The 56,623-nt window shown below is 64.7% G+C and carries 44 protein-coding genes, 2 tRNA genes and 15 pseudogenes (1 of these 61 cut by a window edge); 28 read left to right on the plus strand and 33 right to left on the minus strand.

Annotated features, from left to right (window positions below; translation table 11 throughout):
• Positions 1-663 precede the first annotated feature (663 nt).
• The gene (locus tag V5B44_RS25535) at positions 664-849 is read right to left on the minus strand and encodes a hypothetical protein (protein WP_332362095.1); all 186 of its coding nucleotides are present in this window, start codon (positions 847-849) and stop codon (positions 664-666) included.
• 129 nt (positions 850-978) lie between these two features.
• Here V5B44_RS25535 and V5B44_RS26935 point away from each other — a divergent pair.
• The 7 genes and pseudogenes from V5B44_RS26935 to V5B44_RS25580 all read left to right on the plus strand — a co-directional run.
• Positions 979-2,092, plus strand: a pseudogene (locus V5B44_RS26935) (AI-2E family transporter); the annotation flags it as partial.
• Positions 2,093-2,159: 67 nt separating this feature from the next.
• Positions 2,160-3,713: pseudogene (locus tag V5B44_RS25555) on the plus strand (efflux transporter outer membrane subunit).
• A pseudogene (locus tag V5B44_RS25560) lies at positions 3,710-4,845 on the plus strand (HlyD family secretion protein). Before V5B44_RS25555 ends, V5B44_RS25560 begins: the two co-directional pseudogenes overlap by 4 nt.
• Before the next feature lie 167 nt (positions 4,846-5,012).
• On the plus strand, positions 5,013-5,603 hold the full coding sequence (locus V5B44_RS25565) for a hypothetical protein (RefSeq protein WP_332362097.1): 591 nt from the start codon (positions 5,013-5,015) through the stop codon (positions 5,601-5,603).
• A gap of 94 nt (positions 5,604-5,697) precedes the next feature.
• Positions 5,698-5,892: a hypothetical protein gene (locus V5B44_RS25570; protein ID WP_332362099.1), complete on the plus strand. Its 195-nt coding sequence runs from the start codon at positions 5,698-5,700 to the stop codon at positions 5,890-5,892.
• A gap of 5 nt (positions 5,893-5,897) precedes the next feature.
• Positions 5,898-6,134, plus strand: a complete 237-nt coding sequence (locus V5B44_RS25575; RefSeq protein WP_332362101.1) for a hypothetical protein — start codon at positions 5,898-5,900, stop codon at positions 6,132-6,134.
• 5 nt (positions 6,135-6,139) lie between these two features.
• A pseudogene (locus tag V5B44_RS25580) lies at positions 6,140-6,205 on the plus strand (two pore domain potassium channel family protein); the annotation flags it as partial.
• Positions 6,206-6,267: 62 nt separating this feature from the next.
• On the opposite strand, the pseudogene fabI reads toward V5B44_RS25580, so the two are convergent.
• Positions 6,268-7,066, minus strand: a pseudogene (gene fabI, locus V5B44_RS25585) (enoyl-ACP reductase FabI).
• Positions 7,067-7,566: 500 nt separating this feature from the next.
• On the opposite strand from fabI, the gene V5B44_RS25590 reads away from it, so the two are divergent.
• The 7 genes and pseudogenes from V5B44_RS25590 (at position 7,567) to V5B44_RS25620 (ending at position 13,996) form a co-directional block, all read left to right on the plus strand.
• Positions 7,567-8,577: an ABC transporter substrate-binding protein gene (locus V5B44_RS25590; RefSeq protein WP_332362103.1), complete on the plus strand. Its 1,011-nt coding sequence runs from the start codon at positions 7,567-7,569 to the stop codon at positions 8,575-8,577.
• Complete coding sequence (locus tag V5B44_RS25595) at positions 8,574-9,074, plus strand: ABC transporter substrate-binding protein (protein ID WP_332362105.1); 501 nt, start codon at positions 8,574-8,576, stop codon at positions 9,072-9,074. Before V5B44_RS25590 ends, V5B44_RS25595 begins: the two co-directional genes overlap by 4 nt.
• Positions 9,075-9,474: 400 nt before the next feature.
• A pseudogene (locus V5B44_RS25600) lies at positions 9,475-10,462 on the plus strand (ABC transporter permease).
• Positions 10,462-11,906: pseudogene (locus V5B44_RS25605) on the plus strand (ABC transporter permease). Before V5B44_RS25600 ends, V5B44_RS25605 begins: the two co-directional pseudogenes overlap by 1 nt.
• Before the next feature lie 63 nt (positions 11,907-11,969).
• A pseudogene (locus V5B44_RS25610) lies at positions 11,970-12,077 on the plus strand (hypothetical protein); the annotation flags it as partial.
• Positions 12,078-12,152: 75 nt separating this feature from the next.
• Positions 12,153-13,442 (plus strand): annotated as a pseudogene (locus V5B44_RS25615) (oligopeptide/dipeptide ABC transporter ATP-binding protein); the annotation flags it as partial.
• A 272-nt stretch (positions 13,443-13,714) separates the two neighbouring features.
• On the plus strand, positions 13,715-13,996 hold the full coding sequence (locus V5B44_RS25620; protein ID WP_332362201.1) for a hypothetical protein: 282 nt from the start codon (positions 13,715-13,717) through the stop codon (positions 13,994-13,996).
• On the opposite strand, the gene V5B44_RS25625 is transcribed toward V5B44_RS25620, so the two are convergent.
• The 8 genes from V5B44_RS25625 to V5B44_RS25660 all read right to left on the minus strand — a co-directional run bounded on the left by V5B44_RS25625 (position 13,993) and on the right by V5B44_RS25660 (position 22,396).
• Complete coding sequence (locus V5B44_RS25625; RefSeq protein ID WP_332362107.1) at positions 13,993-16,026, minus strand: LysM peptidoglycan-binding domain-containing protein; 2,034 nt, start codon at positions 16,024-16,026, stop codon at positions 13,993-13,995. The genes V5B44_RS25620 and V5B44_RS25625 overlap by 4 nt on opposite strands.
• A gap of 271 nt (positions 16,027-16,297) precedes the next feature.
• Positions 16,298-16,374: transfer RNA gene (locus V5B44_RS25630), tRNA-Asp, on the minus strand.
• Between the two features lie 226 nt (positions 16,375-16,600).
• Complete coding sequence (locus V5B44_RS25635; RefSeq protein ID WP_332362109.1) at positions 16,601-17,548, minus strand: adenylate/guanylate cyclase domain-containing protein; 948 nt, start codon at positions 17,546-17,548, stop codon at positions 16,601-16,603.
• Between the two features lie 154 nt (positions 17,549-17,702).
• A complete protein-coding gene (dksA, locus tag V5B44_RS25640; protein ID WP_332362111.1) occupies positions 17,703-18,131 on the minus strand; it encodes an RNA polymerase-binding protein DksA in 429 nt (142 codons plus the stop codon).
• A 311-nt stretch (positions 18,132-18,442) separates the two neighbouring features.
• Positions 18,443-18,519, minus strand: a tRNA-Val gene (locus V5B44_RS25645).
• Between the two features lie 113 nt (positions 18,520-18,632).
• Positions 18,633-19,247 carry an outer membrane lipoprotein chaperone LolA gene (lolA, locus tag V5B44_RS25650; RefSeq protein WP_332362113.1) on the minus strand — a complete coding sequence of 205 codons (615 nt, stop codon included), beginning with the start codon at positions 19,245-19,247 and terminating at the stop codon, positions 18,633-18,635.
• The gene (locus V5B44_RS25655; protein WP_332362115.1) at positions 19,244-21,661 is read right to left on the minus strand and encodes a DNA translocase FtsK; all 2,418 of its coding nucleotides are present in this window, start codon (positions 21,659-21,661) and stop codon (positions 19,244-19,246) included. Before V5B44_RS25655 ends, lolA begins: the two co-directional genes overlap by 4 nt.
• 24 nt (positions 21,662-21,685) lie before the next feature.
• Positions 21,686-22,396 carry a Crp/Fnr family transcriptional regulator gene (locus V5B44_RS25660; protein WP_332362117.1) on the minus strand — a complete coding sequence of 237 codons (711 nt, stop codon included), beginning with the start codon at positions 22,394-22,396 and terminating at the stop codon, positions 21,686-21,688.
• Positions 22,397-22,559: 163 nt separating this feature from the next.
• On the opposite strand from V5B44_RS25660, the gene trxB reads away from it, so the two are divergent.
• Positions 22,560-23,525, plus strand: coding sequence for a thioredoxin-disulfide reductase (gene trxB / locus V5B44_RS25665; protein ID WP_332362119.1), 966 nt, complete (start codon positions 22,560-22,562; stop codon positions 23,523-23,525).
• A 61-nt stretch (positions 23,526-23,586) separates the two neighbouring features.
• On the plus strand, positions 23,587-24,156 hold the full coding sequence (locus V5B44_RS25670) for a Smr/MutS family protein (RefSeq protein ID WP_332362121.1): 570 nt from the start codon (positions 23,587-23,589) through the stop codon (positions 24,154-24,156).
• Positions 24,157-24,192: 36 nt separating this feature from the next.
• Here V5B44_RS25670 and V5B44_RS25675 read toward each other — a convergent pair whose 3' ends face one another.
• The 5 genes from V5B44_RS25675 to V5B44_RS25695 form a co-directional block, all read right to left on the minus strand.
• Positions 24,193-24,531, minus strand: coding sequence for a P-II family nitrogen regulator (locus V5B44_RS25675; RefSeq protein ID WP_332362124.1), 339 nt, complete (start codon positions 24,529-24,531; stop codon positions 24,193-24,195).
• A gap of 61 nt (positions 24,532-24,592) precedes the next feature.
• The gene (locus V5B44_RS25680; RefSeq protein WP_332362126.1) at positions 24,593-26,203 is read right to left on the minus strand and encodes an NAD+ synthase; all 1,611 of its coding nucleotides are present in this window, start codon (positions 26,201-26,203) and stop codon (positions 24,593-24,595) included.
• Between the two features lie 65 nt (positions 26,204-26,268).
• On the minus strand, positions 26,269-26,817 hold the full coding sequence (ppa, locus tag V5B44_RS25685; protein WP_332362128.1) for an inorganic diphosphatase: 549 nt from the start codon (positions 26,815-26,817) through the stop codon (positions 26,269-26,271).
• 112 nt (positions 26,818-26,929) lie between these two features.
• Complete coding sequence (locus tag V5B44_RS25690) at positions 26,930-27,250, minus strand: hypothetical protein (protein WP_332362130.1); 321 nt, start codon at positions 27,248-27,250, stop codon at positions 26,930-26,932.
• A 273-nt stretch (positions 27,251-27,523) separates the two neighbouring features.
• Positions 27,524-28,081: a hypothetical protein gene (locus V5B44_RS25695; RefSeq protein WP_332362132.1), complete on the minus strand. Its 558-nt coding sequence runs from the start codon at positions 28,079-28,081 to the stop codon at positions 27,524-27,526.
• A 531-nt stretch (positions 28,082-28,612) separates the two neighbouring features.
• Here V5B44_RS25695 and V5B44_RS25700 point away from each other — a divergent pair.
• Positions 28,613-29,935: an NYN domain-containing protein gene (locus V5B44_RS25700; RefSeq protein WP_332362134.1), complete on the plus strand. Its 1,323-nt coding sequence runs from the start codon at positions 28,613-28,615 to the stop codon at positions 29,933-29,935.
• Positions 29,936-30,028: 93 nt separating this feature from the next.
• On the opposite strand, the gene panD is transcribed toward V5B44_RS25700, so the two are convergent.
• The 10 genes and pseudogenes from panD to hda all read right to left on the minus strand — a co-directional run bounded on the left by panD (position 30,029) and on the right by hda (position 37,759).
• Positions 30,029-30,412 (minus strand): aspartate 1-decarboxylase, encoded by a 384-nt coding sequence (gene panD / locus V5B44_RS25705; protein ID WP_332362136.1) that lies wholly within the window; start codon positions 30,410-30,412, stop codon positions 30,029-30,031.
• A 57-nt stretch (positions 30,413-30,469) separates the two neighbouring features.
• Complete coding sequence (panC, locus tag V5B44_RS25710; RefSeq protein ID WP_332362138.1) at positions 30,470-31,315, minus strand: pantoate--beta-alanine ligase; 846 nt, start codon at positions 31,313-31,315, stop codon at positions 30,470-30,472.
• A gap of 152 nt (positions 31,316-31,467) precedes the next feature.
• Positions 31,468-32,280: a 3-methyl-2-oxobutanoate hydroxymethyltransferase gene (panB, locus tag V5B44_RS25715; RefSeq protein WP_332362140.1), complete on the minus strand. Its 813-nt coding sequence runs from the start codon at positions 32,278-32,280 to the stop codon at positions 31,468-31,470.
• Between the two features lie 4 nt (positions 32,281-32,284).
• Positions 32,285-32,938 carry a deoxynucleoside kinase gene (locus V5B44_RS25720; RefSeq protein WP_332362142.1) on the minus strand — a complete coding sequence of 218 codons (654 nt, stop codon included), beginning with the start codon at positions 32,936-32,938 and terminating at the stop codon, positions 32,285-32,287.
• A 23-nt stretch (positions 32,939-32,961) separates the two neighbouring features.
• Complete coding sequence (locus tag V5B44_RS26940; RefSeq protein WP_434735531.1) at positions 32,962-33,369, minus strand: CZB domain-containing protein; 408 nt, start codon at positions 33,367-33,369, stop codon at positions 32,962-32,964.
• Between the two features lie 45 nt (positions 33,370-33,414).
• Positions 33,415-34,077, minus strand: a pseudogene (locus V5B44_RS26945) (methyl-accepting chemotaxis protein); the annotation flags it as partial.
• A gap of 252 nt (positions 34,078-34,329) precedes the next feature.
• Positions 34,330-34,824: a 2-amino-4-hydroxy-6-hydroxymethyldihydropteridine diphosphokinase gene (gene folK, locus V5B44_RS25730; RefSeq protein WP_332362146.1), complete on the minus strand. Its 495-nt coding sequence runs from the start codon at positions 34,822-34,824 to the stop codon at positions 34,330-34,332.
• Positions 34,825-34,968: 144 nt separating this feature from the next.
• Complete coding sequence (pcnB, locus tag V5B44_RS25735; protein WP_332362148.1) at positions 34,969-36,324, minus strand: polynucleotide adenylyltransferase PcnB; 1,356 nt, start codon at positions 36,322-36,324, stop codon at positions 34,969-34,971.
• Between the two features lie 92 nt (positions 36,325-36,416).
• Positions 36,417-37,082, minus strand: coding sequence for an HAD family hydrolase (locus tag V5B44_RS25740; protein ID WP_332362150.1), 666 nt, complete (start codon positions 37,080-37,082; stop codon positions 36,417-36,419).
• Between the two features lie 20 nt (positions 37,083-37,102).
• A complete protein-coding gene (gene hda, locus V5B44_RS25745) occupies positions 37,103-37,759 on the minus strand; it encodes a DnaA regulatory inactivator Hda (protein WP_332362152.1) in 657 nt (218 codons plus the stop codon).
• A 143-nt stretch (positions 37,760-37,902) separates the two neighbouring features.
• Here hda and purM point away from each other — a divergent pair, with 143 nt between their 5' ends.
• The 3 genes from purM (at position 37,903) to V5B44_RS25760 (ending at position 40,840) form a co-directional block, all read left to right on the plus strand.
• A complete protein-coding gene (purM, locus tag V5B44_RS25750) occupies positions 37,903-38,946 on the plus strand; it encodes a phosphoribosylformylglycinamidine cyclo-ligase (RefSeq protein ID WP_332362203.1) in 1,044 nt (347 codons plus the stop codon).
• A 93-nt stretch (positions 38,947-39,039) separates the two neighbouring features.
• Positions 39,040-39,879, plus strand: a complete 840-nt coding sequence (locus V5B44_RS25755) for a DUF3313 domain-containing protein (protein WP_332362154.1) — start codon at positions 39,040-39,042, stop codon at positions 39,877-39,879.
• A gap of 133 nt (positions 39,880-40,012) precedes the next feature.
• Positions 40,013-40,840 (plus strand): SDR family NAD(P)-dependent oxidoreductase, encoded by an 828-nt coding sequence (locus V5B44_RS25760; RefSeq protein ID WP_332362156.1) that lies wholly within the window; start codon positions 40,013-40,015, stop codon positions 40,838-40,840.
• Positions 40,841-40,939: 99 nt separating this feature from the next.
• Here V5B44_RS25760 and V5B44_RS25765 read toward each other — a convergent pair whose 3' ends face one another.
• The 4 genes and pseudogenes from V5B44_RS25765 to V5B44_RS25780 form a co-directional block, all read right to left on the minus strand.
• Positions 40,940-41,389 (minus strand): putative toxin-antitoxin system toxin component, PIN family, encoded by a 450-nt coding sequence (locus V5B44_RS25765; RefSeq protein ID WP_332362158.1) that lies wholly within the window; start codon positions 41,387-41,389, stop codon positions 40,940-40,942.
• A gap of 4 nt (positions 41,390-41,393) precedes the next feature.
• Positions 41,394-41,549, minus strand: a pseudogene (locus V5B44_RS25770) (FAD-dependent oxidoreductase); the annotation flags it as partial.
• Positions 41,550-41,611: 62 nt separating this feature from the next.
• On the minus strand, positions 41,612-42,433 hold the full coding sequence (locus tag V5B44_RS25775; RefSeq protein ID WP_332362160.1) for a PEP-CTERM sorting domain-containing protein: 822 nt from the start codon (positions 42,431-42,433) through the stop codon (positions 41,612-41,614).
• A gap of 494 nt (positions 42,434-42,927) precedes the next feature.
• The gene (locus V5B44_RS25780; protein ID WP_332362162.1) at positions 42,928-44,061 is read right to left on the minus strand and encodes an NAD(P)/FAD-dependent oxidoreductase; all 1,134 of its coding nucleotides are present in this window, start codon (positions 44,059-44,061) and stop codon (positions 42,928-42,930) included.
• Positions 44,062-44,261: 200 nt separating this feature from the next.
• Between V5B44_RS25780 and V5B44_RS25785 the strand changes: the two genes are divergently transcribed.
• Genes V5B44_RS25785 through V5B44_RS25800 form a run of 4 tightly spaced genes read left to right on the plus strand, consistent with a single transcriptional unit; the run spans position 44,262 to position 46,306 of the window.
• A complete protein-coding gene (locus V5B44_RS25785; RefSeq protein ID WP_332362164.1) occupies positions 44,262-44,843 on the plus strand; it encodes a DUF1415 domain-containing protein in 582 nt (193 codons plus the stop codon).
• A gap of 6 nt (positions 44,844-44,849) precedes the next feature.
• Positions 44,850-45,266, plus strand: coding sequence for an alternative ribosome rescue aminoacyl-tRNA hydrolase ArfB (gene arfB, locus V5B44_RS25790; protein WP_332362166.1), 417 nt, complete (start codon positions 44,850-44,852; stop codon positions 45,264-45,266).
• A gap of 55 nt (positions 45,267-45,321) precedes the next feature.
• On the plus strand, positions 45,322-45,870 hold the full coding sequence (locus V5B44_RS25795) for a DUF924 family protein (protein WP_332362168.1): 549 nt from the start codon (positions 45,322-45,324) through the stop codon (positions 45,868-45,870).
• A 22-nt stretch (positions 45,871-45,892) separates the two neighbouring features.
• The gene (locus V5B44_RS25800) at positions 45,893-46,306 is read left to right on the plus strand and encodes a secondary thiamine-phosphate synthase enzyme YjbQ (RefSeq protein WP_332362170.1); all 414 of its coding nucleotides are present in this window, start codon (positions 45,893-45,895) and stop codon (positions 46,304-46,306) included.
• 69 nt (positions 46,307-46,375) lie between these two features.
• Here V5B44_RS25800 and chrA read toward each other — a convergent pair whose 3' ends face one another.
• Complete coding sequence (gene chrA / locus V5B44_RS25805) at positions 46,376-47,596, minus strand: chromate efflux transporter (RefSeq protein ID WP_332362172.1); 1,221 nt, start codon at positions 47,594-47,596, stop codon at positions 46,376-46,378.
• Between the two features lie 170 nt (positions 47,597-47,766).
• Between chrA and V5B44_RS25810 the strand changes: the two are divergent.
• The 3 genes and pseudogenes from V5B44_RS25810 to V5B44_RS25820 form a co-directional block, all read left to right on the plus strand.
• Positions 47,767-48,636: pseudogene (locus tag V5B44_RS25810) on the plus strand (NAD(P)-dependent oxidoreductase); the annotation flags it as partial.
• Between the two features lie 13 nt (positions 48,637-48,649).
• Positions 48,650-49,528 (plus strand): annotated as a pseudogene (locus V5B44_RS25815) (NAD(P)-dependent oxidoreductase).
• The gene (locus tag V5B44_RS25820; RefSeq protein WP_332362175.1) at positions 49,525-50,334 is read left to right on the plus strand and encodes an LEA type 2 family protein; all 810 of its coding nucleotides are present in this window, start codon (positions 49,525-49,527) and stop codon (positions 50,332-50,334) included. Before V5B44_RS25815 ends, V5B44_RS25820 begins: the two are co-directional and overlap by 4 nt.
• A 166-nt stretch (positions 50,335-50,500) precedes the next feature.
• On the opposite strand, the pseudogene V5B44_RS25825 reads toward V5B44_RS25820, so the two are convergent.
• Positions 50,501-53,284: pseudogene (locus V5B44_RS25825) on the minus strand (Hsp70 family protein).
• Between the two features lie 172 nt (positions 53,285-53,456).
• Positions 53,457-54,545 carry a calcium:proton antiporter gene (locus V5B44_RS25830; RefSeq protein ID WP_332362177.1) on the minus strand — a complete coding sequence of 363 codons (1,089 nt, stop codon included), beginning with the start codon at positions 54,543-54,545 and terminating at the stop codon, positions 53,457-53,459.
• A gap of 244 nt (positions 54,546-54,789) precedes the next feature.
• Between V5B44_RS25830 and V5B44_RS25835 the strand changes: the two genes are divergently transcribed.
• The gene (locus V5B44_RS25835) at positions 54,790-55,062 is read left to right on the plus strand and encodes a BrnT family toxin (protein WP_332362179.1); all 273 of its coding nucleotides are present in this window, start codon (positions 54,790-54,792) and stop codon (positions 55,060-55,062) included.
• Between the two features lie 364 nt (positions 55,063-55,426).
• Here V5B44_RS25835 and V5B44_RS25840 read toward each other — a convergent pair.
• Positions 55,427-56,623 (minus strand): annotated as a pseudogene (locus V5B44_RS25840) (phosphatase PAP2/dual specificity phosphatase family protein) (it continues 155 nt past the right edge of the window).

A 56,623-nucleotide genomic window follows, 5' to 3' on the forward strand; every position in this document is an offset into this window, starting at 1 on the left:
CGTTACCTCCCAGACCAGGGCGGGCGCCTTGGCGACGAGGATCAGAAATAGACCGCGAAACTGCGGATCCACAGGCAGGTATTTCTCGGCCAACTCGTGCTTGCGCTGATCGGGCGGGCAATGGATCAGGGGAATGCCCGTGTTCCCTCGCCCAGGCATGAACCCGGCGGCTGAAACGGCCAGCCATTTGCATCAGGTGGTCCGCATCCCGAGTGGCGTCCGATCCGGTCAGTGCTCGCCACCAGGTACGGAAAGCGCCACCTTGCTGGCCAAGCGGAAAGTAGCCGTTGAGCACGATGCGGTCGACGCAGTCATAACGGCCCTTCGAGAAGTTCCTCGTAATACGCCGACAGGTCATCGGGTTGTTTCATCGGAGGAGCCTCCGCGCACACCGGAAAATCCCGTTCATCCTTTGACCGCTGTAGCGCCAACGGATTCTTTCCCTCTCACCCGGCGTGAGAACGGCTGTTCGCCCTGAGCTACCCCTGACCGTAGAGTCGTCAGCTGGTCATCCAATGCGCATACGGACGCCATGGCATCACACCATCCCGACCACTCAGTTTTCGGCTGTTCTCCGAAGGAGAACCTCTTTTCCCAAGCGTAGTCTTGGGAAAAGCCTAGTCTCTTATGACTCAGGTCTTCACATTTCGTGAGCAGATTATGTCACGGGGTAGCGTAGGCGAGTGCCGGGACGATGCTTTGTTGAGTGATTCGACAAGCGGCGGCGATGGTAGAGCGGCCAAGGCGGGTAAGGTAGTAGCGATAGCCATGAACGACCGTCTTGAAGAGACCGAACTGGCGCAGGCGCCAAAGCTGGCGGGTGATGCCGGCCGGGGAAATCTGACGCAAGAAGGGGACAAGGTCGGCACGGCGGATGCCGCGGATGTTGAATTCGGGACGTTGGGACGTTGGAGCGCGCGCAGCAGGGCCTGCTGAGTGGCGTCGACGAAGGTAACCATCCCCCGGCAAAGCCGGGGGATGGTTACTTTATTGAACTTGAAGAAGGAGATCCCCGATGATTCCCCCCGCGAACCCGATCACGAACTGGAAGACCGCCTGTCGCGCCGCCTGCTCGACGTCTTCATCCGCGCCGGCCTGGTGCTGGCGCTCGTGCTGCTGTGCTACCACATCTTCTCGCCGTTCCTGACGATGATGCTGTGGGCGCTGATCCTGGCGATCACCCTCTATCCGCTGCACCAGATGCTCGCCGGGCGGATCGGCGGCAAGCAGGGGCTCGCGTCGACGCTGATCGTGCTGCTCGCCGTCGCCGTGATCGTCACGCCGACCGTCATGCTGGCCAGCCAGTTCGGCGACTCGGTGCATGACGTGGTCAACGGGGTGCGCGACAACACGCTCAGGTGCCGGCGCCGTCCGACAAGGTCGCTGCCTGGCCGGTGGTCGGCAAGAAGGTGCATGCGTTCTGGTCGCAGGCGCACAACGACCTGCCGGCACTGGTCAAGAACATGCAGCCCAAGATCGGCGAACTGGCGACCAAGGCACTGGGCATCGTCGCCGGCCTCGGCGGCGGCCTGCTGATGTTCATGTTCTCGTTCATCGTCGCCGGCATCATGATGGCCTTCGGCGAATCGGGCGCCAAGGCCATGCAGGCGATCTTCGAACGTATCGCCGGGCTGGCCCGCGGCAAGGAGTTCACCAGCTGTCGACGGCGACGGTGCGTGCCGTCGCCTCGGGCGTCATCGGCATCGCCTGCATCCAGGCGCTGATCATCGGCGTCTCGCTGATGATCGCCGGCGTCCCGTTCGCCGGCGTGCTGGCGCGTGGTCGTCCTCGTGCTCGGCATCGCGCAGTTGCCAGCGCCATCGTCACGCTGCCGGTGATCGGCTGGATCTGGACGAGCGGCGACTACGGTACCGACCCCGCTGCCGCCTACTCCGTGTCTGCTGTTCGTCGCCGGCATGGCCGACAACGTCCTGAAGCCGCTGATGCTCGGCCGCGGCGTCGATGCGCCGATGCCGGTGATCCTGATCGGCGCGCTCGGCGGCATGGCGACCGACCGGCATCCTCGGCATGTTCATCGGCGCCGAGCTTGCTGGCGCTGGGCTACCAGATCTTCATGCGCTGGGTCGCTGACAACCCGGAACGGCGCGGCAACCGGCCGCTGCCGATTCCTCCTCCACCACCGCCTGAGCCGATGCGGCGTGCTTCGCCGGCGCCCGGCCGCGCCTTCCTTCCTCGCCGCGGCGCTGTTGCTCGGCGGCTGCGCCGCGGTCGGGCCGGACTTCAAGCGGCCCGAGGTGCCTTGGCTGGCTGACTGGTCGGGCGGCTCGCTGACGACGCTGGCAGCGGAAAAGCGCGGCAGTCCGCGGCCGCAGACCGAGGAATGGTGGCGCAATTTCGACGACCCGGTACTCGACGCGCTGGTCGCCGAGGCGCAGCGCGCCAACCCGAACGTGCGCACAGCCGGCATGCGCATCATGGAGGCGCGCGCGCAACTGGCGATCGCCGGCAGCCTGCTCTATCCGCAGCAGCAGCAGGTGACCGGCAAGGTACTGCGCACGGGAACCGAGGCGAGCAGCGGGCCGGACAGCGCGCTGACGGCGTACAACATCGGCTTCGGCGTCGGCTGGGAAATCGATTTCTGGGGCAAGTTCCGGCGCAGCATCGAGGCCGCCGACGCCGCTACTTCGCCAGCATCGCCCAGTACGACGACATGCAGGTGCTGATGGCAGCGCAGGACGGCCTCTCTATGCGTCGATCCGCACCCTCGAGTTGCGCCTGACGATCGCCCACGAGAACGCCGCGCTGCAGAAGCGCAGCCTGGAGATCACCGAACGGCTGTTCAAGCACGGCAACGACTCCGAACTCGACGTGCAGCAGGCGAAGTCGCAGTACCTGAGCACGCTTGCCTCCATCCCGCAGACTCGAGGGCAGCCTGCGCCAGACGCAGAACGCGCTCTCCGTGCTGCTCGCCCGCCCGCCGGGACCGCTGCCGGAAATGGCGGCAGGCCGGGAACGCATTCCGCGGACCGAACTCGCAGTCGTCGCCGACATGCCGGCCGAGATGCTGCGCCGCCGCCCTGACGTGCGCGCAGCCGAGATGCAACTGGCGGCGCAGTCGGCGCTGATCGGCGTCAGCGTCGCCGACCTCTACCCGTCGATTGCGCTGCTCGGCTCGCTCGGCGTCTCGGCCACGTCGCTGTCCGGGGCGCCGCGGACAGTTCGACTGGGCGATCGGCCCGAGCCTGGTCTGGAACGTCTTCGACCACGGCCGCCTGAGCAACGAGGTGCTGGTCCAGGACGCCCGCTTCCAGCAGCTCTACGAGCAGTACCAGGGGACGGTGCTCGCGGCGGCGCGCGAGGTCGATGACGCCGCCGTCGGCTTCGTCGCCAACCGCGACCAGGTGCCCCTGCTCGAGGAGGCGGTCAAGGCGGCGCGGCGTTCGCTCGCTATCGCCACCCTCCAGTACCGCGAGGGGATGGCCGGCTTCGAGCGCGTGCTCGATTCGCAGCGCGCGCTGTTCAGCCAGCAGGAGCGGCTGGTCAACACCATGGGCAATGTCGCACAGAGCCTGGTCACGCTGTACAAGGCGATGGGCGGTGGCTGGCAGCAGGCGCGCGGCCGGCCGCTGGTCGACGACGCGACGCGCGAGACGATGGCCGAGCGCAGCGACTGGCGGGACATGCTGGCAGTGCCTCTGCCGCCACCCGATGCCGGTCCGCCACAGATCACACCAGAGAGGGAAGCACGATGAGCCAGGAATCGCCCAGCCAGGACCCGTCGACCGTAGCCGGCAGCGAAGCGCCGCAAGCCGGGCAAGGCAAGCCGGATCGGCGCGACGGTCGTGCTGGCGCTGATCGGCGGCAGCCTGCTCTGGTATTTTGCCGCCGATCGGCTGACGCCGTACACCTCGCAGGCGCGGGTGCAGGCCTTCGTCGTGCCGGTGGCCGCCGAGGTGGCGGGCAAGGTGCTCGCGGTGCACGTCAGGAACAACGACGACGTGGGGCGCGGGCAAGCCGCTGTTCGACATCGACCCGGAGCAATACCGGATCGCACTGCAACGCAGCCGCTCGGACTTCGAATCGGTGCGCAGCTCAGTCAATGCCTCGGTGGCGACCGTGAGGCGGCGCGCGCCTCGCTGCAGGCGGCGCAGGCCAATCACGTCAAGGCCGAAAAGGATGCGACGCGGCAGGAGGCGCTCTACGCCGAGGATCCCGGCGCGATATCGGTGCGCCGACTGGAGGTCGCGCAGGCGACAGGGGTCGAGGCGCGCAGCCGGGCAAAGGCCGCCGAGGCCGACCTGCGCAAGGCGCAGGAAGCCGCCGGCGAGAGCGGTGACAACAACGCGCAGTTGCGCAGCGCGCGCGCGGCGATCGAGAAGGCCGAGCTCGACCTGGCGCGCACGAAGGTGGTCGCCCCCGGCCGCGGCCGTCGTCACCGACCTGCGCACCGAAGTCGGCCATTTCGCCCAGGCAGGGCGCCGGCGATGACGCTGATCGCCATCCACGACCTGTGGATCAGCGCCGACATGACCGAGAACAACCTCGGCAATATCGACCCCGGCGACGAAGTGGCGATCGTCCTCGACGTGCTGCCCGGCGAAGTGCTCAAGGGCCGCGTGCGCAGTGTCGGCAGCGGCGTCAGCTCCGGCCAGCAGGCGCCGCCGGGAACGCTGCCGACGATCGAGAACAGCCGCGACTGGCTGCGCCAGGCGCAGCGCTTCCCGGTGGCGATCGAGTTCGATGCTGCGGAAGCCAAGCGTCTGGGCAAGGTACGCATCGGCGGCCAGGCCGAGGTGATGGTCTTCACCGGCGACAACTTCCGTCATGAACCTGCTCGGCGCGGCCTACATCCGGCTGATGAGCCTGCTCTCCTACCTCTACTGAGCGACCGATGATCGCTCCGGCGGACAAGGCGGTTCTGCGGCTGGCGGTCGGCCTCGGCCTGGCCGTGCTGGTCGCCTACGGGTTCGCGCTGCAGATGCCGCACGTGGTCTGCCTGATGGCCATGATGGTGCTGTGCAAGCCGGGCCCGCCGATCCCGCCGGCTCAAGGTGGCGGCCATTGCCCTGCTGCTCGCCGGCCTGCTGGTGATGGGGGTGCTGATGGTCCCCCTGCTGGAAAACTACGCGCTGGCCGGCGGTCTGCTGACCGGCGCGATCCTTTACGCGCTGTTCTTCTTCGGCATCCGCACCGGCAACCCGCTGACCATGATTCTGGTCGTGGCCTTCACGCTGATCCCGGTCGCCGGGGTGGCCGAGCAGGCGCTGGTGACCGTCGATCAGCGTGACGATCGCCGCCGGGATCGCCGTTGGCAGCCTGGTCGGCAGCCTTTCGCACGCCTTCTTTCCCGACGCGCCCGGTGCGGCCGCGAAGGCAGCCAAGGCCACCACCCCCAGCCGCGAGACGGCGAGCTGGATCGCGCTGCGCGGCACGCTGGTGGTGATGCCGGTGTTCGTCCTGGCGCTGACCGACCCCTCGTTCTATCTGGCGGCGATCATGAAGACCGTGTCTCTGGGCAGCAGGCGGGTTCGACCGACACCCGCTCGGCCGGCAAGGAACTGGTGGGATCGACGCTGATGGGGGCGGGATGGCCCTGGTCGTCTGGTTCGGCCTGTCGCTGTGGCCGAACCTGTGGATGCTGATGCTGTGGATGATGGCGGCCGCCCTGTGGGCCGGCGCACGGCTCTTCGGGGTCAGGCGCACGGCTTCTCGCCCGTGTTCTGGAACAATGCGCTGATGACCATGCTGATCCTGCTCGGGCCGGCGATCGAGGACAGCGCCAGCGGCACGGGTGTACTGGCGGCGTCCGCCGTTCGTGTCGGCCTGTTCGTCGGCGTCGCGCTCTATGCCTGGGCGACGGTCTGGCTGCTCGAGCGCTGGCGCGCGTCGAGAAGCGAGGCCTGTTCTTCCACCACGGCTGAAGGAGGATGAGCGGCATGATCCTGATTAACCTGGCAATCGGCTTGCTGACGATGATGATGTGCCTGATCGTGCAGGTGATGTTCACCTTCTGGAGCGTCCGCTACGTGGTGCGCCACGCGGACGAACCGGCACCGGCAGGGCACTGCTCACGGGTACCCGCTGCTGATGGCGATGGTGATCATGATGCTCGGCAATTTTCTGCAGATCATGCTGTGGGGCGCCCTGTTCTTGTGGCTCGGAGAGTTCACTGACTTCCATCGAGGCGGTCTACCACTCGGGCGTCAATTTCACGTCGCTGGGCTATGGCGACGTGGTCATGAGCAACGACCGGAAACTCCTCGGCCCGCTCGAGGCGCTCAATGGCATCCTGATGCTCGGCCTGATTCAGGCCGGCAGCGGTTCCGGATTCCCGAGCGCCGTGGTGTTCAGTCCGCCATCGACGTACATGATCTCGCCGGTGATGCCGCTGGCGAGATCGGAGAGCATGAAGGCGGCGGCGTTGCCGACTTCGTCGATGGTGATGTTGCGGCGCAGCGGTGCGTTGTGCGCGTTGTAGGCGAGCAGGCGCGAGAAGTTGCCGATGCCGGAAGCGGCCAGGGTCTTGATCGGGCCGGCCGAGATGGCGTTGGCGCGGATCCCTGCGGACCGAGGCAGAAGGCGAGATAGCGGGTGGCGGCTTCGAGGCTGGCTTTGGCGAGGCCCATGGTGTTGTAGTTGGGCAGGGTGCGTTCGGCGCCGAGGTAGGAGAGCGCGAGCAGGGCGGGGTTGCGGCCTTCAGCAGCAGCGGCCGGGCGGCCTTGGCCAGCGCCGGGTAGCTGTAGGACGAGACGTCATGCGCGATGCGGAAGGCGTCGCGGGTGATGCCGTCGAGAAAATCGCCTTCGATCGCTTCGCCGGGGGCGTAGGCGATCGAATGCACCAGCCCGTCGAGGCCTTCCCAGTGCTGGCCGAGGTCGGCGAACAACTGTTCGATCTCGGCGTCCTCGGCGACGTCACAGGGAAAGACCAGGGTGCTGTCGAATTCCTTGGCGAACTTGGCGAGGCGATCCTTGAAGCGCTCGTTCTGATAGGTGAAAGCCAGTTGCGCGCCTTCCCGGTGGCAGGCCCTGGCGATGCCGTAGGCGATCGAGTGCTTCGACAGCACGCCGGTGATCAAAATACGCTTGTCGGCGAGGAATCCCATGGGTTCTCCGGTAACTGAAATTGGCTTGTTGGCAGGTTCTTGTTCTGGATCAGCTTGACCACGCGATTATAAAGGATTCCACCCGCTCGCCGGCGATCGTCGTCGAGAGTCGGGCACCGGCCGCGGCCCCGGTTGCGCCGGCGGACCAAATCGAGCGGACTTCGCGCTACACTGCCGTCCCATGCCAGTTTTCCGTTCGCGCCTTCGTCGTCCTTTGTTGCTGCTCCTGCTCTCCTGCTGCCTGGCAGCGAGCAGAACGATCCCTATCCGCGCGCCGAGCGCGGCCGGAACATCCTCTATTCGGCGTTCACCGATCGCCCCAAGCATCTCGACCCGGTGCAGTCCTACACCGAGGACGAAATCACCTTCACGGCGCAGATCTACGAGCCGCCGCTGCAGTACCACTACCTGAAGCGCCCGTACACGCTGATTCCGCTGACCAGCGAGGCCGTGCCGGTGCCGCGCTATTACGACGACCGCGGGCCGCGAGCTGCCGGCCGATGCGCCCGGCGGCGATCGCGCACAGCGTCTACGAGATTCGCATTCGCCCGGGCATCCGCTATCAGCCGCATCCGGCCTTTGCCGCGATGCCGCCGGCCAGCCGCTGTATCGGGATCTCGATCGCGACAACTGCGCGGGATCGAGAAGATTGCCGATTTCCCGCAAACCGGCACGCGCGAACTGTCGCCGACGACTACATCTACCAGATCAAGCGACTGGCGCATCCGCGCCTGCATTCGCCGATCTTCAGCATGATGGCCGAGCGCATCGTCGGCCTGCGCGAGCTCGGCGCTGCCTGCAGGCAGAGGCCAGGCGCTGCCGTCCGGCGCCTGGCTGGATCTCGATCGCTTTGCGCTGGCCGGCGTCAGCGCGTCGATCGCTACACCTATCGCATCAGGCTGCGCGGCAAGTATCCGCAGTTCGTCTATTGGCTGGCGATGCCTTTCTTCGCGCCGGTGCCGCGCGAGGTCGACCGTTTCTACCATCAGCCCGGGATGGCCGAGAAGAACCTGACGCTCGACTGGTATCCGGTGGGCACCGGCCCGTTCATGCTGACGCAGAACGATCCCAACAGCCGCATGGTGCTCGAACGCAACCCGAACTTCCACGGCGAGACCTATCCCTGCCAGGGCGAGCCCGAAGACCAGGCGGCGGGCCTGCTGGCCGACTGCGGCAAGCCGCTGCCGTTCATCGAGCAGGCGATCTTTTCGCGCGAGAAGGAGAGCATTCCCTACTGGAACAAGTTCCTGCAGGGCTACTACGATGCCTCCGGGATTTCCTCCGACAGCTTCGACCAGGCGGTGCGCCTCGGCGTCGGCGGCGACGTGCAGTTGACCGACGAGATGCGCGACAAGGGGATCCGCCTGCTGACCAGCGTGCGCGCGTCGATCTTCTACATGGGCTTCAACATGCTCGACCCGGTCGTCGGTGGCCTGGCGAGCAGCCGACGAAGCTGCGGCAGGCGCTGTCGATCGCCATCGACCAGGAGGAGTTCATCTCGATCTTCATGAACGGCCGCGGCATCGCGGCGACCAGTCCGCTGCCGCCCGGGATCTTCGGCTATCTCGAAGGCAAGGAGGGCAGCAACCCGGTGGTCTACGACTGGGTCGACGGGCGGCCGCGGCGCAAGCCGCTGGCGGTGGCGAAGAAGCTGCTCGCCGAAGCCGGCTGGCCGAATGGTCGCCATGCCACGACCGGCGAGCCGCTGGTCCTGAATCTCGACACGACCACCGGCGGCATGGGCGAAAAGTCGCGACTCGACTGGCTGACGCGGCAGTTCGCCAAGCTCGACATCCAGCTCGTGGTGCGCTCGACCGACTTCAACCGCTTCCAGGAGAAGGTGCGCAAGGGGGCGGTGCAGCTCTATTACCTGGGCTGGAATGCCGATTATCCCGATCCGGAGAACTTCCTCTTCCTGCTCGCCGGTCCGGAGGGCAAGGTCGCAAAGGCGGCGAGAACGCCTCCAACTACGCCAATCCACAGTTCGACCGCCTGTTCGAGCAGATGAAGAACATGGAGAGCGACGGTCCGCGCGCGGCGAGCGGCTGGCGATCATCCGCCAGGCGATCGCGCTGCTGCAGCACGATGCGCCGTGGATCTACGGCTTTCACCCGAAGAGCTACACGCTGGGCCATGTCTGGCTGCACAACCGCAAGCCGACCGATGTCGGCAACAACATCCTCAAGTATCAGCGTGTCGACGTCGCCGAGCGGGAGCGTTTGCGGCAGGAATGGAATCGACCGGTGCTCTGGCCGCTGGCAGCGGCGACCGTGGTCCTGGGGGCTGTCCTGCTGCCGGCGGCGATCGCGCTATCGCCGTCGCGAGCGCAGCACGGCCCGCTGATGCGCGCGATCCGATCGCGCCGCAGCCGCCACTGCCGAGCGCGCCGCAGCGCCACGGCTTGAGGTATATTCGCCCACCATGCTCGCTATCTCGTCCGCCGCCTGCTCTACGCCCTGCCGATCCTGATCGGCGTCAACCTGATCACCTTTCGCGCTGTTCTTCGTGGTCAACACGCCCGACGACATGGCGCGCATGCAGCTGGGCGTCAAGCGCGTGACGCCGGAAGCGATCGAGCGCTGGAAGGCCGAACGCGGCTACGACAAGCCGCTGTTCATCAACCGGCGGCTTCCGGCAGCGCGTATTCACCGACACCATTTTCTTCACCAAGTCGGCGCGCATGTTCGCCGGCGATTTCGGGCGGCCGAGGACGGTCGCGACATCGCCCGCGAGATCACCACCCGGATGGGGCCGTCGCTGGCCATCGCCCTGCCGACCTTCATCCTCGGCCTGCTGGTGACCGTCTCGTTTGCCCTGCTGCTGACCTTTTTCCGCGCCAGCTATCTCGATTTCTGGGGCGTCGTCCTCTGCGTGGCGATGATGTCGATCTCGGGCCTTTTCTACATCATCGGCGGCCAGTATCTGGTCAGCAAGATCTGGAAGCTGGTGCCGATCTCGGGTTACGGCGGCGGCCTCGACGCCTGGAAGTTCCTCATCCTGCCGGTGCTGATCGGCGTCGTTTCCGGCATCGGTTCGTCGACCCGCTGGTATCGCACCATCTTCCTCGAGGAAATCTCCAAGGACTATGTGCGCACCGCGCGTGCCAAGGGGCTGTCCGAGGTGACCGTGCTCTTCCGGCACGTCCTGCGCAACGCGATGATTCCGATCCTGACCGGCGTCGTGGTCGTCATCCCGCTGCTCTTCATGGGCTCGCTGCTGACCGAATCGTTCTTCGGCATCCCGGGGCTGGGCAGCTACACGATCGACGCGATCAACGCGCAGGACTTTGCCGTCGTCCGCGCGATGGTGTTCATCGGCTCGGTACTCTACATCGTCGGACTGATCCTCACCGATCTTTCCTACACCTTCGTCGACCCGCGGATTCGTTTCAACTGATGCCTTTCCTGCCCGTCATCCTCTGGTCCGATGTGCTGATCTGGCTGCTGCTGGTCGGTGCCATCGCGCTCGGCGTGCTGTCGGCGCGCAAGCCGCTGCTGCGCGCGGCGTGGCGGCGGGTGGGCCGCAGCCGGGCGGGGATGGCGTCGGCGACGTGTTGATCGCCTTCGTCGTCGTCGGCCTGCTCGATTCGCTCCACTATCGCCCGCGCCTCGAAACACTGCCGGGCAGGGCGCCGCCGGCAGCGAACAGCAGCCGGCCGTTTACGCGGTCGAAGTGTTGTCGCTGCTCGACGGCATCCTGAGCCGCTGCGCACGCGCAACGAAAAGACCTATTCGGAACCGCTGGCGACGCGTGCGCACGCCAAGGAATCGATCGAGGTGCGCGATGCCGATGGCAGCTTCGACAGAGCCGCGACTACCCGCGCCTGAAATATGGCGGCGCGCATCTCGGCGCCGACGAGGCACGGCGCGATGCCGACATCGGCGAACGCGTCCTGCGCGCCACGGGCATTGCGCTGCTCGTCTGGTGGGCGCTGGCGGTCGCGACGGCGGCCGCTCTGGCGCGCGGCGCCGGCTGCTCGCACGGCGAGGCCTGGCGGCGCATCTGGCGCAACGAGAGTGATTTTGCGTGGAATGCGGTGCTCGCGGCGATCGCCGGGCTGCTGCTGCTCGGCCTGCCGCTGGCGCTGCTGGCGGTCGATTACCATGTCTTCGGCACCGACAAGGTCGGCCAGGACGTGCTCTATCAGGTGCTCAAGAGCGTGCGCACGGCGCTGGTCATCGGGCTGGTGACGACGCTGGTGATGTTGCCGCTGTCGATTTTGCTCGGCGTCGTCGCCGGCTACTTCCGCGGCTGGGTCGATGACCTGATCCAGTACCTGTACACGACGCTCAGCTCGATTCCCGGCGTGCTGCTGATCGCCGCCGCCGTGCTGATGATGCAGGTGGTGATCGACACCCATCCGCAGTGGTTCGCGACCGCCGCCGAGCGCGCCGACCTGCGCCTGCTGGCGCTGTGCTTCATCCTCGGGGTGACCAGCTGGACCGGGCTGTGCCGGCTGCTGCGCGGCGAGACGCTGAAGCTGCGCGAACTGGAGTACATCCAGGCGGCGCAGGCCTTCGGCGTCTCCGACCTGCGCATCATCGCGCGCCACATCCTGCCCAACCTGATGCACATCGTGATCATCGCGCTGGTGATGGACTTTTCGAGCCTGGTGCTCGCCGAAGCGGTGCTGTCCTACGTCGGCATCGGCGTCGATCCGACGATGATCAGCTTCGGCACGATGATCAACAATGCCCGCCTGGAGCTGGCCCGCGAACCGATGGTCTGGTGGTCGCTGGCGGCGGCCTTCGTTTTCATGTTCACGCTGGTGCTGGCAGCGAACCTGCTCGCCGATGCCGTGCGCGACGCTTTCGATCCCCGTCTGGCGGGGTCGGCATGAGCCGGGAGGCCAGCTTGAGCGAGCAAACGTGTTGCTCGTGCGTGCGCGATTTGCGCATCGCTTTTGTCAGCGGGCGCTCGCTGCTGCCGGCGGTCGACGGCATCGGCTTTCGAGGTCGCCGCCGGCGAGACGCTGGCGCTGCTCGGCGAGTCGGGTTGCGGCAAGTCGGCGACGGCGCTGGCGCTGCTGCGCCTGCTGCCGGCTGCCGGGCGGATCCCGGCGGCGAAGTGTCATTCGAGGGACGCGATCTGCTGTGCTTGCCGAAGCCGAGATGCGCGGCGTTCGCGGCGGCGGCATGGCGATGATTTTTCAGGAGCCGGCGACCAGCCTCAACCCGGTGCTGACCGTCGGTCACCAGCTGGGCGAGGTGCTCGAACGCCACCTCGGGCTTGCCGGGCAGGCGGCGCGCGAACGTTCGCTCGAACTGCTGACGGCGGTCGGCATTGCCGACCCGGAACGCCGGCTTGGCGAATATCCCTTCCAGCTTTCCGGCGGCATGAAGCAGCGGGTGATGATCGCCGTCGCGCTGGCCGGCAATCCGCGCCTGCTGATCGCCGACGAGCCGACGACGGCGCTCGACGTCACCATCCAGGCGCAGATCCTCGACCTGCTGCGTCGCTTGCAGGCCGATCGGGCGATGGGCATGCTGCTGATCACCCACGACCTCGGCGTCGTCGCCCAGATGGCGACCCGCGTCGGTGTCATGTACGCCGGCGAGATCGTCGAGGAAGCGCCACGCGAAGCCTTCTTTTCATCGCCGCGCCACCCGTATACGCAGAAGCTGTTCGCCGCCTTGCCCGATCTGGCGCGCCGCGGCGGCGGCTGGAGACGATTCCCGGGCAGGTGCCACCGCTGTCAGAGATGCCCGGCGGCTGTCGCTTCGCGGCGCGTTGCCCGCACGCCTGGGATCTGTGTCGTCAACAGGCGCCGGCCTGGCGGCAGGTGGCAGTCGGGCATCGCCTGCGCTGCCATCTCGATGGCCAGGAGGGCGCGGGGCGCGGGGTATCGGCGCGGCTGTGGTCGCTGCCGCAGCGCTGTCGGCGGGCAAGCGCCTGCGCTGCTTGCGGTCGAGGATCTGCGCGTGCATTTCCCGATCCGGCGCGGCCTCCTGCAGCGCACCGTTGGCTACGTGCGAGCGGTCGATGGCGTCTCGCTCGAACTGGCGCGGGCCGCACGCTGGCGCTGGTCGGCGAGTCGGGTTGCGGCAAGACGACGGTCGGCAAGGCGATCCTGCAACTGATCCCGGCCAGTGGCGGCAGCGTGCAGTTGCTCGGGCAGGAACTCGGCGCCCAGTCGCGCCGCGCCCAGCGGCCGCTGCGTCGGCGCATGCAGATGATCTTCCAGGACCCCTTCGCTTCGCTTAATCCGCGGCTTTCGGTCGGCGAGATCATCGGCGAGGGCATGAGCGCGCTCGGGTTTGATGCGACGGGGCAGGGTAACGGGGCGATCGCCGCCGTTCTGGAACAGGTGGGACTGGCTCCGGAGGCGCCGGGCGCTATCCGCACGAGTTCTCCGGCGGGTCAGCGGCAGCGCATCGCGATTGCCCGCGCGCTCGCCGTGCAGCCCGACCTGGTGATCTGCGACGAGCCGACCTCGGCGCTCGACGTGTCGGTGCAGGCGCAGATTCTCAATCTGCTGGCGACGCTGCAGGCCGATCTCGGCCTCGCCTACCTGTTCATCACCCACAACTTCGCCGTCGTCGATCATCTCGCGCACGAGGTGGCGGTGATGTACCTCGGCCGCATCGTCGAACGGGGACGGTCGATGAGGTCCTGCGTTCGCCGCAGCACCCCTACACCCGCGCCCTGCTGTCGGCCGTGCCGAGCCCGCGTCTGGATGCGCAGCCGGAGTTCATTCACTTGCCGGGTGAGATGCCGTCGCCGGCCAAGGCCGCCGACTGGTTGCCATTTTCATCCCCGCTGCCGGCAAGCCAGCGCCGTTTGTCGCGAGCGCTATCCCGAGACGACTGCCGTATCAACCACGCATGCGGTGAACTGCCACCTCTACCGCTAGCTTCACCTGGTAACGGTCGGCAGCAGAACGCCGCCTTTCGGCGGCGTCAGTTGTGGCCGGGAAACCCTCCAGACTAGAAGCTATTCTGTACGAGCTGGATGGTCAGCCGCTGTCCAGGCTTGAGATCGTTGCTCTGGATGCGATTCCAGCGCAGGATATCGTCCTTCTCGACCCGGAACTGTTTGGCGATCGAAACCAGCGTATCGCCACGACGAATCGTGTATTGCGCCAGCTTCGTCTGTTTCTTGCTGCCCGGCCGGGTCTGCTCTGACGCGTCGCGGGCCTTGTTGGCGGCTTTCTCCGCCGTCTTGACGTCGACCCTGGCCACGTCCTGACGGCCGCTCCTGACTGCCTTGTCTTGCCGGCTTTCGACCTCAGCCATCTCGCTGCGTGACTTGCCTGCCAGTGGCTTGCTGACTGGCTCCGGCGCTGCGACTGCCAGTCTGGTACCGGCGTTGACCTGGTTGACTCGCAGCTTGTTGATCTGCTTCAGCTCGGCCAGTGTCATGTCGTATCGGCTGGCAATCTCTGAAAGCGTTTCGCCCTTGCGTACGGCGTGGCTGCGCGTGACCGCGATGGCTGTCGCGTCGCTACGTGGCGACGCCTGCTTGCCGTCCTCGCTCCTGGCAAGGGTTGTGCGTTGTCCGGCAGGTGCCGGTTTGACGGCTGGCTCGGGTGTCGCTACGGTCAGCCTGGTGCCGGCTGTCGCTCGCTCGGCGCGCAGCTTGTTGATTTGTTTCAGCTCCGTCAGCGTCATGCCGTAACGCTGCGCTACCTTGAGCAGCGTTTCGCCCTTCTGTACCGTGTGCGTGTGAGCGGTCGCGACCGGCGCTGGCTCTACCACCTGCGGCAGCCGCGGTTGTTCGGCCACGAGTCTTGGCTCCGGCAGTCCGGCGACGTCGGCTGGATCTGCCCCCTCCTGGCCCGCGACCAGCAGGGTGAGCCCGGGAGACATCCTGATCCTGCCGCTGATGCCATTGACGGCCTTCAGGTTGGCGACCGTCATGCCGAAGCGCGGGGCAACCTCTTCGAGCTTTTCGCCCGGACGCAGCGTATAGGCCTGCCACGAGGAGAGCGGCTTTTCGCTCTCCTCGTGAGCCTCAAGATTGCTGATGAAGGTATCCACCTTGTGCGCCGGGATGACCATCGGCGTTTCGGACTTGATGACCGGGCGATTGTGCGCCGGGTTCAGGGCAACGAACTCCTTGACAGGCATTTCTGCAAGCCTGGCGGCGAGCGTCACGTCGATATTGGCTGTTTTGGTGACTGTCGCGAAATAGGGTCGATTGGGAACACCGCGGATATTGAGGGTGGCAAGAATGTTCGGGTTGCTGAAGACGTTCTTCAGGGCCTGCAGCTTGGGGACGTAATGCCGAGTTTCCTCGGGCATCGTCAGGCTCAGGTAGTCGGTTGGCAGACCATTGGCTTTGTTCTTGTTGATCGCTCGCCCGACAGCGCCTTCGCCCCAGTTGTAGGAGGCAAGCGCGAGGTGCCAGTCGCCGTGCAGATCGTAGATGTATTGCAGGTATTCGAGGGCGGCTGCGGTCGAGGCGACGATGTCGCGCCGCTCGTCGACCCACCAGTTCTGTTCGAGCTTGTATTGCTTGCCGGTCGCCGGCACGAACTGCCAGAGGCCGGAAGCATGACTGCGCGAGTAGGCCGTCGGGTTGTAGGCGCTTTCGACCATGGGCAAAAGGGCAAGCTCCATCGGCATGCCACGCTTCTCGATTTCCTCGACAATGTGATGCAGGTAGCGACTGCTGCGCTCGACCATGCGGCGCAGGGACTCCGGGTGGTTGAGATACCACTGCTGGTGATGCAGGACCAGCGCATTGTTGATGTTGGGCATCGAGAAGCCCTGCCGCATGCGCTGGAACAACTCCTCGGGCTCGGAGGTCAGATCGATGGTCTCGGCGAGCCGTACGGGCGCGACGAGTTCGACGACCGGCAAGGCACCATCGCTTGCGAGCTGCTGGGCCGAATTGATGCTGTCGGTCTTGGCAAGACCGACATTGGGGAAAGGAACACCCTGGTTCGCTACGTCGTCAGCCGAAGCAGCAACACAGGCCAAAGCAAATGCAACTGCAAACGCGATTCGTGGCGTCATCCGTACATCCTGTTCTCGTTCTCGGGTGGGCGCCAGTTCATCCCCGCTGCGTGGGATCACCTGGTCGAATGGTGAGACTGCAAGCCAATGATTATAGAACAAACACGCGCAGAAGGTGGAGAGCAATTGCGTCAGCAAGATCGGCTGTCACTACAGCGGCGGGCGGTTGCGCAGAGGCTGCTGGCGGGGAGGTGTCGCCTCGCGGCCAGCGTCAGGTGACGATCCAGAAACAGGAAAGCCCAGTCATGGCTGGGCTTTCTGCTATGGATGCTGGCGGAGTGGACGGGACTCGAACCCGCGACCCCCGGCGTGACAGGCCGGTATTCTAACCAACTGAACTACCACTCCGTGTTGCTGCACACAGGTCTTGGCGGTAGGGCGCTCGGCTCTTGGCTGAGCGATCTTCCTTCGCGCTGTGCAAGCTGCGCATTATAGCGAATTTCGCCGGGCAAGCAAGGGGCGATCGAGCCGGAATCGGAGGGCGGAACTGGCAAAGCGACCGGACGGCTTTTCGAGGCCAGATGTCGCTGGGTGCTGACGATCTTCTGGAACGTAGCCAGGTGGTACACAGTGGTCAGGCCTGAATGCACTCATAGCGGATCAGGTCAGGAGAGTTGTTGGCGACCGCCTGTCCCAGGCAGATGATTCCCCGATCGTGCAGAGTGAACTCCTCCCGTTGCACAAAGAAGCGGGCACCGTTGTCCAGTAATAGATAGGTTCCGTTGGTGCTGCCGTCAGCGAGGATAAACTTGCCCTGGCGGAACTGGATGTCGGCATGACTGCGGGACACCCGGTCGTTGTCTACCACCAGATTGTTCTTCTCTCCACGTCCGAGGGTAAACATCCGGGAACTCGGCATTACTTCGAAGGTTGCGCCGCGATAGACGAGGATCAGCCGGGCGACCAGGAGGCTGCGCAATTCTTCCTGCTGTTCCGTACTAACGACCTGGGTCAGGCTGGAGGGTTCCTGCCAGAGTACTTCGACGATCTCCATCTCATCCTGTTTGCCGCGCACCCACGAGCGGCCAAGACTACGAGTCATCTGTTCAAGGTCGTCCGGCAACTGGCTGACCGTCTCGCGGGTGGTGATGATCTGGTCAGCCTTGGCCAGCGCAACCATGCGGGCGGCCACATTGACTGCGTCACCGAACAGGTCGTCCTGCTCGACGAGTACGGGCCCGTGCTGCAGACCGATCTTGATGGAAATGCTGAATTCCATCAGGTACGAATCGTCCTTGATCGCCGTGTGCATCTCAGAGGCAGCGTTCATCGCCCGCTCGGCATCCGGAAAGCGGCTCATGATTTCATCGCCGATGGTCTTGATCACGGTACCGCCAAACTCGGCGGTCGCGGCCTTGAGCAATTCGAGGATGCGGCTCTCGATCTGCCTTGCCTGCCAGTTGCCATACTCTTCGAACAACCGGGTACTGCCGCAAATATCGGCGAACAGCACCGTTGCCGATACCTGTTGACGCGCTGTAGTCCGGTCGCCCGGCGCGGACATGTGCTTGCGCGCCTTCATCTTGTTCTTCCGAGTTCTCCGTGAGGCACCGCGTCAGCCATCAGCATAAGCCGGCACCAGTCAGTCTGCGATCAGGCGACGCGTCGCCGGGCACGCAACCGGTTCGCGGCAGGTCATCCGCAAAGACCACAGCCGACGCCTCGGTCGCCATTCATCAACCAAAGCGGCGCTTTACCTGTTCGCGACGTTCCTGCGCTTCGAGGCACAGGGCCGCCGTTGGCCGCGCCAGCAGTCGGGCGATGCCGATCGGTTCGCCGGTTTCCTCGCACCAACCATAGTTACCGTCATCGATGCGCTTCACTGCTTCGCGGATTTTCTGCAGGAGCTTCCTCTCGCGATCCCGAACGCGCAGCTCCAGGGTGTGCTCCTCTTCCGCGCTGGCACGATCGTTCCAGTCGGAACTCGTTTCACTCTCCTGCAGGTGGCCTGCGGTCGTCTTTACTGCCGAGAGAAGGGCCTGCTCTTCCGCGAGTAGCCGTCGGCGAAAGAAAGCCAACTGGCCTGCAGACATGTACTGCTCCGGTGAGGCCGACAGCAGGGTGGCCTCGGTCTCAGTGTCAACTCGTTCGCCGGGCTTATCCATATTTCTCACTCCTTCACTTTTTTTGGCGGGCCACCGACCACTGGGAAGTGGCTTGAGCGGGTTGGTCTGGCTCATGCCAGCAGGTCCCGACAAGGTGCTCAGGTGAGGTCCACCGCCCTCCGGGCTCTCGCCACTGTCGAGCCATGTTATCGCATTGCGCGTCGATGGCATAGCCGCAAGTCATCACCAGTCGCAGGGAGGTGCATCAACAAAAAAACCGCCCGCGGGCGGCTTGATCATGTTCTCTGCAACTACTGGCCTGCTCTCCCAAGGACGTCTGCCCGGCGCCCTGCTGGCACTGGCGATACGCTTGGTAGGCGCGATTGGACTCGAACCAACGACCCCCACCATGTCAAGGTGGTGCTCTAACCAGCTGAGCTACGCGCCTTCATCAAAGCCGGAACTGCACACAACTTCAAGGAAGTGCGCATTATACGGCGCGGCAACGCCAAGTCAAGCATCTCCGTCCGGGGTGCGTCGCCAACGTCTCTGACTTGGCTCTCAGTCGCCAATCACGTCGGTGTTGGCTGGCGGGGTGAAGCGAAACAGGGAAGGCGCCAGACGCGGGTTGCGCTCGAGATGTGAAAAGACCAGCGAGGTCTTCTGACCGAGGCTGTCGAACAACTCCATCGCCCGCAGTTCACTTCCGGCAAAGCCAAGGCGGACCTTCTCGAATCCGCTGTCCTGCGCCTTCGGAATCGCCTCTACCCACTCCAGTCCCTCCCGCTCGCCAGCTTCGCTCAGGGTGAAGCTCTTTTCGATCGCGCTGTCACCCGCGAGCAGTGCGGCCGGCGTTCCGCCGAGAGCGGCACCCGCCTTCCTGACTGTGACCTGGCGCAAGTCCGGGTCATGGATCCAGACTCGTTCTCCGTCGCCAACCAGCAGTTGACTATAGGGCTTGTCGATCTGCCAGCGAAACTTGCCTGGTCGCGAGAACATCATGGCGCCGCTGGATGCCTGTCCCTGGCGTCCGTTCCTGGCCACCACCGTTTGCGCGAAATCGGCGCGTACGGTCCGGGTTGATTCGAGGAACTGACGCAGTTTGTCGATGGCCCCGGCGTTCGCGGCCTGCGCCGCGAGCAGGCAGGCCGCTGCGAGGAGCGCTCGCCCGATCATTCCTCTTCCTTGCGCGCGAGGACTTCGCGACCGCCACGGGCGTCCATGGCGGACACCAGACCGGCCTTTTCCATCGCCTCGATCAGCCGTGCCGACCGGTTATAGCCGATGCGCAGATGGCGCTGAACGAGGGAAATGGAAGCGCGGCGATTCTTCAGCACCACTTCGACGGCCTGATCGTAGACCGGGTCAGCCTCACCATCGGTATCGAGGCCGCCATTCTCACCGCCGCTGCCGCCTTCGCCATCGTCATCGCCAGCGGAACCCGTGAGGACGCCGTCAACGTAGTCCGGAGCGCCCGCCTTCTTCAGATAATCGACCACCCGATGCACTTCCTCGTCGGCGACAAAAGCACCATGGACGCGTGTCGGATAGCCGGTGCCTGGTGCCAGGTAAAGCATGTCGCCCTGACCCAGCAGGGCTTCTGCACCCATTTGGTCGAGAATGGTTCGCGAGTCGATCTTCGACGAAACCTGGAAGGAGATGCGCGTCGGGATATTGGCCTTGATCAGTCCGGTAATGACATCGACCGACGGTCGCTGTGTCGCGAGGATCAGGTGGATTCCCGAGGCGCGCGCCTTCTGGGCCAGGCGGGCAATCAGTTGCTCGACGGTCTTGCCGGACACCATCATCAGGTCAGCGAGTTCGTCGATGACCACCACGATGTAAGGCAGAATCGACAAGGGTTCAGGGGTGTCCGGAGTGAGCGACACCGGGTTGGGAATTTTCTCGCCACTCTTTGCGGCATCGCGGATGCGATGATTGAGGCCGGCCAGATTGCGTACGCCCATTGCCGACATCAGTTTGTAGCGCTTTTCCATTTCGCCAACGCACCAGTTGAGTGCGTTCGCCGCATGCTTCATATCGACCACGACCGGCGCCAGCAGATGCGGGATACCCTCGTAGATTGACAGTTCAAGCATCTTGGGATCGACCAGAATCAGCCGTACCTGGTCCGGCTCGGCCTTGTAGAGCAGGGAGAGGATCATCGCGTTGATACCGACCGACTTGCCAGAGCCGGTCGTACCGGCAACCAGCAGATGCGGCATCTTGGCCAGATCAACGACCAGGGGTTGACCGCCGATATCCTTGCCGAGCGTGATCGTCAGCGCCGAGTTCATGTCGCTGTATTCCTTGCTGGAGATGATTTCCAGCAGGCGGACCATCTGCCGCTTGGGGTTCGGCAGTTCAAGCGCCATCGACGATTTGCCGGGTACCGTCTCGACCACGCGCACCGATACCAGTGACAGCGAACGCGCCAGATCCTTGGCCAGGTTGAGGATCTGGGAGCCCTTTACCCCGACAGCCGGCTCGATCTCATAGCGTGTGATTACCGGGCCAGGGTAGGCCGCCGTCACAGCCACCTGGACGCCAAAGTCGGCGAGTTTGCGTTCGATCAGGCGCGAGGTATATTCCAGCGTCTCCGGGCGAACGCGGTCACTCTGCAGTGGCGCCGGTTCGAGCAGATGCAGGGGTGGCAACATGCCCCCGGCGACGGCTTCCGGGAACAGTGGGGCCTGCCGCTCGCGGTCAATGCGCTTCTCGACTTTTGCGGGCAGTGGGGGAGCGGCGATCGGTTCGGGCGGGTTGATGAGCGTTGGCTCGTGGGGTTCAGTGTGCTTGCTGGCCTTTGGCTGCGGCGGGGCGACCGCGGGGGACTTTTCGCTCAGGGTCGGCTCGTGAGGCTCGCTCCGTTTCTTCTCGACCTCGACCACCGCCTCGCGCTCACGGGCAACTTCACGTCCGATGCGTCGGTCCTGCCAACGTTCGAACAGCTTGCGAACCGCCAGGATTCCCCCTTCGAGCAATGCCCCGACGCGTTCGGCCGCAGTGATCCACGACATGCCGGAAAAGATACTCCAGCCAAGCACGAGCATGGCAAAAAGAGCAAGCGTTGCGCCCGTATAGCCCAGATAGCGGGTGGCCAAGGCACTGATCTCAATCCCCATCGCGCCGCCAGGACCGACCGGCAGCGTGACCTTGAGCGTATAGAAACGCAGGGATTCAAGTCCGCTGCTGGCGACGATCAGGACGAGAAAGCCGGCCAGGGCAATATACAGCGGGCGCCGGTCGGCAGGTCGCTGGCCGTCGAGACGCCGATAGCCCCACCAGACGAACATCAGCAGCAGAATGATCCACCACCACGCCGAAAGACCGAAAACGTAGAGCATCAGGTCGGCCAGCCAGGCACCGCTTCGGCCGGCCGGGTTGTGCAACGTCGTCGTGTGGACGGCGTGTGACCAGCCGGGGTCCGCTCGATGGTAGCCCCACAGAGCAAGCGAGAGAAAGCTGGCAATGACGATCAGCAACAGCCAGCGCGATTCCTGCAGGAGCGCAGCGATCTTCTCGGGCAGCGGACTCGGTGCTTTCGACGGGTAGGCAATCCTGCTGCCCAGTTTGTTCAGCAAAGCCATCAGTTGGACTTGGACAAAGTGGCTTCAGGGCCGGGGAGCAGGGGCAGGAGCCGCAGGTACGCGCTTTTCCAGGATGACTATGCGGCCTTCCTCGACCCGGAAGTAGCCACGGTTCTCAAGGTCCTTCATGACCCGACTGACCATTTCACGGGAAGCGCCGATCATCTTGGCGATGTCCTGCTTGGTCACTCGTCGCCGGATCACGCGCTGGCCGCGCTCTTCTTCGGAAAAATCGATCAGCAACTTGGCGACCCGCCCGTAAACGTCCATCAGCGCCAGGCTCTCGATGTTGCGATCTGCCTCGCGCAGGCGTTGAACCAGACTCTTCATGATATTGAGGCAGAGGTCGAAGTTTTCGGCCAGGCAGCGCTTGAAGTCGGCCTTGGTAATCACCAGCAATTCGCAGGTCTCGGTCGCCATCACATCGGCGGAACGGGGACTGCCGTCGATCAGCCCCATCTCGCCGAAGAACTCCCCAGGGCCCAGCAGGGTCAAAATCACCTCCCTTCCTTCTTCATCGCTCTTGAGTACTTTGGCACCGCCGCTGATGAGAACGTAGAGGGAGTCGGTGCTGTCACCCGCGCGGACGATCGTTGTCTGGCGTGGTACCCGACGATGAAAGGCAACCTTGGCGATCTGCTCGAGTTGTGAATCGGGGACGCCGGCAAATATCGGGATGCTATGGAGCAAAATCAGGCTTGGTCCTCTTCTGGGCTGCTCGACCTGAGTGTTCATGGGCCATTCTTTCGTCAATTGAAGTGATTTCTATCAAGGGCTTGCGCGATGATTATAAGGCAAGTTGCAGGTTTTCGAAGCAAACCGCGGACAAACTTGGCGCCAGAACGGCCAGGGTTGCCGGTTATAATTTTTTTGTGACCAATCACCAGAGCAAATCAAGATGACCACATCAACCCGCCACTGCCGTCTGCTGATCCTTGGATCCGGCCCCGCTGGCTATACCGCCGCCGTTTATGCTGCCCGCGCCAACCTCAAGCCGGTGCTGATCACCGGCATGGCCCAGGGCGGCCAACTGACGACGACCACCGACGTCGACAACTGGCCCGCCGATGCGCAGGGCGTTCAGGGACCCGAGCTGATGCAGCGCTTCGAAGAGCATGCGCGCCGCTTCGAGACGGAGATCGTTTTCGACCACATCCACACCGCGCGGCTGACCGAAAAACCGTTCACCCTGATGGGCGATTCGGCCACCTATACCTGCGACGCACTGATTATCGCCACCGGTGCTTCAGCCCAGTATCTGGGCCTGCCGTCCGAGGAAGCGTATGCCGGGCGCGGTGTTTCCGCCTGCGCCACCTGCGACGGTTTCTTCTACCGCAACCAACCGGTCGCAGTCATCGGCGGCGGCAACACGGCGGTCGAGGAGGCTCTTTACCTGGCAAACATCGCCAGTCACGTGACCCTGGTGCATCGGCGTGACAAGCTCCGCAGCGAAAAAATTCTGCAGGACAAGCTGTTTGCCAAGGAAAAGGCCGGCAAGGTGACGATCCGCTGGAACTGCACGCTTGACGAGGTCCTCGGCGACCAGTCGGGCGTCACTGGCATCCGTATCCGGGACAAGCTGAGCAACGAGGCAGAAGTCCTGCCACTGATGGGGGTCTTCATCGCCATCGGCCACAAGCCGAACACCGATTTGTTCATTGGCCAGCTGGCCATGGAAGGTGGCTATCTGCTGACCCATTGCGGGCATCAGGGAAACGCCACGGCAACCTCGATCGCCGGTGTCTTTGCCGCCGGCGATGTGCAGGATCACATTTACCGGCAGGCCTGCACTTCGGCGGGTAGCGGCTGCATGGCGGCGCTCGACGCCGAGCGTTACCTCGACAGTCTCGGCCTGGCCGGCTGAGATTCTGGCCGTTTTCAGACAACGTAGTCGCCAGCTGCCCGCATGAGGAGCAACGCCCGCGATGAGTCAGCAAGATCAGCACAGCGCGGAGGATCTGGCCATGTTTCTCGCCGCTGTGGATGGCGCCAGACCCTTGCCCAAGCGCGATCGAGTCATCCTGGATGCGCCAAAGCCCAGTCCGCGGCCTCGGCAGCGGGAACTCGACGAAGCAGCCGTGATCGGCGAGCTGCTGCACGGACCTCTGGCCATCGACGACTGGCTCGATCTCGGCGGCGCCGATTCCTTCGTGCGCAGCGGATTGTCACGGACCGTGTTGCGCGACCTGCGGCGCGGTCGCTGGAGCATCCAGGGTCATGTCGACCTGCATGGCATGAACCGGCATGAGGCACACGAGCAGGTGACGGAGTTCGTTGCCGAATCGCTGGCCGCCGGCAAGCGCTGCCTGCGCATCGTGCACGGCCGTGGGCACGGGTCACCCGGCCGTGAAGCCATTCTGCGCCAACTGGTCAAGGTCTGGCTTGGCCGTTGCAAGGACGTGCTGGCTTTCTGTCACGCGCCGCCCAGCGACGGCGGTGACGGCGCATTGTGGGTTTTGTTGAAGGCCGGCGGCAAGGCGCGCGACCGCTCTTAGCTGCCGGTGGGCGTGCCTTCTCTTGTGGGTAGAGGCCTAGATCGCGGACTCGTCGAGTTCACCGGTTCGGATACGCACCACCTGCTCGACCGTGCTGACGAAAATCTTGCCATCGCCAATCTTGCCGGTACGTGCCGCCTTGACGATTGAGTCGATGGCGCCGTCGACCGCGCCATCGGTAACGACAATCTCGATCTTCACCTTGGGCAGGAAATCAACCACGTACTCTGCCCCACGATAGAGTTCAGTATGGCCCTTCTGACGGCCAAATCCCTTGACCTCTGTCACGGTCAGGCCGGTGACGCCAATCTCCGACAGCGCTTCACGCACTTCGTCGAGCTTGAACGGTTTGATGATCGCTTCAATTTTTTTCATGGCCTTGGCTCCAGGGAAGATCGTAAGGAAATCGTATCAGAAATCACGTACCCGTAAGCGATCAGTACGTGTCGCGGTAGCGATTGGTGATCGGATAGCGCCAATCCTTCCCGAAACCGCGCTGCGTGACGCGGATGCCGACGGGTGCCTGCCGCCTTTTGTATTCGCTGATCTTGAGCAGATGGACGACCCGGCGCACATCAGCTTCGGCAAAACCCCGGGCAATGATCTCGCGTGGGCTGAGATCCTTTTCCATGTAGGCCTCGACGATTGCGTCGAGAATCTCGTAGGGGGGAAGACTGTCCTGATCGGTCTGATCCGGCTTCAACTCGGCCGAAGGCGGTCGACTGATGATCCGTTCGGGGATCGCGTACGAGCGTGTATTTCGCCAGCGCGAAAGTCGGTAGACCAGGGTTTTGGCAATGTCCTTGATCACCGCGAAGCCACCAGCCATGTCGCCATAGAGTGTGCAATAGCCGACCGCCATTTCCGACTTGTTGCCGGTCGTCAGGACGAGAGAACCGGTCTTGTTCGAGATCGCCATCAGGATCATGCCGCGGATCCTGGCTTGCAGATTTTCTTCGGTGGTGTCGGCCGGCAGGCCGGCAAACTGCGCTTCAAGCATGCCATCAAGCGTCAGCATCGCCGGCTCGATGGCGATTTCGTCGTAACGTACGCCAAGCAGTCGGACCATCTCGCGCGAATCCGAAAGGCTGATCGCCGCCGTGTAAGGAGAAGGCATCATCACCGCACGTACCCGGTCGGCGCCCAGGGCGTCGACCGCGACGCAGAGCGTCAAAGCCGAGTCGATGCCGCCGGACAGGCCGATGATCGCGCCAGGAAAGCCGTTCTTGCCCAGGTAGTCACGCACTCCGAGGACCAGGGCCTGATAGACCTCGGCTTCCAGGCATGGCGCCGGAACGATGGTGCCCGGCTGCAACTCGCCATCGATCAGTTCGACGACAGCCAGCGCTTCCTCGAACTGCGGTAACTGGCAGCACACCGTGCCGCGTGAGTCGAGCGCGAAGGAGCCTCCGTCAAAAACCAGTTCGTCCTGTCCGCCCGCGAGATTGGCATACACCATCGGCAGGCCGGTGGCGGCGATGCGCTGGCGCAGGACTTCGGTCCGCCGCTCCCGCTTGCCGATGTGATACGGCGAGGCGTTGAGCACCAGCAGCAGCTCGGCGCCTGCCTGGCGGGCCAGGTCAGCGGCGCCGGCTTCCCAGACGTCGGCGCAGATGTTTATGCCACAGCGAACGCCCTGGAGTGTCACAACACATGGCCCTCCACCGGAATCGAAATAGCGCTCCTCGTCGAAGACTTCGTAGCTCGGAAGCCGCTGCTTGTAATAAGTGGCCACACGCTTTCCGTCGCTGATCAGTGTGGCTGCGTTGTAGCAACAGCTACCCCGCTTCTCGGGGTGGCCAACCAGGACGGCGATTCCCTGCAGGCTGGCGACCAGGGCAGCGAGCTCGCGCTCGCAGGCGGCAAGGAAGTCATTGCGCAGCAGCAGGTCCTCGGCCGGATAACCGCAGAGCGCCAGTTCCGGCGTCAGCAGCAGATGCGCACCCTGTTCGCGCGCACGTTGAGCGAAGTCGAGGATTCGCGCGCGGTTGCCGACGAAGTCGCCAACCGTGGCGTTGATCTGGGCGATCGCAATTTTAAGGGGCATGGGCTCGGTTACCAGCAAAAGGGGCGCTCGTGCGCCCCTCGATCAGCGTGACGAGAAGAACGCGTTCAAAAGGCAGGCTTCTCTTTCGCCTCGTCGTAAGCTCGGACGCCTTCCATGATTTCCTTCTTCGCTTCGTCGCTGCCCAACCAGCCGGCGACCTTGACGAACTTGCCACGTTCAAGATCCTTGTAGTGGGCAAAGAAGTGTGCGATCTGATCAAGCACGACCTGGGGGAAATCACGCGGCGACTCGATGTCGCGATACATGGGTGTCAGGCTATCCACCGGAACAGCCAATAGTTTGCCATCCGGCCCGGCCTCATCTTCCATCGCCAGCAGGCCGATCGGACGGCAGCGCACCACGATTCCCGGTGGCAGCGCGAACTGGGTGACGACCAGCACATCGACCGGATCTCCGTCACCGGCGATGGTATGGGGGATGTAGCCGTAGTTGCACGGGTAGTGCATGGCGGTGGACATGAAGCGATCGACGAAGACCGCTCCGCTATCCTTGTCCACTTCGTACTTCACCGGATCGGCATGCATCGGGATCTCGATGATGACGTTGAAATCGTTGGGGAGTGACTTGCCGGAGGGCACGCGATCTAGGCCCATGTTCGTATCTCTCTGCTGGTTGTGGGAGTCCCGATTATACTCGCCCATCGCCACGCCAGTCACTGCCATGCACGGCTGGAGGAGAGCCGCCAGCCGCGCCGGGCAGGATCAATCAGGTGCGACGCAACTCGTTTTCTGACCACCAGCGCAGGTTGGAGACCTTGCCGCTGGATTGCAGGATGGTTTCCATGGCTGTCGCCAATCTTTCCACCGTTGGCGCATTGGGTAATTTCCTGAACCACTTGCGCACGAACGGCGTGGAAGGTTCGATGAAACACAGGAAGGCGTTCTCGTGCTCCTCATAGTTGCCGCAACCAAGCCAGAGTGGGTACTCCGCATTCTCCAGAGCCACCTTGACGCCCCAATCTTCAACGCTGACCGAGCTGACAGGGAAGCCATGCGCCGGCAGTTCCTGCGACAGGAATTCCGCCAAGCGGATGCCGTAGCGGCCAGGGTTGACCTGTTGGTCCTCACCGGGATATGGCGGGAAATCGGCAGATAAGAATTCCAACTGTGCTCGCATTGGCAGCCTCTGGACGGGTGACTGGACGACGGTCTCGGCACTCGCTCCTTTCCATGGCAAGAAAGCGAGAGTCGGATTGTGACCCTGTTTTGCCGGCCTGTCACAATCGACGATGCCTCATGCAGGCCGGCACCGCGCGTGACCACAACGCCTGACGACAGTCAGGTTTGCTGCATCGGTGCGTTACTCCCGTGGCACGATGCGCAACCACAGTTGAGCATCGTACGGCACCTTGGCCTTCTTGGCGGTCTGGCCGCCCGCCGAATAGTCGCTGGCCGCGCCAAGCAGGACTTTCTCAACGGCAACACCCCGTACCATGAGCGCTGTCCCAACGAAAGGCGCGTCCAGGCGCTGCAGGAACGTGGTGTCGGACAACAGCTTGGCGACCAGAGTGTTCTGCCTGCCCGGGGGGATCTGTCTGCCGTGGTCGCTCCATTCGCTGCCGCCTCGCGCCGAATCGGCCAGATGGCGGGAGATCCATGGGTAGTCCCTGGCGCGACCGAGGGAAAGGGAGACAAGCCGAGCAGATTCGGGAGGGCGGCTTTGCAGCCACTGGGCGAGAACTCGCCGGTAGGTTTCCTCGCTCACCTCGCAGCTTTCAAAGGCCGAGCCGTGCGCACGAAACACGGCATAGGCCGGGTCCGGGGACCCTTCAACGTAGGGGGAACACGCCGACGCGAGGGGCAAAGAAGCAAGCAGCAGGGCTGTCGTCAATACACTGGTGGCAAGGGTCGGGTGCATCAAGAGTCTCCCGGAATTCCGCGTCGGCAGGCAATGCGCTGCGCGTTTTTCGGTGGCACGTTGGCGAGAGGCGCGTTCGAGCTGGTTGCCGTCAACTGGCGGGAAGCTCGACAACCGTGAGCAGGCGATCCATTGCTTGCCCGATCAACGGAGTTCGCTCGCGTCAAATGCCGTCGAGTTTCGTGATAACCGACAAAGCCGTCCGATGCAAGAGTGGCAGGGCTTTCGACGACTTCGGCAGGCACCGGCGCACGGGTTTCGACCGCTGGGTGTGGCGTCAAGCGTTGCCCGGATTTCTCCGGGCCGGACTTTTCCTTGCTTCCTGCTGGTAATTGTTTACCATCTTGGCGATGCACTTCAAGTCCTGTGCGCGTTTGACGGTTTGTTGGAAAGTCGCCTCCCGGATTGTTCCCCAGGGTGAGATCGGCGGCTGTCTGCGTCGGCAAGGACATTGCCGACCACTTGTTCGTCGGGTGGCGGTCGAGTCGTCAAGCCTGAGCGTGGCGAAATCATCTGTGGAGAACAATAATCATGGCCGTAGCGCCCGAAACCGCCATCATGGCGCTGTACTGTGACTTCGAGAACGTTGCCCTTGGCGTTCGCGACGCGAAGTACGACAAGTTCGACATCAAGCCGGTCCTTGAACGCCTGTTGCTCAAGGGCAGTATTGTCGTCAAGAAGGCGTATTGTGACTGGGAGCGATACAAGGGCTTCAAGTCGACCATGCACGAGGCCAGCTTTGAGCTGATCGAGATCCCGCACTTGCGGCAGTCGGGCAAGAATTCGGCCGACATCCGGCTGGTCGTTGACGCGCTCGATCTCTGCTATACCAAGTCGCATGTCGATACCTTCGTGATCATCAGTGGCGATTCGGATTTCTCGCCGCTGGTTTCCAAGCTGAGGGAGAACGCCAAGTACGTGATCGGCGTCGGGGTCAAGCAGTCAACCTCTGATCTACTGATCGGTAACTGCGATGAGTTCATCTTCTATGACGACCTCGTGCGCGAGATGCAACGGTCGGCGCGGCGGGATTCAAAGGAGACCCAGCCAGCGGTCAGGCGCTCGCCGGAAGAGGATGCGGAACGTCGAGCCGAACTCGAGGCGCGTCGGAGCAAGGCGATCGAACTTGCCGTCGCCACCTTTGATGCGCTGGTCGACGAGCGTGGCGACAGCGGCAAGATATGGGCGTCGATGCTGAAGGAGGCGATCAAGCGGCGCAAGCCCGATTTCAGCGAGTCGTACTATGGTTTCCGGGCCTTCGGCAACCTGCTCGAGGAGGCGCAGGGGCGAGGGCTGCTCGAGATTGGTCGCGATGAAAAATCGGGTACCTACGTCTTTCGTCGGAACGGGATTGCTGCACGGGTGCTATCGCCCGCCGAGGCAGCGACTGAGCCGGTGGAAGTCGCGACGCTGGAGCCATCGAGTCCTGGCGCAGTGGCCGCCGAGGCAAGCAATCCGGCGACCGCGCGTCGGAAAGGGGAGGGCAGGCGGAAAGCAGCCGACAAAGGCGTCAAACGGGTCAGGGAAGTCAAAGAGGTAAGAGAGGTCAGCGAAGACTCCAAGCCGGCTGAGTCGCTCAATTCGTTCGAGTCTGTCGAGCAAGCGCGGGAAGCCGCGTTCTTCGGCGACGTTCCCCTGCCGGAGGCGGTCGCGATCCGCGGTAGCGCGGTGGCCATCGAATCTCCGGTCAGCGAGGACGTGGGAGAAGGTCTTGCCGCGGCGGAAGTGACGTTGGCGGCCGAGGTGCCTCTGGCCGCCGCAACGGGGAGCGAGGCGGAAGCCCCGGCAGCCAAGAAGCCGGCCAGCCGCAGTCGTCGCCCGCGCAAGCCGAAAGCACCGACTGAAACTGCCTGATCGGCGGGTCTCACCCGGGCAAGACGGCGGCCTGAAACGAAAAAAGCCACGACCAGTGTCGCGGCTTTTTCATCAATGCCGTGGGCGCTCTGCTCAGGCGGCAATCTGCGTCGGGATTTGGCCAGCCATGCGCACAATGCGGTTCTGAGTATCAACGTAGATCAGTTGCGGGGCGTGTTTGGCGAGTTCGACCTCGCTATACGCCGCGAAGCTTGCAATGATCAGGAGGTCGCCCGGTGCGGCGCGGCGAGCAGCCGATCCATTGACCGAGATGACGCCGGATCCGCGCTCGGCACGAAGGGCGTAGGTCGTGAAGCGCTCGCCATTGTTCACGTTCCAGACGTCTATCTGCTCGTATTCACGGATGTTTGCCGCATCGAGGAGATCCTCGTCGATCGCGCATGACCCTTCGTAGTGAAGCTCGGCGTGCGTGGCGCTGACGCGGTGCAGCTTCGACTTCAACATGGTTCTCTGCATGGATTTTCACCGGTTTAGAGTTTGGGGAAGCGAATTGTAGCGGCTAATGGCAGCCTGTCAATGCCCGCTTGCAAGGACAATTTCGACGTTGTCGATCAGTCGCGCGGCGCCCAGGCGGCTGGCCGCGAGGACGACCAGTGACTGCTCCACGACGTCTTCCGGGACTTGCAGGTCGGACTGTCGCCGCACCGCAACATAGTCGGTCTTCCAGCCGTTGCGGTCGAGCTCGTCGGTTGCCTCGCGTTCGAGCCGGGTGAAATCCCGTTCGCCGGCGCGCACTTCGGCGCTGATACGCTGCAGGAGGCGGTAGAGGCGGGGTGCCTCGGCGCGTTCGCGCGCCGACAGGTAAGCGTTGCGCGACGATAGCGCCAGGCCATCATCGGCGCGGATGGTCTCGCCGCCGACGATGTCCACCGGCAAGGCCAGCTGCCGCGTCATGTTGCGCAGGACCATCAGCTGCTGGTAGTCCTTCTTGCCGAAGAGTGCCACCTGCGGCTGCACGATGTTGAACAGCTTGAGGACAACGGTGGCAACCCCACGAAAGTGGCCAGGGCGAAATTCGCCGTCAAGTTGATGCTGAATCCCGGGCGGGTCGACATGGTACTGCTGTGGCTCGGGGTAGAGCTCAGCCTCGCTCGGTGCGAAGAGCAGGTCGACGCCGGCCGCGGCGAGCAGATCGCAGTCGGCCTGAAAGGTGCGCGGATAGCGATCGAAATCGTCATTCGGTCCGAACTGGAGGCGATTGACGAAAATGCTGGCGACGACGCTAGCGCCGTGGCTGCGCGCCTCGCTCATCAAGGCGATGTGCCCGGCGTGCAGGTTACCCATGGTCGGAACGAAGGCAACACGCTGATGCTGCCGCAGCGCTGCGCGCAACTCGGGGATCGACGAGTGAATCTGCATGACTTTGTTGAACCTCTTTCAAACTGGCGCGACGGTGATTTCGTTGCCGGCCCGCCGCCAGCCGGCCCGGTTGGCCGGGGCTGGCGGCGGTGTTTGCCCTGCTGCGCGGTACGTGTCCTTCGCGACCGAGTGCGCATGGCGGTGGCTGCTCTTCAGTAGCAGTGTTCGGGACCCGGGAAGCTGCCATCCTTCACCGCTGCGACATAGGCTGCGAGGGCTCCGGCGATAGACGGTTGGCCGGCCATGAAGTTCCTCACGAAGCGGGCCTTTCGGCCAGACGAGATGTCCAGCATGTCGTGCAGGACAAGCACCTGGCCGGAGCATTCGCGGCTGGCACCGATGCCGATCGTCGGGATGGCGAGTCGGGCCGTCGTTGCTGCTGCCAGCGCCTCGGGAATGGCTTCGAGAACGATCAGGCTGGCGCCGGCCTCCTGTTGTGCGAGGGCGTCGGCCAGGAGCCTGGCAGCACCGGAGTCATCCTTGCCCTGGACCCGGTAGCCGCCGAGCTGGTGCACCGATTGTGGCGTGAGACCGACGTGGGCACAGACCGGGATGCCGCGCGTGCTGAGGAAGTGCGTCGTCTCGGCCATGTCGAGGCCACCTTCGAGTTTGACCATTTGCGCGCCGGCCGCCATCAGCACGACGGCGTTGCGCAGGGCCTGTTGAGGGCTCTCCTGGAAGCTGCCGAAGGGCATGTCAGCGATCACCAGAGGGTGTTGGCTGCCACGCGCGACGCTTGCGGTATGGTAGGCGATGTCGGCCAGCGTCACCGGCAGCGTCGAGTCGTGGCCTTGCAGGACCATGCCCAGCGAGTCGCCGATCAGCAGGGCATCAACCCCGGCAGCTTCGCACAGCTGCGCGAAGCTTGCGTCGTAACAGGTCAGGACGGCGATCTTTTCGCCTTTGCCGCGCATCCTGGCGAGGTCGAGATGCGTCAGGCGGCGAGTCGCCGCGTGGGTGGACATGAGCTTACTCTCCCCGGTTGAAGTATTCGCGGTGTCCGCGCATCGCCTCGATGCGCTTGACGAGCAGTTGAAAGTCATCGTCGCTGTCGACGAAATTGATGTTCTCGGAATTGACCACCATCACCGGCGCTGCGTTGTAGTTGTGGAAGAAGTGCATGTAGCTTTCGGCCAGGCGAGTAAGGTACGCATCTCCGATGCTACGTTCCATGTCGATGCCGCGCCTGCGCACCCGTGCGATCAGTGTTTCCGGCTTGGCCTGCAGATAGATCACCAGATCGGGTGGGGCAGCCTGTGGTGATAGATGTTCGCAGATCTGGCGGTACAGGCCGTAGTCATCCTCGGAAAGCGTCAGCAAGGCAAACAGAGAGTCCTTTTCGAGCAGAAAATCCGCGATCACCGGGCGGGTGAGGAGATCGGCCTGCGACAGTTCGCGTAGCTTGTCAATCCGTTGACAGAGGAAAAACAACTGTGTCTGCAGGGCATATCGCTGCTGATCCTGATAGAAGCGGCTCAGGAAGGGGTTCAGTTCGGGTTGCTCGAGATGCAGGTGTGCGTCCAGATGGGCGCCCAGCCGGCGAGCCAGGCTGGTCTTGCCGACGCCGATCGGGCCTTCGACGACGATGTGGCGGGCAGCAGTGAGTGTATTGCGCGTAGACATGACAAGCGGCTGGTGGTGGCGAATCAGCGTTGGAGGAAAAGGACGTCGGGTTTGGCAGCGCCGTCCAGTGCCATTCGCTCAAGACACTGCAGCACGTTCGTGCTGGCGGCTTCCATCTGCTCGACGGCATCCAGGCCGGCCGAGACATTACCCGCACGATACGACTCGACCGCCATGCGACCCTGCCGATGAATCTCGAGATGGGATCCTTCCAGCGTCCGGTAACCGTCAAGTGGCGAGAAGCAGGTCTTGCCCTCACCTTCGTAATACCATTTCCCCAGATGGCAGCCGGTAGGTGTGGCGAGGTCTCCGGCGCTGGCTTCCGAGGTACCCATGAACACCTGGTAGACATCGAGCTTGAAGAGCAGATGGTCAATCTTGGCCAGTTCGATGAAGCTGCGCAGCGCGGCGACGCCAACGGTTCGCTCCATTTGCTGTGCCAGCGCGCTGATGCCACCAATCGTCGACGACGCCTGACGGCCCTGCTCGCTGAATGAATCGGACTGCTCGGCAAGGTTGCCGATGCTGCTCTGGGCCGAGATGGTTTCGCCCTGGATGGTGGTGACCAGTTGAGAAATGTCGCTGGTGGCATGGGTCGTTCGGTCGGCCAGCTTGCGGACCTCGTCGGCGACCACGGCAAAACCGCGGCCAGCCTCGCCGGCGCGGGCGGCCTCGATTGCCGCGTTGAGCGCCAGGAGATTGGTCTGGTCCGCGATTTCCTTGATCAGGTGGACAATGCCACCGATCTTCTGGGCACTGCCTTGCAGACTGACCACCTTGTCCAGGGCTTGCCGCGAGTCCCGCGCGAGATTGTTCAACTCATGGCTGATCGCGTCTACCGAGCTACGGCTCTTCGCAGCCAGGTCGGCAGCAGCAAAGCTCTTCTCGCTGCGTAGCCGCTCAGCCTGCGCGAGGAGGCTCTGCCGCGACTCGCTCAGCGATTGCCGATACGACCGGAAGGCAGCAAACAGGCGCTGCAGTTCGGCAATCTGTCTTGCCGCCAACTCCGAACTCTGCAGCGATTGCGCGTGCTGTGCCTGCGCCGAGGCGAGCTGATCCTGCAGCAGTGCTTTCTGCCCCTCCAGCTCGCCGACCCGCCGTTCCAGGTTGCGTATCCTTTCCCTACCCCCGAAAATCATCCCGTTTCCTCCGTGGCAATCGGCCGCTCAGGCCGGGCGCGCGGTGCAAGACGCACCAAGGTAGCCAATCGGCGCCTAGGATACACAGAGCAGCCCGCAGATGGTCATTTTTGCGCAGCGTCGCGAGAGAAAAAAGACGAAACGACAAGGATTGCCGGCATGTGGGCAGGGCTTTGCCACCTTCTCCCTTTCACCCGGTGCCCGGCTGCGCGCCGGGTATCGGCTTCCCGGCCGGCCGCGGGGGAAGATTTGCTATTCACAAAGCTTTTCGATCCTTTGCTGGCTGACTGCCGGTAGCCAGGCGGCCGCGCTGCCGCGCCCTGGGATACGGCAAAGCGGTTCAATCTCGAGCAAGGGAGCGATGACGAAGGCGCGCAGGTGCAGGCGCGGGTGCGGCAGGCTGAGTTGCGGGCTGTCGATTTCGCATTCGTCGTAGAGCAGCAGGTCGAGATCGAGGGTGCGCGGTGCGTGGTGAAATTCGCGCCGACGACCAAAGCGACGCTCGACGACAAACAGCGCGTCGAGCAGTTGCCGGGGCTCGAGGACTGTTTCGAGAGCGGCAACGGCGTTGATGAAGTCAGGCTGGCCACGAATGCCTACTGGTGCCGTGCGATAGAGCGACGAGAGCCGCAGCAGGTGCGACCCCGGCAACTCGGCCAGCGCCACGCCCGCCGCACGCACCTGTGCCACCGGTTCGGCGAGATTGGCGCCCAATGCGACGAAAGCAAGGTGGTTGCGGCTAGACACGCCGGGCCCGGCGGCGGCATCGGGCGCTGCTCGCGCCGCAACCGCCCGCGGCAACCGGCTCAGCCGGCGATCGGGCGGTCAGGCCGGGCCGGCGATTGCCGTCGGGCTCGTGGCCGGGAGAACTCGCGGGCCAGCCTCGACGATTCATTCCGGGAGGCTGCTGTTCTGTCCAGCGTCTGCCGTTGGCCGGCGACGGCGGCGACGTTTCTTCGCCGCCCCGGGTGCTTGCGGCAGCAGCATCGCGGCGCGTGCCTCGTCACTGGCGTGCAGAAAATCCGTCCACCACTCGCCGACCTCGCGCTCGATCTCGCCGGACTCGACACGGAGCAGCAGGAAATCGTAGCCGGCCTTGAAACGCGGCTGCTGCAGGACGCCGTAGGGCCGCTTGCCCGACCGTTGTTCGAAGCGTGGCTGCAGGGCCCAGATATCCTTGATGTCACCGGCTATGCGCCGGGTGATCGCGAGTTTTTCGGCCTGCACATCGAGGACTTCGTCCATCGCCACGAACAGCGCCGGGATTGCCGGCTCACCGCTGGCCTTGAGCGGCTCCCACTTGGCCAGTACCTCGTGCCAGAGCAGGGTGGCAAAAAGGAAGCCAGGCGAGATCGGCCTGCCTTCGCGCACCCGACGATCGGTGGTCTCCAGCGCCAGCATGACGAAGCGTTCGCCGAGCGCCTGGTCGAGAATCACGTCTAGCAGTGGCAGCAGCCCGTGGTGCAGCCCCTCCTCGCGCAGCCGCGTAACGCAGCGCACGGCGTGGCCGGAGGTGAGCAGCTTGAGCATTTCGTCGAACAGGCGAGAAGGCGGCACGTTCTCGATCAGACTGCCCATTTCACGGATTGGCCGCCGTGCCTCGGGATCGATCGACAGGCTCAGCTTGGCGGCCAGGCGGACTGCTCGCAGCATGCGCACCGGATCCTCGCGGTAGCGCGTCTTCGGGTCGCCGATCATGCGCAGGGTTTTCTGTTGCAGGTCGGCAACGCCATGATGGTAATCGACGATGGTCTCGGAGGTCGGATCGTAGTACAGGGCGTTGACCGTGAAATCCCGGCGCGCCGCATCTTCCGCCTGGCTGCCGAAGACGTTGTCGCGCAGCACGCGGCCCTGTTCGTCAGTCTGCGCCTTGTTGCCGCTCTGCTCTCCGTGGTGGCCGCGGAAAGTGGTCACCTCGATCGTTTCCGCCCCCATGTTGACGTGCACGATCTGGAAGCGGCGGCCGATGATGCGCGAACGGCGGAAGCAGTGGCGCACCTGTTCCGGTGTGGCATTGGTGGCAACGTCGAAATCCTTCGGCGTCAGGCCGGCCAGCAGATCGCGCACGGCACCGCCGACGATATAGGCCTGGTAGCCGTTTTCCTGCAGGGTTGCGACGGTGCGTTGGCAGCCACGGCTGATGTCGTCACGCTGCAGGCCGTGCTGGGCCACGCCAATGACCGCCGGTTGGCCGTGCTTGCCGGCATTGTTGCGTCCGAGGACGCGGGAGATGAACTTGCGGATCATTGCTTGTGGCTCTTGTCCTGCTCAGATTGCGCTATTGCGGGGGCATGATAGCGGATATTCCACCGGCCAATGGCAGGTGATTGCCAATGCGCTCACCCGAGCAGACTCAGGATCGGCCAGCCGGCAGCGGTGGCGTGGGCGCGCAGGGTAGGGTCGGGGTCCACGACCACCGGGTGACTGACCCTGGACAGCAGGGGCAGGTCGTTCTGAGAGTCGCTGTAGAACCAACTGCGCTCGAAGCTGCTCCACCACAACCCCATGGCTTCGAGCCAGGCCTCGACGCGGACGATCTTGCCTTCGCGGAAGGACGGTATGCCGCGTGGCTGACCGGTGAATTGGCCATTGTCCTGCGCCGGGATAGTGGCGATCAGATGGGCGATTCCGAACTCGCGCACGATCGGTCCGGTCACGAAGCTGTTGGTTGCCGTAACGATGGCGCACAGGGCGCCGCCATCGAGATGCTCGCGAACCAGCGCCCGGGCCTTGGCGCCGATCAACGGCACGATGTGCCGCGACAGGAATTCGCGCTGCCAGGTGTCAAGCTCTGCGCGCGGGAAGCGCGACAAGGGCTGCAACTGGAAATCCAGAAAGACATCGATATCGAGGGTGCCCGCCTTGTATTGCTCGTAGAACTCGATATTTCTCGCTTCGTACAGGGCGCGGTCGAGAATTCCCTTGCCGATCAGGAACTGCGCCCATTCAAAGTCGCTGTCACCAGCGATCAGGGTGTTGTCGAGGTCGAAGAGGGCCAGATCCATTCTTTGCTTTCAGACAGGTCTCAGATGTTCAGGGAGGTTTGCAGAACCTCGCGCAGTAGCGGCAGGGTGATCGGACGCTTGTGTTCGAGCGAGTAACGGTCGATGGCCAGGAGCAAGGCAGCCAGGTTGCGCATGTCGCGTGGTGCACGCGAAAAGAGGTAGCTGAAGGCCTCCGGCGGCAGGACCAGGCCCCTCGTCCTCGCCTGCTCGGCGAGTGCCGCCAGCTTCTCGGCGTCGCTCAGCGGGTGCAGGCGGTAAACCAGACCGCTCCCCAGGCGGGTGCGCAGATCCTCGCGCAGCGTCAGTCGCGAGGGGGGCTCGTCGGCTGCGGCGAGCAGACGGCCGCCGCCGCCACGCAGGCGATTGATCAGGTTGAAGAGGACGATCTGCCCACCGTCGACCAGCGCCTCAAGGTGGTCCACGGCGTAGACATCCTGCGCCAGCGCCAGCGCGGACAGTTGCGGATCCAGCCGCGCATCGCAGTACGCTGCCGGACACGCCTGCAGCAGATGCGTCTTGCCGGCTCCCGCTTCACCCCAGACAAAAAACACGGACTCGCGGTTCGTCGGTGCCAGCCACGCCGCCAGACCGGTCAGCGCTTCCGCGTTGCTGCCGGTGACAAAATTGTCGAAGCTGGGCGGATCCGCCGGCAGCAGGTCAAGGATCAACTGCCGCATCGGGGCTGTTTCGAGTTGCGGCGTATGCGGGCGGTCAGCACGCGGAAGGGCCATTTCGGATAAGATTCGGGGTTCAGACGATCGAAGTCGTGCATTCTACCACTGCGCAGCATCTGGCAGCCTTGCTCGGGACACCCTACAAGATGACTCAGGAATCTCTCTCCTATCGCGATGCGGGTGTCGACATCGACGCCGGCGATCAACTGGTCGAACGAATCAAGCCCTTCGCCCGCAAGACCATTCGTCCGGGCGTGCTCGGTGGCATTGGCGGGTTTGGCGCGCTGTTCGAAGTACCGCGAAACTACCGCGAGCCGGTACTGGTTTCGGGTACCGACGGGGTTGGCACCAAACTCAAGCTGGCTTTCGAGCTGCAGCGGCATGACACCATCGGCATCGATCTGGTGGCCATGAGCGTCAACGACATCCTGGTGCAAGGCGCCGAACCGCTGTTCTTCCTCGACTACTTCGCCTGCGGCAAGCTCGACGTCGATACCGCCGCCGATGTCGTCAAGGGCATCGCCAGGGGCTGCGAACTTGCCGGCTGCGCACTGATCGGCGGTGAGACGGCCGAGATGCCCGGCATGTATCCGGCGGGTGAGTACGACCTTGCCGGTTTTGCCGTCGGCGTCGTCGAGAAGTCGGCGATCATCGACGGCTCAACGATCGTCCCGGGTGACGTCCTGCTTGGCCTGCCGTCATCGGGCGCCCACGCCAACGGCTACTCGCTGATACGCAAGATCGTTGCCCGCTCGCAGCCGGATCTGGCGCAGGCCTTCGACGGCGAAACCACGCTTGCCGAAGCCGTCCTGGCGCCGACGCGAATCTATGTCAAGCCTCTGTTGGCGCTGATGCAGTCGCTGCCGGTCAAGGGCATGGCCCACATCACCGGCGGCGGCCTCACCGGCAACGTGCCGCGCATCCTGCCGCCGGCGGTCAGGGCCGAGATCGTGCAGGCAGCCTGGCCGCGCCCGAAACTGTTCGACTGGTTGCAGCGCGAAGGCAGCGTGGCCGACAGCGAAATGCACCGTGTTTTCAATTGCGGCATCGGCATGGTCGTCGTCGTCGCGCGCGAGAATGCGCAGCAGGCGGTCCAGGTCCTGCGCGAGGCGGGCGAGCCGGCCGTGGTCATCGGTGTCATCAAGGTGCGCGCCGAGGGGGAAGCGGCGACGACAGTGGTTTCCGACTGAGAGGCTGTACCTGTTTTTCACCGGCCATGACGCCACGCAAAAGACGTGGCCTGCTCGATGGCGTAAAATGATCAACTCCAACAGGGAGAGGCAATGATGACTGCAACAGATGGGTTTTGTGTTCGGAAGAATGGCGTGGCGACGATGCGCTTGAACAGGACGCGGCGGGTGGCTGGCAGCCTGGGTATCGCCGCCGCCCTGCTGCTGGGCGGTTGCGCCGATCTCACCGGCCCGTCGACCACTGTCACGGCCAGCGATCCGGCGCGCATCACCCGCACAGGCTTCCTCAGCGACTACGGTCGCCTGACGCTTGCGCCCGGCGGTGACGGTGCGCTGTGCTGGCGGAAGCCGGAACTAGACCTGAAGCGTTACAACAAGGTGCTGATCAACCGCATTCTGGTGACCATCAAGGCCGATCAGCAGGAGGGTGTCGACCCGACGGATCTCAAGTCCCTGGTCGACTACTTTCACGGCGCGCTGGTCAAGGAATTGAAGCCGCAGATGCAGATCGTCAATGAGCCTGGGCCAGGGGTGATCGTCTTGCGCATAGCGCTGACCGATCTGGTGCCAACGCAGGTCAGCCGCAGCCTCGTCGGGACCGCGATCCCGTACGGCTTCGTGGCCGAGGCAGGTTCCGGGGTGGCGACCGGCAGACCGGCGGGGTCCACACCGTATCTCGGCGAGACCGGTATCGAAATGCAGTTTCTCGACGGCGCCAGCGGTGTCGTGCTGGCCGAATGCGCCGACACGCAGATCGGGAGGAAGTATGCTGCCGATGTCGACGCAGGCGCGGCCGGGGCTACCAATACCTGGGTCAAGGGCTACATGAGTTCCTTCCAGAGCTGGTCGTACGCGCGGGACGCCTTCGACAAGTGGGCGCGGCAAATTGCCACGCGGTTTGCGGTTCTGCGCGGAGTCGAGCCGCCCAGGTAAGCTGTGCTCGCCAAGGGGCCGCTGTTGCGGCCCTTTTTCATGGTGCGCCAGCCGGCCGCCAGATCCTTGCTCGGGTCAGGAGTCCGGATGGGCAAACCCTGGCAGGTTTGACTGACAACAAGGGGAAACACGAATGGGAAAGCTCGCGGGAAAAGTGGCCATCGTCAGCGGTTCGGGGCGGGGCATCGGGCGGGAAGTGGCGCTCAAGCTGGCCCGGGAAGGCGCACGCGTGGTCGTCAATGATCTCGACGCGGGGCCGGCCGAGCAGACCGTCGCCGACATCGGCGCTGACAGCGGGCGGGCGGTGGCCTGCGTCGGCAGCGTGACCTCGCACGACTTTGCCGGGCGCTTCGTGCAGACCGCGCTCGGTGAGTTCGGCGGGCTCGATATCATCGTCAACAATGCCGGCTACACCTGGGACAACGTCGTCCAGAAGATGACCGACGAGCAATGGCAAGCGATGCTCGATGTGCATCTGACTGCCCCTTTCCGGATTCTGCGCGCGGCAGCCGACTTCATCCGCACGGCAGCGAAGCAGGAGAGCGAGGCCGGGCAGGAGAATTTCCGGAAGGTGGTCAACGTCTCGTCGATTGCCGGCATCGGCGGCAATGCGGGCCAAGTCAATTATGCCGCGGCCAAGGCCGGGATCGTCGGCCTGACGCGGACGCTGGCCAAGGAATGGGGCCGCTACCGGGTGAATGTGAATTGCGTCGCCTTCGGCCTGATCAATACCCGCTTGACCAGTGCCCCTGCCGGTGGCAACGCGACGCTGGAAATCGAAGGCCGGCAGATCAAGGGCGGCGTCAATCCCGACCTGCTCCGGCAAATGGAAGCCATGGTGCCGCTCGGTCGCGGCGGCACCCCCGAAGAGGCGGCCGGGGCCATCGTGATGCTGTGCTATCCCGAGGCCAATTACGTCTCCGGCGAACTCCTGGTCTGCGCCGGCGGCTTCCGCATCTGACGCCGTGCGGGTGTGCTGCCGTGGTGAGCACGGTCTGGCGCGACAGGCGAGCGTCCTGCAGGGTCCCGAGCGTATTGCGCTGACCGGCGGGCAGGGCGTTCAGGCGATCGCAGCGGTCGGGCTTTCAGCAATCAGGCCGCTGGCCGCGCTGGCCGTGACTATCACGAAGGGGAGCGGCAGGCGGCGCTGGCGGGCGAGTTGCAGCAGCCTGCGGTCGCGGGTGATCAGCAGGTCGGCCCGGCAGCGCATGCCGAGGATCAGGAACTTCTGGTCGTCGGCGTCGCGGCAGCGGGGCAGCGGGTAATCCTCGACCGCGTCGGGTTCGCAGTGGGTAACGAAACTGGCGTAACCGTCCAGCAGCACGCCCTGTGCTGCCGCGTCGAGACCGAACTGCGGATAGGTACAGACGCGCTGCAGTTCGGCGAGACAGGGGTGGTCGGTAAAGCAGTGCAGGGTGCCGCGCGCTATGGCCTGCTGCAGCGCCAGCGTCTGCGGATCCGCGAAGTGCAGCAGATCGATCACGATGTTGGTATCGAGTACCGCGCGCATCGGGTCAGTTGGCCTGCAGCTCTGCGGCGACGTGGTCGGCGATCGCCAGCGACGTGGTTAACCCCGGCGATTCGATGCCGAAGAGGTTGACCAGGCCGGCAATGCCATGTTGCGCCGGGCCCTGGATCAGGAAAAACGTGTCTGCCGCCGGCTTGCCGGGTGCCCAACGGAAGCTACAAGCCCCGCGCTCGCGGGGCTTGTCTGACCACAATCCTGGAATCCTTACGTCGACCTGCGACGCCGCATTGCCGCCAGGCCAGCAAAGCCAAGACCAAGAAGCGCCAGCGATCCGGGCTCCGGTACCTCGTTGTCGCCACCGCCGGCCACGAAGCAGATGATGTCCTCGATCGCCTTCTGAACATTGTCTCCGCTGCCCAATTTCAGATACGCCCCGCCGGTGTCGCCATAGCTGGTTCCACCGACCGTTCCACCAATCGCCATCGCCTTGAACAGATCCTCGACGCCCGCATAGGGGTCGTCGGTCACCCAGGAGATCAGGAACACGTTCTTGGCGATAGCGGCGTCGTTTGCCACTTTGGCAGCCGTGTAATCCGCTGCGTTCACGGGTTCGCCGTTCTCGGTACCCTCGTCGCCGATTGTGACAATGCCCTTGAAGTACTTCTGAGCACCGACGGCGTCATTGTTCCACTCATAATGTGCGACGAGGTCCGTGACCGCCGGACCGTTGTCCTCTGAACTGTTGCTTACCGGCGTTTGTCCCTTGCCTGTCACGTATGAGGCTACGTTCTCGTTGAACACCGCCCCCGAATTGCCGGTGATGCCCATGAAACGTGCACGCACGTAGCAGTCGATGTCCTTGCAGCTAAGGTTCCTGACCGCAGCTGTCGCTGCGGTGCCAATGGCGGCAATGTCGTCGGACATGCTGCCGCTGGTATCGATCACGAACACGATGTCGACGATGCTATCGGCGGAAGCCTTGTCCACGGCGTCACCCCCGATGATCAGAGATGCGTTGGCCGATCCTGCTGTCAATCCGGCAACCACTCCTGCGACTGCCAGACCCTTGCGGACTATTGATTTCATTTTTTTCCTTTCTTGAACTGTGAATGGCTCTTGCCAAGCCTAACCTGAAAAACCTGCACGCTGCCGCGCACACAATGATCAAAGCACGCTCCGTGCCATGTAAGCCAACCCGTTCAATTAAAAGGGGATGGTGAGTTTTCTTGAGGCTGCGTGGCGCCTGCGTGTAAGAAAGGTCGACACCTGGAGACGGTCCCGGCGACATCAACCCATCGGGAGCCTCGCATCCGTTCCGGTTCTCGCTAGAGATCTTGGATGCGATACCGTCCTTGCCCCGAGGTCCCGGCGCCAGGCGGTGTGGGACGGAGAACCGCGTCGGACTCGTTTGCCAGCAGGACCGGTTTGCCGGCGATCAGCCGGTTGGCCCGGCAGTACGTGCTGCGGGTCAGGAATTTCGGGGCGTTACCGGGGCGACAGCGATCCGGCAAGTGTCTGCCGTTTCACGAAGTCAAACGGATGAAGCAGGATGGTGATGTTGAAGTACCGCGCGCATCGGGTCAGTTGGCCTGCAGTTCTGCGGCGACATAGTCGGCGATCGCCAGCGACGCGGTCAAGCCCGGCGACTCGATGCCGAAGAGGTTGACCAGGCCGGCAATGCCATGTTGCGCCGGGCCCTGGATCAGGAAGTCGGCGGGCGGGTCCGAACGGCCGCAGAGTTTCGGGCGGATGCCGGCGTAGGCCGGCGCCAGCGCCGCGTCAGGCAGCCCTGGCCAGTAGCGGCGGATCTCGGCGTAGAAGGCCCGGGCGCGCGCCGGGTCGACGTGGTAATCGAGGCGACCGAGTGGCCGCCCCGGGGTGGGCTCCGGCAGCCACTCGACGTCCGGGCCGAAACGGGCCTGCCCGCCCAGATCAAGGGTCAGGTGCACGCCCAGGCCGCCCGTTTCAGGCAGCGGATAGACCAGCCGCGAGAAAGGCGAGCGACCGGCGAGCGCGTAGTAGTTGCCCTTGGCGTGATGAGCTGCCGGTATCCGGCCGGCCGGAAAGCCGGCGAGCGAGGCGGCGACTTCCGGGGCCCAGAGACCGGCGGCGTTGATCAGCATCGCCGTCCGGAAGCGCAGGCTTTCGCCGCCGCCGCTTTCCAGGATGAAGCCGGCCGGTTCGATCGAGCCACGTTGCAGCGGACAGCGCAGAGCCAGGGAAGCGCCATCGCGCTCGGCGTCGCCGAGCAGTGCCAGCATCAGCCCATGGCTGTCGATGATCCCTGTGGACGGTGAAAGCAGGGCCGCGGTGCACGCCAGCTCGGGTTCGAGGGCGCGCGCTTCGGCGGCACTCAGCAAGCGCAGGTCGTCAACTCCGTTTAGCTGGCCCTGCTGCTGCAGGGCCAGTTGCTTGCCCTCCTGCGCGGCGCTGGTGGCGACGATGAGCTTGCCACAGCGCCGGTGGCTGACGCCGTGGGTGCTGCAGAAGTCGTAGAGCTGCCGGCGGCCGGCCACACACAGCGCTGCCTTGAGCGATCCCGAGGGGTAGTAGAGACCGGCGTGGATGACCTCGCTGCTGCGGGCGCTGGTTTCGCTGCCGAAGGTGTCGTTGCGCTCGAGAATGACCGTCTCGATACCTCGCCGTGCGAGCGCGCGGGCGCAGGCCAGCCCGACCACACCGGCACCGATGACGACCGCTGCAACACTTTCCATGACTCCCTCCCGAGACAGATGGCGCATTGTAAACCCAGCCCGCCGGGTTCGACCGGCGGGGCGGCACGGCCGCAGGCGTCTCTGCCGTGCTTTGCCTCCGGCGGCGCTAGTCGCTACACTGGTGATCATCGCCGCTCAACCGCCAGAGCCGCCCCACCGCTAGAGCCGCCCCACCGCCAGATCCGCCGGATTTCCGGACCATGACCGCCGACAAGACGACGCCCAGCCACGATCAAGTCATCGCCGCCACTCGCCTATGGCTGCAGCGGGCCGTGATCGGCCTCAACCTCTGTCCCTTTGCCAAGGGCGTTCATGGCAAGGGGCTGGTGCGCTACGTGGTGAGCGATGCGCAGGATGAGGAGGAGTTGCTCGGCGATCTCGAGCGCGAGCTGCAGGTCCTGCTTGCGGCACCGCCCGAGGAGGTCGATACGACGCTGCTGATCCACCCCATGGCGCTCATTGCGTTCACTGACTTCGTGCGCTTTCTCGATCTCGTCGAGGTGGTGCTGCGGACGCAGCGGCTGCAGGGCGTGCTGCAGGTCGCCAGTTTTCACCCGGATTACGTGTTTGCCGACAGCGAAGTGGACGACATCACCAACTTTACCAACCGCTCGCCCTTCCCGACCCTGCACCTGCTGCGCGAGGCCAGCCTCGACCGCGCGGTGGCCGCTTTCCCCGAGGCTGCTGCGATCTACGAGCGCAACATGCAAACCCTCAGGGAACTGGGCCACGCCGGCTGGCGTGAGCTGGGCGTCGGCGCACCGTCGGACATCAAGGAATAGTCGCCGATGCCTGTGTTTTCGCCAAGAATCGAGCTGCGTGAGGACGAGGTCGAGTTGACCGCCATTCGCGCGCAGGGGGCGGGTGGCCAGAACGTCAACAAGGTATCGAACGCCATTCACCTGCGCTTCGACATCCCTGCCTCGTCGCTGCGTGAGGAACTCAAGGCGCGCCTGCTGCAGCGCCGCGATCAGCGCATCAGTGCCGATGGGGTCGTGATCATCAAGGCGCAGGCGCATCGCAGCCTCGAGCGCAATCGCGTCGACGCGCTGGTCCGCCTGCGCGAGCTGATTGCCCAGGCCGCCTTCACGCCGGTGCCACGGCGGGCGACCAAGGCGACCCGCGCATCGCAGGTGCGGCGCGTTGATAGCAAGGTCAGGCGGGGCGCAGTGAAACTGCTGCGAGCGCGGGTCATCGAACAGTGATGATGGCGAGTTTGACGATGTCCGCCGTCTGCGGCGCGACGGAAAGAGCGTTTCGATGACACCTGCGGACGTTCTTGGCTTCTGGTTCGAGGAGACGAGCCCCGCGCAATGGTGGGCGAAATCGGACGTTTTCGACCGCGTGGTCGAGACACGTTTCGGCGCGCTGCATGCCGCAGCGGTGCGCGGCGAGTTGTACGACTGGCGCCGGGGTGCCGCTGCGGCCGATGGTCGGCTGGCCGAGATCATTGTCCTCGACCAGTTCTCGCGAAACCTCTTCCGCGATCGTCCCGAGGCTTTTGCCGCCGACGGCATGGCCCTGGTGCTTGCCCAGGAAGCGGTTGCCGCCGGCCTGGACCGCGTCCTCGATCCGGGGCGGCGAGCTTTTCTCTATCTCCCGTACATGCACAGCGAGTCGGCCCTGATCCACGCCTTGGCGGTCACGCTGTTCGCGGCCGAGGGCATGGAGCGAAACCTCGACTTCGAACGTCGCCACCAGGCGATCATCGAGCGCTTCGGGCGCTACCCGCACCGCAATGCCATTCTCGGTCGCCAGTCGACGGCGGCCGAACTCGAATTTCTCAAGACGCCGGGGTCGGCCTTCTAGGCGACCGGCAAAGGAGCGACCCATGGCTTATCAGCAAACGCTTGACGTTCATAGTCGCGGTCGCGGCACGATCGAGATCACCGACGAGGTGGCGCGGATTGTTCGCGCGGCAGGGGTTGCGATCGGTCTGGTCAACGTCTTTGTCCAGCATACCAGCTGCTCGGTGGTGCTGACCGAGAACGCCGATCCGTCGGTGCGTCGGGATCTGGAAACCCTCGCCGCCCGCTGGGCGCCCGACGGCGATCCGGCCTATCACCACGACAACGAGGGCGACGACGACATGGCGGCGCACGGGCGGAACATCATCGCCGGTTCTTCGTTGACGGTGCCTGTCGGCAACGGCGAGATGCGCCTCGGAACCTGGCAGGGGATCTATCTCTGGGAGCACCGGACGATATCGCATCGGCGCCGGGTGGTGGTCACGGTGATCGGCTGAAAACCGACCCGGAAGCCGACCGGTCGCTCGGCGCACCCGCGAGCGCCCGGTGGTGCAGCGGCGGGTGCTTCAGCGGACGACGCTGATCAGCCATCCGGCCAGGCCGGTCGCCAGGACGACCAGCCAGGGCGGCAGCTTCCAGAACATCAGGGCAACGAAGGCCAGCAGCGCCAGGCCGAAATCCTCCGGCCGGAAGATGGCACTGGTCCACACCGGTTGATACAGGGCCGCGAGGAGCAGGCCGACGACCGCCGCATTGACGCCGGCGAGCGCGGCCTGGGTGCGAACGCTGCGGCGCAGCTGTTCCCAGAAGGGCAGCACCCCGGCGACAAGAAGGAACGAGGGGATGAAGATGGCGACAAGACAGAGCAGGCCGCCAATCCAGCCACTGGGCGCGGTATTAATCGATGCCCCGAGGAACGCGGCAAAGGTGAACAGCGGGCCGGGCACGGCCTGTGCGGCACCATAGCCGGCCAGGAAGGTTTCGTTTGTCAGCCAACCGCTGGGCACGACCTCGGCCTGCAGAAGCGGCAGCACGACGTGTCCGCCGCCAAAGACCAGCGCGCCGGCGCGGAAAAAGGCGTCAGTCAGCGCCAGGGCCTGGCTCGGCCAGATGCGGAGAAGAATCGGCAGAGCGATCAGCAGGACAGCGAAAAGTACCAGCAGCGCGGCCGCCAGGCGACGATTGACGGCAATCGGCAATGGATCGTGGCTTGCATCCTGGACGGGTTTGAACACGAGCCAGCCGACGACGGCCGCGCCGGTGATCATGCCCACCTGTCCCCAGGTGGTCGGCCAGAGCAGAGTCACGCAGGCAGCGACTGCGGCGATTGTGACGCGCGTGCTGTCAGTGCACAGATTGCACGCCATGCCCCATACCGCCTGCGCGACGACCGCCACGGCGACGACCTTCAAACCGTGCAGCGCACCGGCGGGCAGGGCGTTGCCCCAGCTCGCAACGCCGATGGCGAAGAGGATCAGGGCGATCGCCGAGGGGAGGGTGAATCCTGCCCAGGCCGCCAGAGCGCCGGGGAACCCGGCGCGCGACAGCCCGATCGCCATGCCCACCTGACTGCTGGCGGGGCCGGGCAGGAATTGGCAGAGGGCAACCAGGTCGGCGTAGCTGCGCTCACCGAGCCAGCGCCGGCGAGTGACAAACTCGTCGCGGAAGTATCCGAGGTGTGCAATCGGCCCGCCGAACGACGTCAGTCCCAGGCGAAGGAAGACCAGGAAAACCGTCCACGCACCGACAGGCGGGTTTGTTGCCCGGTCATTATCGGCTGATCCCATGCGATGAACCCTCTGCAGCGAAAGATGCCGATGATAACCGGAAGCCCTTGAACAAAGTCCGGCGGGCGGTTTCGTCGGCGACCGCCGGCCGCATGATGTCATCGACTTGGGGCGCTGTGGCAAGGTACACTCCGACGCTTGATTGTCACGCTGCGGCGAGGGGAAGAGCAATGAAAATCGGATTCATCGGTCTGGGTATCATGGGGCGCCCGATGGCGCTGAACCTGTTGCGCGGTGGCCACCCGATCACGGTCTGGGCGCGCCGTGCGGAGTCGATGCAACCCCTGCTCGACGCCGGCGCGGTTGCTGCGGCGAGTCCGGCTGCGCTGGCGGCGGTGGTTGATTTGGTGATCTCGATGGTCGCCGATGCGCCCGATGTCGAACAGGTGATGCTCGGCGAGCAGGGGGTGGCGAGCGCCGGCAGGGCCGGGCAGGTGGCCGTCGACATGAGCACGATCCGGCCGGCAGCCGCGCGCGACATCGCCGCCCGCCTGCTTGACAAAGGCATCGATTTCCTCGATGCCCCGGTTTCCGGTGGCGAGGTGGGCGCGGTTGCCGGGACGCTGTCGATCATGGTCGGCGGCAGCGAGGCCGCTTTCGCGACCGCGCGCCCGGCTTTTGCCTGCATGGGCAAGAACATCGTGCATGTCGGCGATTCGGGTGCCGGGCAGGTGGCCAAGGCGGCCAACCAGATCGTCACCGGGGTCGGCGTGCTGACCGTTGCCGAGGCGCTCAACTTCGCGGCCAAAAGCGGGGTCGACCCGGCCCGGGTGCGCGAGGCGCTGCTCGGCGGTTTCGCCTATTCGAAGATTCTCGAGAATCACGGCCAGCGCATGCTCGACCGCAACTTCAAGCCCGGCTTCAAGTCCTGGATGCATCAGAAGGACATGAACATCGTCATGCAGAGCGCGCACGAGCTGGGCCTGTGCCTGCCAGTGTCGGCGGCGACGGCCCAGATGTACAACGCGATGGTCGGCTCGGGTCTCGGCGAGGAGGATTCGATTGCCATTCTCAAGCTGCTCGAGCGCCTGTCTGTCGGCGTGGAGAGAACTGATGCAGCTTGGCTTCATCGGCCTCGGCGTGATGGGCCGGCCGATGGCGCTGCATCTGCTGCGCGCCGGGCATCAGGTGGCGGTCTGGGCGCGGCACTCGGCATCATGCCGGCCCTTGCTCGAAGCCGGCGCGTTGTCAGCTGTGGCAGCGCGGCGGCGGTCGCCCGGCGTTCCGAGGTGGTGTTCACGGTCATTACCGCCGGATCCGACGTCGAGCAGGTGACCTTCGGCGCGGACGGCCTGGCCGAAGGGTTTGCCGCCGGCTCGATCCTGGTCGACATGAGCACCATCGCGCCGGAAATGGCGCGCTCGCTGGCGCAGCGTCTGTCGCTGCACGGCGTCGACATGCTCGATGCGCCGGTTTCCGGCGGTGAGCAGGGCGCCATCGCCGCGACGCTGGCGATCATGGTCGGCGGCCAGGCGGCGGTGCTCGAGCGCGTGCGGCCGCTCCTCGACTGCTGGGCAGGAAGATCGTGCATGTCGGTGACAGCGGCGCCGGGCAGGTGGCCAAGGCGTGCAATCAGATGGTGATGGTCGCCGCCATTCAGGCGGTTGCCGAGGCGCTGCACTTCAGTCGTGCGGCCGGTGCCGATCCGGCCAGGGTGCGGCAGGCACTGGCCGGTGGCTCGGCCGGCAGCCGGGTGCTCGAAGTGATGGGCAGGAAAATGGTTGAGCGCGACTTTGACGCCGGCGTCGAAGCACGCCTGCATCACAAGGACTACGCCGCATCGTGATCGCCGAAGCGCATCGTCTCGGCGTGCCGCTGCCGGTTTCCGGCCAGGTTGGCCAGCAGCTCAATGCCTTGATGGCCATGGGCTGGGGGTCGTCCGACACGGCAACCCTGTTGCGGGTTCTCGAAGCTGGGAGGCAAAGCCGGTGAGACGAGGTCTGGTCATCCTGTCGATTGCCTTGTTGAGCGCTTGTGCCGGTCTTGGCGGCCTGTCGCAGAAGCCCGAAGTCAGCGTGGCCGGCCTGAAACTGGTGCAGGTCGGCGTGTTCGAACAACGCTTCATTCTCAAGTTGCGCGTCCAGAACCCCAACGATGTGGAATTGCGGATCAACGGCCTCAGTGTCGAAGTCGAATTCAACGGACAGCCATTCATTACCGGCCTGTCGGACAAGGGCGTGACCGTCCCGCGTTTCGGCGAAGCGGTACTCGAGGTGATGGCCACCAGCACCCTGGGGAGCGCGCTGAAACAGTTGCGCGAGTTGCAGAAGGGTGGCCGCGAGCGTATCGACTACCGGATCGTCGGCCGTCATCAACCTCTCCGGGATCGGCACTGTGCCCTTCGAGCGACGCGGCGATCTGCAGATGCCGGCGGTCGTCAGTCCATTGCGCAAGCCCTTGCCTCCCGGGACCCAGGGAACGTGAGGACTGGCATCCCGGTGCCTGACTGGCGGCTCTCCGGGTGGGTGCCCGATTGGCGGACAGCGCGTCCGCCGCCTGGGGCCAGCGAGGCTGGTGGACGGCAGTCCCGGCTCCGGGGCAGCCCCGCCTGGAAATCAGTCGACAGGAATGATCAGCTTGTCCCAGCCGGAACCATTGTCGTCGCTGTTGGGTCTGCCGCGACGGGCGAGCATGGCGAGACGCGTTTCGACGTCGGCGATGGACTCCCTGGTGACGTTAAGTGTGCGGCGCTCGGTGCCGCAGCGGCGTTCTGCCATGCCAGCCGGTGGCCCGGATGAACTCTGGCGTCGATCGGTTCCTCGTTGCGCGTGCATTGCTCACTCCTCGAAAATCATCACCTGCTTCGGGGGGCGCCAGCCGGGCGACACGGGTTTGGCAACCCTGGTGATCCTGTGTCCGGCCACAGCGCGATAGTGTCTCACAAGGGAGGACAGAGCGGGCTGTTTACGATGCCCTGTTTTCGCCGATCAGCCGCAGCCCGGCCGGCAGGGACTCGCCAAACGCACGGCGTTCATCGGCCTTGTCGAGTTCGATCACGGTCCTTACCTGGGCGACCCAGCTGGCGCTGGCGTTGATCGTTGCCAGGCGGGCCAGCGTCGCTTCGCGCGCGTCTTCCGGCAGGTCGCGCGTGCGGTCGCCGGTCAGGCGGGCGATCTGCGTGGCAGCGAAAGCGGCCGGCTCGACCTTCTTCCAGTCGCTCGCGAGCACGGCTTCCAGCCAGCGGCAGGCGACCTCGGGCGGTACCACCTGGTGGGCGCTGCCGTAGAGCGACTGGCGCGCGCCGAGGCGGCCGAGCGCCCACCAGCCAAGCGGCTTCTCCGAAGCCTTGCGCAGCCGCTCGAGCAGCCAGTCGCCGACCTCGACCTTGCGCTCGATCGGCAGCCTTTCGAGTGAGGCGACCAGCCGCAGCATGTCGTCGTGGCTGCCGGCAATGGCTGCTGGCAGGCGGCTGCGGGTTTTCGTCGGCTCGCTGCGCAACCAGGGAGCGAGTTCGGCGAGGAGTTTTTCCTGGATGCGGGGCGGCAGGCCACCGGCGGCGCGCCGCCAGAGCGTCCACCATTCCGACCAGTTCTGGCTTTCGTTGACGTACTGGATCCCCTGCGGAAGAATCTCGCACAGCTGTTCTATCCGCCACTCATCGAGCGCATCGCCGAGACCCGGGCGGAGGCAGAAGCCGGCGAGGTTGAGCCACAGCCGTTCGTGCTCCGGCGAGCGCCGCCGACGCCGTGCGCGCTGCATCAGGGCGTCGAAGAGCGCGCGCAGCACGGGCATCTCCCATTCGTCGCGCTTGCCGAGCAGATGCTCGAGCTGACCACGCAGGCGCCGGACCTCCTTGCTGTCCACCGGCTGCGAGCTGGATCCGAAGATACGTTCGACCCACTGCACGGCGTCGGCAAAGCGTGCCGGCAGAGTCGGCGATGCCAGCGCTTCGCTGGCGCCCTCGCCGCGCAACTGGAACTCGAGCAACCAGCGGCGAGCGGCATCCTCGCTGCTGACGCAGTGCAGCTCGAGGGTGCCGACTTCGGTCATCGAGGTGGTCAGTTGCACCCGCACCTCGCGCTGGCTGCTGCCGGCCGGCGCCTGGACGACGGTGGCGATCGGCGGCAGGCGGACGAATTCGTCTTCGTCAAGCGTCGCGATCTGGCCCGGGAGGTAACTCGTATCGGCCACCGACGACGCCAGGTGGAAGCGCACCGGTTGCCCCAGGCGCAAACTGAAGCGTCGCTCGGGCAGCGGGATTTCGTGCCCTTCCTCGCTGCCGCGCGGCAGCAGGCAGATGCCGCGCCGCGGCTGCGCTTGCTCCTCGAGCACCAGAAAGTAGCTGCGCGCCGAGCCGCCACCGATTCGTCGCCCGTGACCCTGGCGAACGAGCGCGTAAGCGACCGCCCCACGCGCGACGGCGACATCGGGATTCTCGTTGTGCAGAACCCGCAGCGCTGCGCCGCGCCAACTGGCGAGGGTTTGCTGCAGGCGCTCGGCGAGGGCATCGGCACGAAAAACTCCGCCATTGAGCAGCAGCGTATCGGGAACCGGCAGGCGGCCTCTCCTGCCGCTCGCCGGTGTCGGCCAGCGCCTGGCGCGCTGCTGCGCGTGTCGTCGGAGGAAGGCGGCGACATGGCGGGTGATCGCCGGGTCGGCCGGGTAGGGCAGGCCGAACTCGACGATTGCGGCCCGCCGCTGCTGCAGCGGTTCATCGGGGGCGACGCGCGGAAAGAAGCCATCGACGAGGACCTGCCGCGACTTCATCGCGCTGCAGTTCGACCGTGCGGGCGCCGCCGATCAGCCGCGCGCCGCCACCCAGCAGCGTCAGCAATACGGCCTCCGGTGCGCCCGTCGTCAGCAACTGTTCCTTGGCGGCGCGGCAGCGCGCCGTCAGTTGCGAAAAGCGCGCCGCCGACAGACGGCCTTCGCTGGCTGGCAGCCGCGACTCGACGAGATGGGCGAGCGCGAGGTCCATGTTGTCGCCACCGAGCATCAGGTGATCGCCGACGCCGATGCGGGTGAGTACCGGCTCGCCGTCGGTGATCGCCACCTGGATCAGCGTCAGGTCGGTGGTGCCGCCGCCGACGTCGCAGACCAGCAGCAGTCGTGTTTCCGACGAGTTCCCCGGCGAGTTGCTGCTGATGACGGAACAGCCAGTCGTAGAACGCTGCCTGCGGTTCTTCGAGCAGGCGCAGATTGGGCAGGCCGGCCTGCGTGCGGCGGCCAGCGTCAGCGCGCGGGCGCCTTCGTCGAAGGAGGCGGGAACGGTCAGGATCACCTGCTGCTGCTCGAGCGGCGCTTTCGGAAAACGGTGCAGCCAGGCGGCGCGGACATGCGCCAGATAGCTGGCGCTGGCGCCGACCGGCGAGACCTTGGCGACCTCGTCTTCGGCGCCCCAGGGCAGGATCGGCGCCAGGCGGTCGACCGCGGCGTGCGACAGCCAGCTCTTGGCGCTGGCCACCAGCCGACCGGGAACCTGTGCCCCGAGGTCGAGCGCCAGGCGGCCGGTGACCAGCGGCTCGCCTTCCGCCGCCGTGCCCACGGCAGTTGCAGATCACCCGGGCTGATCTCGCCGGCGGCCGGATGGTAACGCACCGAAGGCAGCAGCGGTCGCGCCGCAACCTGGCCGGGACCGACCAGTTGCTCGATTTCGAACAGTTCGACCTGCTGCTTGCCGGGCGCGCTGTAGGCGACGACCGTATTGCTGGTGCCGAGATCGATGCCGACGATGTACGGTTTTCTCATTTTCTTCAGAGTGTGTCACAAAGACGGCTGCAGGAGGGATGAGCGATCGGGGGCGGCCGCCGCGAAAGGGACAGATGGCCGTTTGCCCGGCCAGGATCGCGCTCAGCTTCCGCCGGTGTGCTGACACTCATCCTCCCGGGCGCAGGTGCTTCATGGTCGCGTCGGCCTGGTGTCACGGGACCATCGCCAGAAAGACAAAGACTGCGAAGACCACCAGGTGAACCGCCCCCTGGAGGATTGTGGCACGGCCTCCGGACAGGGTCATTGAGGTCAGCAACAGCGTCAGCGCCAGCAGCGCCACCTCTTTGGCGGGCAGGCCAAGATCCAGCGGCAGATCAAGTGCGATGGCGGTCGCGGCGACTGCTGGAATGGTCAAGCCGATGGTGGCGAGCGTGGCGCCGAGCGCCAGGTTGAAGCTGGTCTGCATCCGGTCGCTGCGCGCTGCGCGGACGGCTGACATCGTTTCCGGCAGCAATACCATCATTGCGATGGCGATGCCCACCACGGCGTGCGGCATCCCCGCCGTATCGACCGCTGCCTGGATGGTTGGCGCCAGCACATTGGCGAGGCCGACGACGACGGCGAGAGAGACGAGCAGCAGGACCAGGCTGAGCAGCGCGGTGGCCACCGAGGGTGGGATCGCGTGACTGTCTTCGGCCGCCGCGTTTTCGGGCAGGAAATAGTCGCGATGCCGAATTGTCTGGACGAAAACGAAAACTCCCCACAGCACGAAGGAAACGACGCCGGCAAAGGCAAGTTGTGGCACCGAAAAGGTCGGCCCGGCCGTGGTCGAGGTGTAGCCGGGGAGCACCAGAGTCAGGGTGGTCAGGGTGGCCAGTACCGCCAGGGCAGGCGTGGTTCCCTCGACCCGGAAACCGATGGTCCGATGCCGGATGCTGCCCATCAGCAGGCAAAGACCGATGACGCCGTTGCAGACGATCATCACGGTCGCGAACACCGTGTCGCGTGCCAGAGTAGTGGCGTTCTCGCCGCCCGCCAGCATGATGGACACGATCAGCGACACCTCGATAATGGTGACTGCCACAGCCAGTACAAGTGATGCGAAGGGCTCGCCAACCCGGTGTGCGATCACTTCGGCGTGATGAACGGCAACCAGCACGGAGGCCAGCAAGGTGGAACCGGCAACGGCAGACAGCAACCATCCCTGGGCCAGCCCCCAGATCGCCGCGAGCAGGATGCACGCCGCCACCGGCACGATGACACTCCAGACAGGGACGCTGGCAAACACTCGACGGGTCATAGGAGGTATCCCAAGGTTGTCTTCAGCGCCGCGATGCACTGCGCCCGGAAGGAATGGCGTTCGGATCACTGATGGACATCGTTTGGCGTACAGGGGCGAGCTGTCGGGTGGCAGATGACGGATGCTTCAACGTAGATTGTGCGCTTCATGAAGGCACTTCTGGCTTAGAAAACGGTGGCCTGCAGGCCATTGTCTTGGTGCGGGCGGCTTGGCAAGAGGAAAGACTTTACCCCGGGATTGCCGCTTGCGCTACACAGGGGACAAAACCAGGCGGCAGGTGAAGAAGCGTGGACTGGATTTCGCCGATGCGGGAAAAGCCCTTGCCGGGCCTTTGCTACGGATCGATGATTCTCGAGTAGACCACGGCGAGCAGCGCATGATCGGCATCGGCCTTCTGGATTGCCCGGTGGTGTTGATCGTGCCTGTGGAATCCGACGAGGCAATCCGAATCATTTCCCTGCGCAAGGCGGACAGCAATGAAACGGATCTCTTCGATCAAAAGGCTGGCTACTTCTGACGACGCGCCGAAGCTCACGCCAGCGGACTTCGAGCGCGCCCGGCCGCGAATCGCCGGCAGGGAGGTCAGCCGCGCCGGGGGGTCTTTCTCATTGCCATCCCTGGGTCAAGGACCATCTGCAAGCAGCCAGGCTGGTATCGAAAGGTCGCGCCGTCGCTCCGTTCATCCCAGATTCCTCTGTCGGGCCTTGACCGGATTGGGTGAACGCCAGGATTGGTAAGGGTTTGCGGCCGTTTTTTGGCGACTGCGCCATAGTTCCTTTTGGGTGTCCTGGAAACGTTCGAAAAATCCAATCTTCATAGCAAGTTAGCCGCCATTCCTGGCTTCAGCTGATGAATCCAGGATCAACGACGTGATCCGCACTTCATGACGCAGCCCCGACGGTTGTTCCTGGCCTCGGGTACTGTTGTTGCCAGCGACAAAGCAAATCGACGTGCGCGCGACCGAGAACGACCGAAGGACGCGCTTTCTGCACCTGCGCAACGGCCTCGGCGGCCGATCTTGCCGCGCCCGCATGCCACAGGTACGCAGCGGCGACCAGTGCACTGCGGGCGAAACCCAGCGCGCAGCAGACCAGGACCGGTCCGGCCTGTCGATCTTCCTCAAGCGCCAGCACAGCCTGCTCGATCTCTGCGAGGCGCGGCATCACCAGATCGAGCATCGGCACCACCGTATGCCGAAGGCCCGGGGTTGGACACGGCAGTTCGGCGCAGAGATCGACGATTGCCGCCACCCCGAGCTGCTTCAGCCCGGCTGGCGTCGGCAGTCGCCCAAGCAGGATCCCTGGTGCGACGGGATCGGCGGCGGCGAGCCGGCGGGTCCACCAGCGGGAGTTCAGCCAGGCAGCAAGGAGATAGGGTGCAAACAGGCAGCGCACGGCAAATGGCATCGAGCCGTCGGCACGCTTCGCGAAGGATTCTGCGTCAAGAGAGAGATAAATGACGGCAACCAGTGCCAGCGAGCCCGCCGGCCAGAGCAGCCACAGCCAGGCACCGCCCGCGTCGGCCGCCAGCCAGCCAATGGCCAGGGCGGCGCCTGCGTAGGCCAATGCCAGTCGCTGCCGTGCTGCCTCGCGGCGCAGACGGGCATGGCGCAGCGGCGATGGGGCGTCGGTCGGGAAGAGCCAGACCGCGAAACAGCCCAGCCAGAGGCCGGTCGGGATATCGAAGAAGTGGTGCTGCCAGGTGGTCAGCACCGAGACCCCGATCAACAGGGCAACGGCATGGACGACGCCGTGCCAGGCGCGCGGCACGGCGCGCAGATAGGGTTCCAGGAGCACCACCAGCAGGGCAATGTGCAGCGATGGTGCCTGGTTGTAGGGCTGGTCGAAGCTCATCAGGAGAGCGAACAGCCAGCCGAAGGCGCCGGTGACCGCGCCCACGCTCGAAAGTGCAGCGCAGAGGGAAGAGGAGAAAGCAGCTCACGGCGATCAGCTGGCAGGCCAGCAGGCGCCAGCGCGTGGGTATCCAGCTGGCGCCGTGTCGAGCAGAGGAACAGCGAAACCCCGTAAAGCAGGTCGATCAGCCAGTAGGGCACGATCGTCCACGGCAGCAGCGGGATG

The sequence above is a fragment of the Candidatus Accumulibacter necessarius genome, assembly GCF_036625085.1.

Excerpts from the sequence above, each read along its gene's own strand:
- hda (WP_332362152.1), bottom strand. The coding sequence starts at position 37,759 with ATGCGGCAGTTGATCCTTGACCTGCTGCCGGCGGATCCGCCCAGCTTC.
- V5B44_RS25570 (WP_332362099.1), top strand. The coding sequence starts at position 5,698 with ATGACCATGCTGATCCTGCTCGGGCCGGCGATCGAGGACAGCGCCAGC.
- dksA (WP_332362111.1), bottom strand. The coding sequence starts at position 18,131 with ATGGATAAGCCCGGCGAACGAGTTGACACTGAGACCGAGGCCACCCTG.
- ppa (WP_332362128.1), bottom strand. The coding sequence starts at position 26,817 with ATGGGCCTAGATCGCGTGCCCTCCGGCAAGTCACTCCCCAACGATTTC.
- V5B44_RS25765 (WP_332362158.1), bottom strand. The coding sequence starts at position 41,389 with ATGCGCGCGGTACTCGATACCAACATCGTGATCGATCTGCTGCACTTC.
- V5B44_RS25780 (WP_332362162.1), bottom strand. The coding sequence starts at position 44,061 with ATGGAAAGTGTTGCAGCGGTCGTCATCGGTGCCGGTGTGGTCGGGCTG.
- V5B44_RS25575 (WP_332362101.1), top strand. The coding sequence starts at position 5,898 with ATGATCCTGATTAACCTGGCAATCGGCTTGCTGACGATGATGATGTGC.
- V5B44_RS25800 (WP_332362170.1), top strand. The coding sequence starts at position 45,893 with ATGGCTTATCAGCAAACGCTTGACGTTCATAGTCGCGGTCGCGGCACG.
- panC (WP_332362138.1), bottom strand. The coding sequence starts at position 31,315 with ATGCAGATTCACTCGTCGATCCCCGAGTTGCGCGCAGCGCTGCGGCAG.
- V5B44_RS25775 (WP_332362160.1), bottom strand. The coding sequence starts at position 42,433 with ATGAAATCAATAGTCCGCAAGGGTCTGGCAGTCGCAGGAGTGGTTGCC.
- V5B44_RS25755 (WP_332362154.1), top strand. The coding sequence starts at position 39,040 with ATGATGACTGCAACAGATGGGTTTTGTGTTCGGAAGAATGGCGTGGCG.
- V5B44_RS25720 (WP_332362142.1), bottom strand. The coding sequence starts at position 32,938 with ATGTCTACGCGCAATACACTCACTGCTGCCCGCCACATCGTCGTCGAA.
- V5B44_RS26940 (WP_434735531.1), bottom strand. The coding sequence starts at position 33,369 with ATGGAGCGAACCGTTGGCGTCGCCGCGCTGCGCAGCTTCATCGAACTG.
- V5B44_RS25700 (WP_332362134.1), top strand. The coding sequence starts at position 28,613 with ATGGCCGTAGCGCCCGAAACCGCCATCATGGCGCTGTACTGTGACTTC.
- panD (WP_332362136.1), bottom strand. The coding sequence starts at position 30,412 with ATGCAGAGAACCATGTTGAAGTCGAAGCTGCACCGCGTCAGCGCCACG.
- trxB (WP_332362119.1), top strand. The coding sequence starts at position 22,560 with ATGACCACATCAACCCGCCACTGCCGTCTGCTGATCCTTGGATCCGGC.
- V5B44_RS25795 (WP_332362168.1), top strand. The coding sequence starts at position 45,322 with ATGACACCTGCGGACGTTCTTGGCTTCTGGTTCGAGGAGACGAGCCCC.
- arfB (WP_332362166.1), top strand. The coding sequence starts at position 44,850 with ATGCCTGTGTTTTCGCCAAGAATCGAGCTGCGTGAGGACGAGGTCGAG.
- pcnB (WP_332362148.1), bottom strand. The coding sequence starts at position 36,324 with ATGATCCGCAAGTTCATCTCCCGCGTCCTCGGACGCAACAATGCCGGC.
- V5B44_RS25595 (WP_332362105.1), top strand. The coding sequence starts at position 8,574 with ATGAACGGCCGCGGCATCGCGGCGACCAGTCCGCTGCCGCCCGGGATC.
- V5B44_RS25680 (WP_332362126.1), bottom strand. The coding sequence starts at position 26,203 with ATGCCCCTTAAAATTGCGATCGCCCAGATCAACGCCACGGTTGGCGAC.
- V5B44_RS25785 (WP_332362164.1), top strand. The coding sequence starts at position 44,262 with ATGACCGCCGACAAGACGACGCCCAGCCACGATCAAGTCATCGCCGCC.
- lolA (WP_332362113.1), bottom strand. The coding sequence starts at position 19,247 with ATGATCGGGCGAGCGCTCCTCGCAGCGGCCTGCCTGCTCGCGGCGCAG.
- panB (WP_332362140.1), bottom strand. The coding sequence starts at position 32,280 with ATGTCCACCCACGCGGCGACTCGCCGCCTGACGCATCTCGACCTCGCC.
- V5B44_RS25660 (WP_332362117.1), bottom strand. The coding sequence starts at position 22,396 with ATGAACACTCAGGTCGAGCAGCCCAGAAGAGGACCAAGCCTGATTTTG.
- chrA (WP_332362172.1), bottom strand. The coding sequence starts at position 47,596 with ATGGGATCAGCCGATAATGACCGGGCAACAAACCCGCCTGTCGGTGCG.
- V5B44_RS25760 (WP_332362156.1), top strand. The coding sequence starts at position 40,013 with ATGGGAAAGCTCGCGGGAAAAGTGGCCATCGTCAGCGGTTCGGGGCGG.
- V5B44_RS25655 (WP_332362115.1), bottom strand. The coding sequence starts at position 21,661 with ATGGCTTTGCTGAACAAACTGGGCAGCAGGATTGCCTACCCGTCGAAA.
- V5B44_RS25590 (WP_332362103.1), top strand. The coding sequence starts at position 7,567 with ATGCGCCCGGCGGCGATCGCGCACAGCGTCTACGAGATTCGCATTCGC.
- V5B44_RS25695 (WP_332362132.1), bottom strand. The coding sequence starts at position 28,081 with ATGCACCCGACCCTTGCCACCAGTGTATTGACGACAGCCCTGCTGCTT.
- V5B44_RS25670 (WP_332362121.1), top strand. The coding sequence starts at position 23,587 with ATGAGTCAGCAAGATCAGCACAGCGCGGAGGATCTGGCCATGTTTCTC.
- V5B44_RS25740 (WP_332362150.1), bottom strand. The coding sequence starts at position 37,082 with ATGGATCTGGCCCTCTTCGACCTCGACAACACCCTGATCGCTGGTGAC.
- V5B44_RS25635 (WP_332362109.1), bottom strand. The coding sequence starts at position 17,548 with ATGAAGGCGCGCAAGCACATGTCCGCGCCGGGCGACCGGACTACAGCG.
- V5B44_RS25830 (WP_332362177.1), bottom strand. The coding sequence starts at position 54,545 with ATGACCCGTCGAGTGTTTGCCAGCGTCCCTGTCTGGAGTGTCATCGTG.
- V5B44_RS25625 (WP_332362107.1), bottom strand. The coding sequence starts at position 16,026 with ATGACGCCACGAATCGCGTTTGCAGTTGCATTTGCTTTGGCCTGTGTT.
- purM (WP_332362203.1), top strand. The coding sequence starts at position 37,903 with ATGACTCAGGAATCTCTCTCCTATCGCGATGCGGGTGTCGACATCGAC.
- V5B44_RS25675 (WP_332362124.1), bottom strand. The coding sequence starts at position 24,531 with ATGAAAAAAATTGAAGCGATCATCAAACCGTTCAAGCTCGACGAAGTG.